The 57,671-nt window shown below is 37.4% G+C and carries 53 protein-coding genes and 6 tRNA genes (1 of these 59 running past the window's edge); 25 read left to right on the top strand and 34 right to left on the bottom strand.

Annotation, left to right across the window (positions count from 1 at the left end):
* Positions 1-63 precede the first annotated feature (63 nt).
* The 3 genes from H4J73_RS18950 to H4J73_RS18960 all read left to right on the top strand — a co-directional run bounded on the left by H4J73_RS18950 (position 64) and on the right by H4J73_RS18960 (position 1,674).
* Positions 64-480 carry a hypothetical protein gene (locus H4J73_RS18950; RefSeq protein ID WP_339379418.1) on the top strand — a complete coding sequence of 139 codons (417 nt, stop codon included), beginning with the start codon at positions 64-66 and terminating at the stop codon, positions 478-480.
* Positions 481-669: 189 nt separating this feature from the next.
* A complete protein-coding gene (locus H4J73_RS18955) occupies positions 670-1,311 on the top strand; it encodes a LiaF domain-containing protein (RefSeq protein ID WP_182182028.1) in 642 nt (213 codons plus the stop codon).
* Between the two features lie 90 nt (positions 1,312-1,401).
* A complete protein-coding gene (locus H4J73_RS18960; protein ID WP_182182029.1) occupies positions 1,402-1,674 on the top strand; it encodes a hypothetical protein in 273 nt (90 codons plus the stop codon).
* 37 nt (positions 1,675-1,711) lie between these two features.
* Here the strand turns inward: H4J73_RS18960 and H4J73_RS18965 are convergent, their stop codons facing one another.
* Entirely contained in the window at positions 1,712-4,144 is a 2,433-nt protein-coding gene (locus H4J73_RS18965) for a DUF748 domain-containing protein (protein ID WP_182223374.1), read from the bottom strand.
* 296 nt (positions 4,145-4,440) lie between these two features.
* Here H4J73_RS18965 and H4J73_RS18970 point away from each other — a divergent pair, with 296 nt between their 5' ends.
* The 4 genes from H4J73_RS18970 to H4J73_RS18985 all read left to right on the top strand — a co-directional run bounded on the left by H4J73_RS18970 (position 4,441) and on the right by H4J73_RS18985 (position 8,194).
* Entirely contained in the window at positions 4,441-5,325 is an 885-nt protein-coding gene (locus H4J73_RS18970) for an alpha/beta fold hydrolase (protein ID WP_182182031.1), read from the top strand.
* Positions 5,326-5,423: 98 nt separating this feature from the next.
* A complete protein-coding gene (locus H4J73_RS18975; RefSeq protein WP_182182032.1) occupies positions 5,424-5,963 on the top strand; it encodes a redoxin family protein in 540 nt (179 codons plus the stop codon).
* 169 nt (positions 5,964-6,132) lie between these two features.
* Entirely contained in the window at positions 6,133-7,620 is a 1,488-nt protein-coding gene (locus H4J73_RS18980; RefSeq protein ID WP_182223375.1) for a VCBS repeat-containing protein, read from the top strand.
* Positions 7,621-7,804: 184 nt separating this feature from the next.
* A complete protein-coding gene (locus H4J73_RS18985) occupies positions 7,805-8,194 on the top strand; it encodes an acyl-CoA thioesterase (protein ID WP_182182034.1) in 390 nt (129 codons plus the stop codon).
* A 196-nt stretch (positions 8,195-8,390) separates the two neighbouring features.
* On the opposite strand, the gene H4J73_RS18990 is transcribed toward H4J73_RS18985, so the two are convergent.
* A complete protein-coding gene (locus H4J73_RS18990; RefSeq protein ID WP_182223376.1) occupies positions 8,391-8,630 on the bottom strand; it encodes a hypothetical protein in 240 nt (79 codons plus the stop codon).
* 194 nt (positions 8,631-8,824) lie between these two features.
* Here H4J73_RS18990 and H4J73_RS18995 point away from each other — a divergent pair, with 194 nt between their 5' ends.
* The 3 genes from H4J73_RS18995 to H4J73_RS19005 are packed head-to-tail and all read left to right on the top strand — an operon-like array spanning position 8,825 to position 11,208.
* Positions 8,825-9,700: an alpha/beta fold hydrolase gene (locus H4J73_RS18995; protein ID WP_182223377.1), complete on the top strand. Its 876-nt coding sequence runs from the start codon at positions 8,825-8,827 to the stop codon at positions 9,698-9,700.
* 2 nt (positions 9,701-9,702) lie between these two features.
* Complete coding sequence (locus H4J73_RS19000) at positions 9,703-10,842, top strand: RNA polymerase sigma factor (protein WP_220460127.1); 1,140 nt, start codon at positions 9,703-9,705, stop codon at positions 10,840-10,842.
* A 27-nt stretch (positions 10,843-10,869) separates the two neighbouring features.
* Entirely contained in the window at positions 10,870-11,208 is a 339-nt protein-coding gene (locus tag H4J73_RS19005; RefSeq protein WP_182182037.1) for a HopJ type III effector protein, read from the top strand.
* Here H4J73_RS19005 and H4J73_RS19010 read toward each other — a convergent pair whose 3' ends face one another.
* From H4J73_RS19010 to tpx, 5 genes are all read right to left on the bottom strand, one after another.
* Positions 11,209-11,400, bottom strand: coding sequence for a hypothetical protein (locus H4J73_RS19010; RefSeq protein ID WP_259366516.1), 192 nt, complete (start codon positions 11,398-11,400; stop codon positions 11,209-11,211). It lies immediately after the preceding gene.
* Positions 11,401-11,415: 15 nt separating this feature from the next.
* Complete coding sequence (locus H4J73_RS19015) at positions 11,416-12,120, bottom strand: ABC transporter substrate-binding protein (protein WP_182182039.1); 705 nt, start codon at positions 12,118-12,120, stop codon at positions 11,416-11,418.
* 220 nt (positions 12,121-12,340) lie between these two features.
* The gene (locus tag H4J73_RS19020; RefSeq protein WP_182182040.1) at positions 12,341-13,321 is read right to left on the bottom strand and encodes a methylenetetrahydrofolate reductase; all 981 of its coding nucleotides are present in this window, start codon (positions 13,319-13,321) and stop codon (positions 12,341-12,343) included.
* A gap of 224 nt (positions 13,322-13,545) precedes the next feature.
* Positions 13,546-14,037 (bottom strand): Hsp20 family protein, encoded by a 492-nt coding sequence (locus H4J73_RS19025; RefSeq protein ID WP_182182041.1) that lies wholly within the window; start codon positions 14,035-14,037, stop codon positions 13,546-13,548.
* A 289-nt stretch (positions 14,038-14,326) separates the two neighbouring features.
* Complete coding sequence (gene tpx, locus H4J73_RS19030) at positions 14,327-14,992, bottom strand: thiol peroxidase (protein WP_182182042.1); 666 nt, start codon at positions 14,990-14,992, stop codon at positions 14,327-14,329.
* A 175-nt stretch (positions 14,993-15,167) separates the two neighbouring features.
* Here tpx and H4J73_RS19035 point away from each other — a divergent pair, with 175 nt between their 5' ends.
* Both H4J73_RS19035 and H4J73_RS19040 read left to right on the top strand, forming a co-directional pair.
* Positions 15,168-16,277 (top strand): response regulator, encoded by a 1,110-nt coding sequence (locus H4J73_RS19035; RefSeq protein WP_182223378.1) that lies wholly within the window; start codon positions 15,168-15,170, stop codon positions 16,275-16,277.
* Positions 16,278-16,279: 2 nt separating this feature from the next.
* Positions 16,280-17,248: a diguanylate cyclase gene (locus H4J73_RS19040; RefSeq protein WP_182182044.1), complete on the top strand. Its 969-nt coding sequence runs from the start codon at positions 16,280-16,282 to the stop codon at positions 17,246-17,248.
* Between the two features lie 65 nt (positions 17,249-17,313).
* Here the strand turns inward: H4J73_RS19040 and H4J73_RS19045 are convergent, their stop codons facing one another.
* From H4J73_RS19045 to miaB, 6 genes are all read right to left on the bottom strand, one after another.
* Positions 17,314-18,975 carry an amidohydrolase gene (locus H4J73_RS19045; RefSeq protein WP_182182045.1) on the bottom strand — a complete coding sequence of 554 codons (1,662 nt, stop codon included), beginning with the start codon at positions 18,973-18,975 and terminating at the stop codon, positions 17,314-17,316.
* 9 nt (positions 18,976-18,984) lie between these two features.
* Positions 18,985-20,583, bottom strand: coding sequence for an apolipoprotein N-acyltransferase (gene lnt / locus H4J73_RS19050; RefSeq protein ID WP_220460128.1), 1,599 nt, complete (start codon positions 20,581-20,583; stop codon positions 18,985-18,987).
* 2 nt (positions 20,584-20,585) lie between these two features.
* Positions 20,586-21,461: an HlyC/CorC family transporter gene (locus tag H4J73_RS19055; protein WP_182182046.1), complete on the bottom strand. Its 876-nt coding sequence runs from the start codon at positions 21,459-21,461 to the stop codon at positions 20,586-20,588.
* Between the two features lie 109 nt (positions 21,462-21,570).
* Entirely contained in the window at positions 21,571-22,029 is a 459-nt protein-coding gene (ybeY, locus tag H4J73_RS19060; RefSeq protein ID WP_182182047.1) for an rRNA maturation RNase YbeY, read from the bottom strand.
* A complete protein-coding gene (locus H4J73_RS19065; protein ID WP_259366517.1) occupies positions 22,029-23,075 on the bottom strand; it encodes a PhoH family protein in 1,047 nt (348 codons plus the stop codon). The genes ybeY and H4J73_RS19065 overlap by 1 nt, the downstream gene beginning before the upstream one ends.
* A gap of 34 nt (positions 23,076-23,109) precedes the next feature.
* Positions 23,110-24,552: a tRNA (N6-isopentenyl adenosine(37)-C2)-methylthiotransferase MiaB gene (gene miaB / locus H4J73_RS19070; protein WP_182182048.1), complete on the bottom strand. Its 1,443-nt coding sequence runs from the start codon at positions 24,550-24,552 to the stop codon at positions 23,110-23,112.
* Between the two features lie 250 nt (positions 24,553-24,802).
* Here miaB and H4J73_RS19075 point away from each other — a divergent pair, with 250 nt between their 5' ends.
* Positions 24,803-26,014 carry an FAD-dependent oxidoreductase gene (locus H4J73_RS19075; protein ID WP_182182049.1) on the top strand — a complete coding sequence of 404 codons (1,212 nt, stop codon included), beginning with the start codon at positions 24,803-24,805 and terminating at the stop codon, positions 26,012-26,014.
* Positions 26,015-26,115: 101 nt separating this feature from the next.
* Here the strand turns inward: H4J73_RS19075 and H4J73_RS19080 are convergent.
* The 10 genes from H4J73_RS19080 to H4J73_RS19125 form a co-directional block, all read right to left on the bottom strand.
* Positions 26,116-26,190: transfer RNA gene (locus H4J73_RS19080), tRNA-Gln, on the bottom strand.
* A 52-nt stretch (positions 26,191-26,242) separates the two neighbouring features.
* Positions 26,243-26,327 (bottom strand) — tRNA-Leu (locus H4J73_RS19085).
* Between the two features lie 131 nt (positions 26,328-26,458).
* A tRNA-Gln gene (locus tag H4J73_RS19090) sits at positions 26,459-26,533 on the bottom strand.
* 102 nt (positions 26,534-26,635) lie between these two features.
* Positions 26,636-26,710: transfer RNA gene (locus H4J73_RS19095), tRNA-Gln, on the bottom strand.
* Positions 26,711-26,762: 52 nt separating this feature from the next.
* Positions 26,763-26,847, bottom strand: a tRNA-Leu gene (locus tag H4J73_RS19100).
* A gap of 28 nt (positions 26,848-26,875) precedes the next feature.
* Positions 26,876-26,952, bottom strand: a tRNA-Met gene (locus H4J73_RS19105).
* Between the two features lie 216 nt (positions 26,953-27,168).
* Positions 27,169-27,516, bottom strand: a complete 348-nt coding sequence (locus H4J73_RS19110) for a DUF3718 domain-containing protein (RefSeq protein ID WP_182182050.1) — start codon at positions 27,514-27,516, stop codon at positions 27,169-27,171.
* Positions 27,517-27,795: 279 nt separating this feature from the next.
* The gene (ychF, locus tag H4J73_RS19115) at positions 27,796-28,887 is read right to left on the bottom strand and encodes a redox-regulated ATPase YchF (RefSeq protein ID WP_182182051.1); all 1,092 of its coding nucleotides are present in this window, start codon (positions 28,885-28,887) and stop codon (positions 27,796-27,798) included.
* A 43-nt stretch (positions 28,888-28,930) separates the two neighbouring features.
* Entirely contained in the window at positions 28,931-29,515 is a 585-nt protein-coding gene (gene pth / locus H4J73_RS19120) for an aminoacyl-tRNA hydrolase (protein WP_182182052.1), read from the bottom strand.
* A gap of 19 nt (positions 29,516-29,534) precedes the next feature.
* On the bottom strand, positions 29,535-30,146 hold the full coding sequence (locus H4J73_RS19125; protein ID WP_182182053.1) for a 50S ribosomal protein L25/general stress protein Ctc: 612 nt from the start codon (positions 30,144-30,146) through the stop codon (positions 29,535-29,537).
* A 350-nt stretch (positions 30,147-30,496) separates the two neighbouring features.
* Between H4J73_RS19125 and H4J73_RS19130 the strand changes: the two genes are divergently transcribed.
* Both H4J73_RS19130 and H4J73_RS19135 read left to right on the top strand, forming a co-directional pair.
* Complete coding sequence (locus H4J73_RS19130; RefSeq protein WP_182223379.1) at positions 30,497-31,618, top strand: alanine--glyoxylate aminotransferase family protein; 1,122 nt, start codon at positions 30,497-30,499, stop codon at positions 31,616-31,618.
* 454 nt (positions 31,619-32,072) lie between these two features.
* Positions 32,073-32,951, top strand: a complete 879-nt coding sequence (locus H4J73_RS19135) for a hypothetical protein (RefSeq protein ID WP_182182056.1) — start codon at positions 32,073-32,075, stop codon at positions 32,949-32,951.
* A 212-nt stretch (positions 32,952-33,163) separates the two neighbouring features.
* On the opposite strand, the gene H4J73_RS19140 is transcribed toward H4J73_RS19135, so the two are convergent.
* The 3 genes from H4J73_RS19140 to lolB form a co-directional block, all read right to left on the bottom strand.
* Entirely contained in the window at positions 33,164-34,111 is a 948-nt protein-coding gene (locus H4J73_RS19140; protein WP_182182135.1) for a ribose-phosphate pyrophosphokinase, read from the bottom strand.
* A gap of 137 nt (positions 34,112-34,248) precedes the next feature.
* On the bottom strand, positions 34,249-35,178 hold the full coding sequence (gene ispE, locus H4J73_RS19145) for a 4-(cytidine 5'-diphospho)-2-C-methyl-D-erythritol kinase (protein ID WP_182182057.1): 930 nt from the start codon (positions 35,176-35,178) through the stop codon (positions 34,249-34,251).
* Positions 35,171-35,806: a lipoprotein insertase outer membrane protein LolB gene (gene lolB, locus H4J73_RS19150; RefSeq protein WP_182182058.1), complete on the bottom strand. Its 636-nt coding sequence runs from the start codon at positions 35,804-35,806 to the stop codon at positions 35,171-35,173. The genes ispE and lolB overlap by 8 nt, the downstream gene beginning before the upstream one ends.
* Before the next feature lie 233 nt (positions 35,807-36,039).
* Between lolB and hemA the strand changes: the two genes are divergently transcribed.
* The 7 genes from hemA (at position 36,040) to kdsA (ending at position 42,906) form a co-directional block, all read left to right on the top strand.
* Positions 36,040-37,299 (top strand): glutamyl-tRNA reductase, encoded by a 1,260-nt coding sequence (hemA, locus tag H4J73_RS19155; protein WP_182182059.1) that lies wholly within the window; start codon positions 36,040-36,042, stop codon positions 37,297-37,299.
* A gap of 162 nt (positions 37,300-37,461) precedes the next feature.
* Positions 37,462-38,550: a peptide chain release factor 1 gene (prfA, locus tag H4J73_RS19160; protein ID WP_182182060.1), complete on the top strand. Its 1,089-nt coding sequence runs from the start codon at positions 37,462-37,464 to the stop codon at positions 38,548-38,550.
* Between the two features lie 8 nt (positions 38,551-38,558).
* Complete coding sequence (gene prmC / locus H4J73_RS19165; RefSeq protein ID WP_220460130.1) at positions 38,559-39,473, top strand: peptide chain release factor N(5)-glutamine methyltransferase; 915 nt, start codon at positions 38,559-38,561, stop codon at positions 39,471-39,473.
* The gene (locus tag H4J73_RS19170) at positions 39,470-39,832 is read left to right on the top strand and encodes a SirB2 family protein (RefSeq protein ID WP_182182061.1); all 363 of its coding nucleotides are present in this window, start codon (positions 39,470-39,472) and stop codon (positions 39,830-39,832) included. Before prmC ends, H4J73_RS19170 begins: the two co-directional genes overlap by 4 nt.
* 64 nt (positions 39,833-39,896) lie before the next feature.
* Positions 39,897-40,697 (top strand): SirB1 family protein, encoded by an 801-nt coding sequence (locus tag H4J73_RS19175; protein ID WP_182182062.1) that lies wholly within the window; start codon positions 39,897-39,899, stop codon positions 40,695-40,697.
* Between the two features lie 62 nt (positions 40,698-40,759).
* Positions 40,760-42,022 (top strand): DUF819 domain-containing protein, encoded by a 1,263-nt coding sequence (locus H4J73_RS19180; protein WP_182182063.1) that lies wholly within the window; start codon positions 40,760-40,762, stop codon positions 42,020-42,022.
* A gap of 35 nt (positions 42,023-42,057) precedes the next feature.
* A complete protein-coding gene (kdsA, locus tag H4J73_RS19185) occupies positions 42,058-42,906 on the top strand; it encodes a 3-deoxy-8-phosphooctulonate synthase (protein ID WP_182182064.1) in 849 nt (282 codons plus the stop codon).
* A 78-nt stretch (positions 42,907-42,984) separates the two neighbouring features.
* On the opposite strand, the gene H4J73_RS19190 is transcribed toward kdsA, so the two are convergent.
* The gene (locus H4J73_RS19190) at positions 42,985-44,337 is read right to left on the bottom strand and encodes a dicarboxylate/amino acid:cation symporter (protein WP_182182065.1); all 1,353 of its coding nucleotides are present in this window, start codon (positions 44,335-44,337) and stop codon (positions 42,985-42,987) included.
* A 171-nt stretch (positions 44,338-44,508) separates the two neighbouring features.
* Between H4J73_RS19190 and H4J73_RS19195 the strand changes: the two genes are divergently transcribed.
* Positions 44,509-47,226 carry a hypothetical protein gene (locus H4J73_RS19195; RefSeq protein WP_182182066.1) on the top strand — a complete coding sequence of 906 codons (2,718 nt, stop codon included), beginning with the start codon at positions 44,509-44,511 and terminating at the stop codon, positions 47,224-47,226.
* 72 nt (positions 47,227-47,298) lie between these two features.
* Here H4J73_RS19195 and H4J73_RS19200 read toward each other — a convergent pair whose 3' ends face one another.
* On the bottom strand, positions 47,299-48,411 hold the full coding sequence (locus tag H4J73_RS19200; RefSeq protein WP_182182067.1) for an arginase family protein: 1,113 nt from the start codon (positions 48,409-48,411) through the stop codon (positions 47,299-47,301).
* 398 nt (positions 48,412-48,809) lie between these two features.
* Between H4J73_RS19200 and topA the strand changes: the two genes are divergently transcribed.
* Together topA and H4J73_RS19210 are read left to right on the top strand one after the other, a co-directional pair.
* Positions 48,810-51,509: a type I DNA topoisomerase gene (gene topA, locus H4J73_RS19205; RefSeq protein WP_182182068.1), complete on the top strand. Its 2,700-nt coding sequence runs from the start codon at positions 48,810-48,812 to the stop codon at positions 51,507-51,509.
* A gap of 250 nt (positions 51,510-51,759) precedes the next feature.
* Positions 51,760-53,835 (top strand): fused MFS/spermidine synthase, encoded by a 2,076-nt coding sequence (locus H4J73_RS19210; RefSeq protein WP_182182069.1) that lies wholly within the window; start codon positions 51,760-51,762, stop codon positions 53,833-53,835.
* A gap of 54 nt (positions 53,836-53,889) precedes the next feature.
* Here H4J73_RS19210 and H4J73_RS19215 read toward each other — a convergent pair whose 3' ends face one another.
* The 6 genes from H4J73_RS19215 to rsxC all read right to left on the bottom strand — a co-directional run.
* Positions 53,890-54,309, bottom strand: coding sequence for a VOC family protein (locus tag H4J73_RS19215; RefSeq protein ID WP_182182070.1), 420 nt, complete (start codon positions 54,307-54,309; stop codon positions 53,890-53,892).
* 194 nt (positions 54,310-54,503) lie between these two features.
* Positions 54,504-55,166 carry an endonuclease III gene (gene nth / locus H4J73_RS19220; RefSeq protein ID WP_182223380.1) on the bottom strand — a complete coding sequence of 221 codons (663 nt, stop codon included), beginning with the start codon at positions 55,164-55,166 and terminating at the stop codon, positions 54,504-54,506.
* A gap of 20 nt (positions 55,167-55,186) precedes the next feature.
* The gene (locus H4J73_RS19225; RefSeq protein ID WP_182182072.1) at positions 55,187-55,894 is read right to left on the bottom strand and encodes an electron transport complex subunit E; all 708 of its coding nucleotides are present in this window, start codon (positions 55,892-55,894) and stop codon (positions 55,187-55,189) included.
* A gap of 2 nt (positions 55,895-55,896) precedes the next feature.
* Positions 55,897-56,559 carry an electron transport complex subunit RsxG gene (rsxG, locus tag H4J73_RS19230; protein WP_182223381.1) on the bottom strand — a complete coding sequence of 221 codons (663 nt, stop codon included), beginning with the start codon at positions 56,557-56,559 and terminating at the stop codon, positions 55,897-55,899.
* Positions 56,559-57,635 (bottom strand): electron transport complex subunit RsxD, encoded by a 1,077-nt coding sequence (gene rsxD / locus H4J73_RS19235; RefSeq protein ID WP_182182074.1) that lies wholly within the window; start codon positions 57,633-57,635, stop codon positions 56,559-56,561. The genes rsxG and rsxD overlap by 1 nt, the downstream gene beginning before the upstream one ends.
* Positions 57,636-57,639: 4 nt before the next feature.
* Positions 57,640-57,671, bottom strand: the final stretch of a protein-coding gene (rsxC, locus tag H4J73_RS19240) for an electron transport complex subunit RsxC (RefSeq protein ID WP_182182075.1). It continues 2,098 nt past the right edge of the window; 32 of the gene's 2,130 nt are visible here — the last part of the coding sequence; its start codon lies off the right edge, out of view; the stop codon is at positions 57,640-57,642.

The raw sequence follows: 57,671 nt of genomic DNA on the forward strand, positions 1-57,671 counted from the left end.
ATATTTTCGTTGTTAAGGACACAAGAAAGAGAGTCTTTATTTCGGTGGGTAGCACCATTATGTTTGATAGAATTTTCATTTTATCGGTCAAAAAGCAGACCTGACATTCAACTGAATTCAGTAGCCGAAGCAAAAAATCACCTTATTGATGCACAAAAAGGGCAAGCATCAGCGGAGTATTTATTAAGGCTAGGTTTTGAACCAGAAAAGAATCTGTCTATTTCTTATAATAACGATAATTTTATTCAAATGTTAGCCTTTGACCGTGTTGAACTGATTGTTCTCTCTTCAACATACTTTACATCACTCATAGCAACAAACTCACCTTATGCTGACAAAATAGAACCTGTTTTTTCTATCAATTATTTAACGCGTAATTTTTATTTAGCGAGTAGATTTAATACCTCAACAGATTTGATTAATCGACTTGATAAAGCCTATGATGAATTAGCGCCACAATTTTATGGTAATTGTAAATAACAAGCCTTATTTTTTGCTTGATGGGTTGGTTAAATTACATGGATAATGGTTAAAAGTACTAAATCATAATGTCTTTTATGTTTTTTTATTACCCTATATATGTAAGTTATTGTAATTTATTATTATTATTGATGGTCTGTTTATTGCTTTATTTTCAATCGTATTTTAACTGTTTAAAGGAATAATAAGATGGCCGTTAACATTGCAGACCGACCTATCGATAAAGTAAGAGAAGAGGTTGTTGACCAATTAGTGATGAATTATAGTCACGGTGAGCTTTCACATGAAGCTTTTGAAAGACGATTAGACCAAGCAATGGCTTTTGAATCAAATGAAGAGCTTGTTTCACTTGTTGCAGATTTAGACTTAACCGTCGATCAAGAATATATAGAGAAGAAAAAGGAAGACTTTCGCTTTAATTATGCTTCTACTCCAACTGATGAAAGTGATTTACTTGTTAATATTTTTAGTGGAAGTGGCCGCAGTGGCGAATGGCGTGTCGCTAAAGAAATTAAGTCAATAAATATTTTTGGTGGTTGTGATATCGATTTTAGTGAAGCCATATTTACGCAAAGAGAAGTTACGGTAAAAGTCTTTTGTTTGTTTGGTGGCATTGATATATATGTGCCTGAAAATGTGAAAGTCGTTTCAAAAGCTTTTTGTGTTTTTGGTGGTGTCGACAATAAAGCGCCATCTACTGATTATATTGATGCCCCCACCATTTACGTTGAAGGAGTCGTGTTATTCGGAGCTTTAGATATCACCCTTAAACGTACACTGAAAGAACGTTTTATCGCTTTTGCTGATGGTTTAAAAGATATATTTAATTAGCTTTTATTATTTATACACTTTATTGACTTCGGCAAACCTTTTATAAATCCCTTATGTTATTTTTAGTCTTAACAAAGTAGAGGGGATAAAGTGACTGATAAGCAAACGATTAAATTACTAAAAGTGATGATGTTTTTTGGCCTTTTTCTTTTCTTACTTGGCTATTATCTTTTATCTTATGCGGATCTGCCTGAAAAAATGGGCGTAAAAGGTATTATTATCTGCGCTGCCTGTATGGCTTTTGGGTTGATTTTTTCATTACCTACAAAAATGTATCTAACCTTTTTATGGGTTAAACGAGAGAATGATCAAACTTGTAAATATAAAGCACAAAAAATAGATAAAAAAAACGCGAGCACGTAATATGCTCGCGTTTTTTGTTAAACGAAACTGATAAAGCCTAATCAGTAAAGGTAATCCTTGGCTTCGCACCGATAGATGAATCTATTTTAGGGTAGCAAAGTAACAGTCTTGCAGAGGCAATGCCTTGTTCTTTAACCATGTAATCTTTAAAAGCATTGAGACGTTGCTCAGACAATTTAGCGAGTTGCTTTATTTCATCTTTGTTGGTAATTGCAGCACCTAAGGGTTTGTTAATATCCGCTGGTGTTGCAATTGCACATAACGTTAACTGTGTCTCAAGTTTGTCTTTCATTAACGAAGAAAACTGAGTGAGAAACTTACTATGTTGATCTGTTAATTGAGTATCTTTTACAGGGAATTCAAGGTCATTAAAGCGCACTTTGAGTAAGTAACCACCTGCTGATATAGCAATATTGACAACATTGGCATAGGGAACAAATGTTGCCATCAAATACTCTTTAGCTGCTGACATTGTTGCTTGCTTAACCATTAAGCTGATAAAACCACTCATGCCAAACGATGGATCATTGGTGCTGCCTGTTAATGGAATATCTAGCTCTACATTCCCATCGCCGTCTTTTAACATGCCTAATGCTATATTAAACGGCACTGATGTCTGGCTTTTTATGGTGCCCGTTTCATGATCGTTGGCTGCGCCAAGTTCAACGCCTCTTAAAAGTAATACGGTATTACCGTCAATATTGGCATTATTAACGGTAATATCAAGTTCTACATCAAGCTGGCCGCTCTTAAGTTCATGTTTAAGTGCGCCTGAGATATAGGTTGATAATGACGGTAGGCTCACTTCTTTGAAGAAACCTTTTAATTTATAAAAGTCTTCATGACTAAAAGGCTTAGCAATGGCTGACAAATCAAAATTAGCATACTTATCACTGCTTCCCTTTAACGAAAATTGGCTCTCTTGCTTTGGTTTTTGATTATCAAAAGGGCCAGCGTTAAGGGTTGTGATACTAAATTCTCTTTCATAATGAGGGCTGGTACTACGGTCAATAAAATGAATTTGTGCGCTGTCACCCAATGAAAAGCTATTAAGTGACAATAAGAAGGGTGATTCAGTACTCTTTGTCGCTACGTCAGCAGTATTTGGCTGATTGACATCTTTTTCTATCGCCGCTTCAGTAGGTTGCTCACCTTTTGGCGAAACGGGCAATCCGGTAATATTTTTTTCTTTATCAAGGTTGGTATCAATTGCTAAGCCTAAAAGGCTAATAGTGTCGATAGATAAACCCTGCTGCGATACCGTAATATTATTAATATTTAAATTTTTGAACTGGGCTAAAGGTGGTAGCTCATCGGTGGTGTTTTCAGCAAATAGGCTTTGCTCAATAACAAGGTTGGCGATATTAGCTGTTATTAGCGACTCCAATGTTGTTATGGCAATGTCATCAAGCTTTATCGCTGATATTTTGGCCAAAACTTGTGACTCTATCTCATCGTACGCCATTAAATTATTGACGTTTAATTTAGCGGTTCCTGATATCTTCGGGGCTTGGTCACTGACGAGTTCGATAGATAAGTTTTGCAAAGATAAAGGGTCGATATTAAGTGCAACTGTTTTATTTCTTTGTGCTGCCTTAAAGCCTGCTGATGTCAGCTCAAATTTTTCAAGGTTAATATGCGTAGCAGTCTCGGTGATTGAAACTAACTGTTTACTCTTAATACTGACAGAGCCCTGCATTATTAAAGGGCGTTGCCCTGTGCTATTACCAGCTATAAAAGGTTGAAATGGCGACAGCGCCAATTCAGATATAGTTAATTCTGAATTTATTTCACCTTTTTTTTCAGCTAGTTGTGCTTTTAATGTTAAAAGTAAGGGAGCTTTATTGATGAAAGCGTTAAGGGATATTTCAGCTCGTTGTGCTTGAGCTGAAGCGAGAACATTTTTTATGAGTAATGAATTAATTGCAAATTCTTGCTGACTTTGTTTCACACTTATATTAAAAACAGCATTAGAGAGGCTAAAATTAGGTAACGAGAATTGATAATTATTCGGTTTGTTTTTTGGCTGAATTTCATCCGGTTGTGTAACAGAAGACGAAGGAAATTCTGTATTACCAGCCAGCACAAAACCACCAATTATCGGTGTTTTATTATTTAAATTAATATCAAGATATAAACCATCAATAGCAAATTCTGAAAAATGTAAAGTATCGGTTAATAGCCTATATAAACTCGCCGTAACCGCTAATGATCTAACCTCTACAACAGGCTTTTTAATAGTGTTTTTTGTCGTTATGGCAAGTTCACTTATCGTTAAGCGTGACAAAAAAGGGTTGTAACGAATGGTGGTTGTATCAGCCAATATCAACTGCTGTTCACTAAGGTACTTACCGAGATAATGTTGACTCATAAAAGGTGATGATATCCAAATAACTAGAAAAAGAGCAATAAAGAATAAACCGACAAATTTGACTGTTTTAGTGGCGGTTTTTACAAAAGAAGAAGACATACATTTCCTAATTTAAGGGGGCGTGTTATTAAAATTGATTATCCGGTTGAGCAAGGGAATTTACTTTTCAACATGATGGCGTTGTTACTCAAAGGATACTTAACTGCAATATTCTGGTTAAGCGTGCGTAGGTTATTGACTTTTTTATCTACTGTCTAGTGTTATGGTCGTAATGGCGTAAGTAATATCAGGTCGATTCAGTAATTTTTATTGCTCTATAGGATTCAACATCGTATGCTCATTTTAAGTGGTCTGACCTTTAACTATTGCCAATTTAATTAACGTTTAATAAACCTATGATAAATCAAGAATCTTTATTTTTACCTCAAGGTGAACATCAACTTCATTTAAGACATATCTGGAAAAAAAAAGGGGGAATACCCGTTTTTATGTTACATGGTGTGATTGAAAACGGTTTGATTTTTTATACTAAGAAAGGTAAAGGTTTAGCTTGCTACTTAGCGGAGCAGGGGTTTGATGTTTATGTAGCTGATTTACGTGGCCGAGGTGAAAGTACTCCTCGTATTGATGCAAGTGCTGAACATGGTCAATTTGAAGCGATCACCCAAGATATACCACTTTTTATCGATTACATTTCTCAAACAACAAAGCAGAAAATTCATCTTGTTGCCCATTCATGGGGAGGTGTTTTATTAGCGAGTACGCTTGCTAGGTTTCCAGCAGTTATGGAAAATATTCGCAGTAAAACTTGTTTTGGAACAAAACGAATGGTGACCGTGAAAAGTGTAGAGAAACTTTTTAAAGTCAATATAGGTTGGAATAATTTAGCCCCTAAACTGGCAAAGCAAAAAGGCTTCTTAGATGCTAAAAAACATGGTATTGGCTCTGATAACGAAACAAGACAATCATTAGCAGATAGTGTTGCTTGGGTCAAAAAAAGCGAATGGCATGATACTACGGATGGCTTTGATTACTTTCAAGCAGCAAAACGGGTAGATTGGCCACCGACATGGCATTTTACTGGGAGTAACGATAAAGTCTTAGGCCATGCTAGCGATGTAAATATTTTCATTAATGAATCGAACCCTCAGGCGAAGTTTACTTTACTGTCAAAATCTTTGGGCAATATGCAAAATTACGATCATATTAATATTCTTACTCATCCCAATGCTCGAATTGATCATTATCCGCAGTTGGTTAAATGGTTGAAGTCTCACTAAGCTATCCCCTTAATTACTTTTTATAAGCCTTTACGCGACTAAATATTGAGTAATACTGTTATAAGTCATCTCATCACTTTTTTAAATGGATTTAGAATATGAATAAAACTATCGTTTTTATGACAAGTGCCTTTTTTCTTGCGGGGTGTCAGTCAATTTATACCGCCCAAACTACTCTTCCCATAAAAGAAAAAAACCCTGGAGAACAATCAATACCTAAATATCAAGAATTTATTAATAGCGGCGACCTCTTACCTATTCAGTATGTTGTTGATATTAAGGGTAATACTATTGATTTAACGAATAATAAAAAACGCAAGTTGGTGATTTTATTTGCAACCTGTTGCCCAGATTCTAACCGAGCAGTTAAAGCACTCAATAAATCGCCATTATTGAATGACCCCGCGGTTGATGTTATTGCAATTGCCCGCGAAGAAACAAACGAAGATGTCATTAAGTGGCGCGACAAAAATAATATTCGTGTGCCATTAGCCACAGATATTAATCGTAGTATTTACCAACAGTTTGCCGTAGGTGGCATTCCTCGTTTAATTACGGTAGGTAAAGATAATAGAGTAATAAAGATGAACTTAGCTGAAGAGCAAGAGCAAGAGCAACTCAAGCTTATTCAATGGTAGGACTGGCTAGCAGAATTAGGGCAGGAATTGTTACAATTCTCTATTTGGTTTTTACGATCCATTTTATTAGAATTGAACTTTGTTAATTATTTGTAATCAACAGTAGTGCTACTTCCTTGTGGCTAATTTCATGCTCAGGGACAAATAAATAAAACTTTAAAGGATTATCATGTCAAAAACAAAAACAAAAACAACAATAACGACAGCTTTATTATTAACAACGTTAGCTTCCCCCTTATCACTCGCCAAAGCGAATAAATTAAACTTCCATAAATCTCAACAAAATTCTGAACATAAAATAACGGGAAAACTGTTGTATTTGAATGACAGAAATGGCGATGTTGATTTACTCATTCATGACGATAAACGTTTTAGCTATTACCCACGCATTGCTAAAGACGGCTTAACAAAAAAAGCTCAACTTATTGAAACACCTGATAATGCGCAGTTTTATAATCAAGCAAAATTAGCTAATAAGAAAAATGAAGTTGTCGTATATTTAACCGGCGATGCGGTGATGTCTTACAATATAGAAGATAAAACACTCAGCAAATTGTTAGATGTTGATACTTTATATAAATATCAAAGCATTTTTGAAATGAACTTTGGTGAATTTGTCCAAGACTTTAACGAAGATGGGCTAAGCGACTTTATTACTTACAGTTTAGATAAAACTCATCTGTATCTGCAAAAACCTGATGGGTCATTCACTCATCAATCGTTAGCTATTTCTCCTCGGATTGAAAAGTCGGGTAGTGGTATATCCTTTAAACCACAAAATTTTTATCACGCTGATTTTACACATGATGATAAAAAAGATATTGCCTTCCAAGTTGATGACCAATTGTTAGTCTTTGCTCAATCAGAAGATAAATCATTTAATAATAAAATAATGACTGTTTCCTTAAATGCTCATTTAGAAAATAAAAACTCTGCGATAAAAAAACAGCAAGGTGAAAAAAGTGCAGATGTGAATCTTGAAACTATTGAAGATATTAATGGTGATGGCCTCGTTGATATAGTCACTAAAGAATCGGTACGAGAAGGCATGATGTCTAGAACTAATGTACTTATGGTGCGTTATGGCTTTATCGACAATGGTGTCATGAGTTATAAGAAAGAAGCTGATGGTCAAGCTACTTTTGATGGTCAAGGTATGATTAAGTTTAAAGATGTTGACGGCGATGGCTTGAAAGACTACTACACACTGAGTGTTGAAATGGGGATTGGCACAATGATGTCTGCAATGTCTGGTGCTATTGATATGGATTTACGATTCTATAAATTAGGCCAAAATGGCAAATATGTTAAAAAACCTTCTTATGAAAATGAAGTTGAAGTGTCAATTGGTTCAAGCAGTGACGGTGAAGCGCTTACTGAGGTAAGCGATTTTAATGGTGACGGTATTAACGACTTGATCCTCAAGACTGATGATGAAGAATTCACTATTTATTCAGGCGCTAAAGGTATGCGCTTATTTGCTAAACGTGGTGCTGATTACGAAATTGCGTTACCTAAGAGTGTTCGCACCGAAGTTAAAGATTTTAACAACGATGGTAAAGCAGACATCCTCTTTTTATATGGTAAACACTATGATGAAGACGAAGAAAAAGAAGTCGGTGAGCATAAACTCACCTTATGGTTATCTGCGAGTTAATTAACACTAAAAATTCGCTATACTATAAATGTTGAAGGGTATCGTGTCATGGTTCACAAGGCGTTTCGATATCTTCGATGCATTCTTATGATTTATGCTATATAAATCATCGATACCACAATCTTTTTTTAGTAATGTCATTGCGCTATAGATAGCAATAAATGACGATTTTTAAGGTTATATTATGCGTTTTTTGTCCCGTAGATTGGTTCTTCCTAATGATTTAAACTATGCAAACTCACTTTTTGGCGGTAGAGCGTTAGCGTGGATTGATGAAGAAGCAGCGATTTTTGCCATTTGTCAATTAGAGACTAACTGCTTAGTGACTAAACATATTGGCGCTATTAATTTTGAATCTCCAGCTGTGCAGGGAGATGTTGTTGAGTTTGGTCTATCGACCAAAAGCGTTGGCAGAACCTCAATTACCATTACTTGTTTAATGCGTAATAAAATTACTAAAAAAACCATCTGCTTAGCTGACGATATTGTCTTTGTGCAAGTTGACCCTGAAACCAAAGAACCTATTCCTCACGGAAAAACATTAGCGGCTTTACAAGCGCAAGAAACGTTATAAATTTACCAACACAGTGATCCCTTGTTTGGCGTTTTCTTTTAAAATAAGCATTGTAAATTAAAATTACCTATTGATTTATAATGCTATTTTTTATGTGGCTGTAATGTATGATAAAAAAATCTATTTTTCATGACCTGTCTTTATTCGCCCATTTTAGTGAACGCTATAGTGAATACTTCCACATGAACGATAAAAGCTAAGCACTCATTTTTTTTGCAAATAAACCTTCAATTTGTAATCGCAGTCTATTTTTAACCTGTTTATTCAGGCCCATTGTGAAAAGTATGCTTGAAATAGTAGCGACAACGATTATTGTTTTATATAACTTTATGCCAGTAAACATAACTAAAAGCATTAACAAGAGTGCATAAGTTAATCCCATTACAGCGAGACATAAACACAGTCCTTGCACCTCTTTATTTTGAAATATTTTCATGCTCCATTCCTTTTTGTATTCAATACAAATGAGCTTAGCAAAGAAATCTTATTCGCTCTATAGCGAAATTAATCATAAATGTTACATGAGATTTCGAAGGTTAATTTAAATAGATGTCACAAAGTAAAATGTCATGGGGTCTTGTTAATGAAATAAGAAGTTTTCTCTTTTTATACATTATTTTAAGGACCAGTATGAATATAGTACATATAATATTAGCAGTGCTTGTGTTTTCGATGAGTCTTAATACTAAAGCCGACAGTTGTATTCGTGTTGAAGTACAAGGAACAGGGCAACCCTTAGTTTTAATTCCAGGGTTAATGAGTGATGGACGTGTTTGGCAGCAAAGTGAAAAATATTTAGCAAAAAATTATCAAGTACATACGGTCAGTATTGCAGGGTTTGCTAATACAGCAGCATGTGCAGCGGCAGATAATATTATGCCTCAAGTTAAGTCTGAATTATTAAGTTACATAGAGCACCATAAATTACAAAAACCAGTATTAATGGGTCATAGCTTAGGGGCATTTTTATCTTATAGTCTAGTAATAGAAAATGAAACGCTATTTTCTGCGGTTATTGCCGTCGATGGCTTACCCTATATTGCGCCAATATTTACCAAAACATTAGCGACTACGCCAACAGACATGCGGCAACAAGCTGACTACATAAAAAATATCTATCAACAGGCAACAGCTCAGCAAATGGCTGATATGACTAAACAAACCATTGCTATTCAAGCAACGTCAATAGAAAATCAACAAGCGGTTATTGCTATGGCAAAAGTATCTGATCAAAATACAGTGGCTTCAGCTTTACATTTTTTATTACTTAATGATTTAAGGGAGCCACTAAAAAAGGTTAAAACACCCGTGTTACTTATTGCTGCCCAAGGTGCATTTACCAATGAAGCGTCTCGTCGATTCGCTACCGCTTTATACCAACAACAAATAGAAACTGTACCCAATGCTCATTTAATTACCAATACTGATGCTAGACATTTTATTATGTGGGACGATAATGAATGGCTAATGGCAGCAACTGATTTATTTTTACAGGGCGTCTTATAAACATGCTACTTACTGATGAACAACAACTGCTGCCTGATATTGCTTTAGCAAAGTTGGGTGATTCACTTGCCTTTACCCGCTTAATTGAACAGTTAGCTAATACAGTTGGTTCTATTGCTTTAGCTATTACCCAAGATCTTGATAGCAGTGAAGATGTTAGCCAAAAAGTTTTTATTAAAGTCTGGCAGGAAATAAATCAACTAAAAGAAAATATAAGCTTTTTACCTTGGGTTCGACAAATAACACGCTACACCGCGTTAAACCATATAAGAGATGAAAAAGTTAACCGAAACATAAAAGGAGATGAAACTGAACTTTTGCTTGCTACACTTATTGACCCTAGTCATTCAGCTGACGTAGGATTACTGAGGGAAGAACAGAATACTTTAATCCAAACTCTTTTAGCTCAATTACCTGATGAGAGTCGGGAAATTGTGCTGCTATATTATAGAGAACAGCAGAATACCGAATCAGTAGCCACCTTATTAGGCTTAAATACAGCGACAGTCAGAAAACGTTTAAGTCGCGTGCGGGCCTTAATAAAAGACCAAGTATTAGCACGTTATGGTCATGTTATATTATCAACAAGTCCGTTAAGTTTAGCGACGTTAGTTTTATCGGGGCTTTCAGTGAGCTCGCCTGTTGCGGCTGCAGTAGTCACAAAAAGTATAGTCAGCAGTCAAGGTCATTGGTTAGTAAAAATACTGCTAGCTTTAGGAGGAGCGATGCTCGGCGCTTTACTTGGTATGGTGGCAAGTTATATTGGCATGTCTAAAGTCATTGAAAAATTGGTAGATGAAAAACAAAAAGCTCAGCTTAAGGTTTTACGTAATAAAACCGCTTTTCAATTGTTCCTTAGTGGTATTTTATTTACCTTAAGTTATGAATTTACAGAAGGTTGGGGGATGCCTTTTTTATGTTTTATAACATTATTTTATTTTATCTATCGCTCAACTCAACAAGTGAACGCACTTGTTGGACTTCCGAAGGATATAACAAAATTAACTGACACTGATTTGATGCAGCAATCAAGAAAAGATCAGTTTTGGTGCCAATTTGGTCTCATAGTAGGTTTTGTAGGAGGTTGCACTGGTCTGATGGTTGGCTTATATAATAGTGGTCGATTTACGACCTTTTTTTAACAAAAAAATAATTTAAATAGGAATTGTATGCAATTAAATGATTTACTTGAAAAGTTAAGTGCCACACCCGCGCAGGTTGAATTTAACGAAGTGATGGCTGTTATTTTGGCTACCTACCATTATAAGCCTTGTACGTTTAGTAATGGAGAACTCCTTAATGAGGCTGGTACCAATGAAGGGTCATGTAAGATTTTTTATTTTGCAAAGTTGCATCATTTGTCTGACCAGGCAACATTAGCGTGTTTTGGTCAATATTACCGTCAAGATGTTTTACTTCATCCTGAGGGGACAGATCACGGAAATATTAGAAAATTTATCAAGCAGGGGGGGCAAGGTATTCACTTTGAAGGTATTGCGCTCTCTTAATTAAACCTTATCTTCTAAGAGATATTGCTGGTAACCCTTTACGCCAAAATAGCGAATAGATTTTTTAAGTTTGATCATTTTGGCGATAAGTAAGTCGCCAAAATATATTTTGACCACTTCTCTATCACCATTGGAATCTGATTGGTATTGGTGTATTGAATTCTTTCTTAAATTATCAAATTCTGTTTTCATGATCAGTTTCAAATGCTAATTCGCTTTTGTTAAAGGATGAGTATACTTATTTATTATTGCGCGTATTTTTCCTTCCTGTTTTAATCTATTAATCGCTTGATTAATAACAGGCACGATATAGGCTTTAGATTTTTGTATACGTAATGGGCGTATTGAAGACTCATGCACTTGCCCCGTTTCTATGTTTAATTGATGAATATTACTCAGGTAGTTAACAATGGTTTGGTTAGCAATACCAACATGTAACCTATTACCTTCAATAAGCTTTAAAAGTTTTAGCTCACTTTCTACATCATAGCGTTTAAATAAGGTATCAAAAGCATAACCAAAGCCCTTAATCGTAGCGATGGTTTCGTTTGCTAATACGTCAATTTTTCTGAATTGGCCTTGTGGAAAAACAAAAACATCCTCGGTTTTAAATAACGGTTGGCTGTATAAAGAAATCGTACTTTCGCTTGAACGCCACTTGGCGATAGGGCAACATTCAATGTCGACTTTACCTTCTATAAAGCTAGAACGTATTCGCGCAGATGAAAGATAAACAAATTCTAATTGGTAAGGGGTGAGTTTAAAAATTTCTTGAAATACTTCAACATAAATACCGCGATGTTCTTTTTCTCCAAATGAATAAGGAGGGTGTCCTTCAAAAGAGAGAGCCACCTTAATGGTTTCAGCTTGGGCACTTAAAGATATGCACAAAAAAATTGAAATCCACTTCATGTTTTTCAAACTCACAGTTACTGTTGTCGTTATATCACTTAACTATAACAACAACAGTGAAATCTGCTTAATAAATGTTTGTCTAAACATTATCTTACTGAACTATTCTTCAAATTTACTGGCGATATACTCCTAAGAACATGTAAATATATCTTGAGTTGAGTTAAATAACCAAACGAAATTTACCTTACAAACCATTAAATAGCGTTCAAGTAAATTATTATTGCTGATGAATTAATCGTTCAAGTTCTTGCTTTGATAAATAGTTTTCCATTGTCGAACGAAGTAATTTATATAATAAAATTGAACCGTCAATTTCCTCTTTACGGTTAGTTAAGCTTTCTATATTCAAACCTAATGGTAAATCATAGGGTAATACGGCGTCGAGTATTTGCTGAAGTGTGTTTAAGCAGATACGAATAGATTCATAAAGCGGTTTTTGTGCGTTAAGGATACGTAAGCTGGTCGCTTCAGGTACGCTGACGCCTAACCATTCAATAAACTCTAATGTCTTTTTACTGCCACACGGTGAAAACGTTAAAATGATACGTTGTGGTTTTAATCCTTGTTGCTGACATTCGATCGCATAGCGCGTTAACATATCTATGGTGGCTTGTGGGTTATAAATAGCTTGAGAGATAAAGAAGTTACATCCTTGCTGATGCTTTTCTATTAACCGAGTATGTTCATTACCTTTATTTGCATGACGCTCTGCGATGGTAATACCGCCGATAAAGAAATCATTTTTGTTATCAACTAAAGTTTTATATGCACTGGCAAGCGGTAGTGAAATATTATTCTTTTGAGAAGGGCTTCCTACAAGAACAACATCACGAATGTCATATTTCTGCCAAGCTTCATTAGCCCATTGATTAAAGTCATTACTATTTGATTGAACAACACTCTTGTAAGTGATCACCGGACGTTGAGATTTATCTTGTAGTAACGATGAATAGTAACGGGGATCTAATGTTGATTTAAAAGGGAAAGGGCGAGGTATATTCGTACGAGAATTTTCATCTTGTATATCGTAAACAATCAAACCATCGAAATCAATATCACTAACGCGTTCAAGCAGCTTTTCTGCAATTAATTCAACTTGTTCTACAGCAGTATCGCTTTTGGGAGGGGTTGTACCAATAAAATAGACGCCACGGGTGTTATCGTTATAACGAGCTCTTAATTCAGATCCTTTGTTCACTTTATTTCTATACCATAATTTTGATAAAACTGATGACTTTATAATACCTGCTTGGTCGTTATAAATCTGCGCTATATTTATATTTTATTATCGATAAAAAAATAAAAAGGGAATGAAGCACTTTATGTGAATATTATTGCTGGCGCACTAGATTACTTACCCATAAAAAAGCCCAGTCAATGACTGGGCAAAAAATATAAGGGAGAAACCTAATCAATAAAAGTTTAGCTTTCGTTTGCTCTTATCGAATGATTAGTTCTTGAAGCAGCGCGTGGTTGCAGTAAACTTTTACCATTTATTGCTATTTTTCTTGGTTTCAATGCTTCTGGTATTTCTCTTTCTAAATCAATATGAAGTAAACCATGATTCATAAAAGCACCAATAACTTTAACATGTTCACCGAGCTGAAATTTTCGCTCAAAATTTCGCTCTGCAATACCTTGATGTAAAAAGTTTCTGGGTGAAATATTATCGCTTACTGGTTTAGTACCCGTAACGATTAAGGTGTTTTCTTTTGATTCAATATCAAGATCTTCATCGGCAAAGCCAGCAATAGCCATCGTAATACGGTATTGGTCTTCAGCAAGTAATTCGATATTATAGGGAGGGTAAGATGATTGTTTGTCTGAACGAGATGCTTTTTCAATTAACCCTGCTAAGTGGTCAAAACCAATAAATGAGCGGTAAAGTGGGCTGAAATCTGTTTGTGTACGCATAATTCATATCCTATTAGTTATACCCTAATGTATCGTTGAGGGTATTAGCAATATGTGATTTCCTTTGGAATATTTCTGTGCTTACTATGGCCAACAATTAGTCGCGAAATAGACAGGCTGAAATTATTATTCAAAAGAATTTTAAGTGCCTTTCAATATTGAACAGGCGGTTAATGTAGCCCCTTTAAACTTATGGCGACTACATTAATAAAGATGGGAACGATGCTGTGCTTTTCAAGTTTATCTATAAATAAAAACAAATAATTATTTTAAAGTGTTGATATTTAATTTATTTTTTTTCAATGTTTGTAGGGCTACTTTCTTGGGGGGAGCTCTCTATTGGGCTAAGGGCTATGATTGTTGAAAGCGCTAGCTCATAGTTTGGATGTTTTGAAATATCGGCAACAATTTCTTTATAAGCAATTATTCCAGATGAATCGATAATAAATATCGCTCGAGTTAATAATCCCATATCTTTAATAAGCAAGCCATAATTTGTACCAAAATCTCGCCATACAGAGTCAGATAACACTCTTATTTTATCAATATTTTCTGTTTCACAAAAACGTTTTTGTGCAAAGGGTAAGTCATTGCTAATCGTTAGCATGACAATATCTGTTGGCAAGTTTGCTACTTCTTCATTAAAACGCTTTGTTTGTAAAGAGCATATACCGGTATCTAAACTTGGGACTATTGAGATAAGTAAGTTTTTCCCCGAGAATTCATGTAGTGTTACCGGGACAAAGCTTTCATTAACCACTTTAAAATTAGGAGCCTTTTGACCAACATCGACTTGTGTGCCTAATAAGGTTATAAATTTGTTGTTTGCCTTAACTAAATTTGTTGTTTGTTGTAAGTTATCTTCGTGAAGTGAATTAGCTGACGCCTTAAAAAGAGTAAAATTATTTAAAGTTAATAGCAGTGGAAGGCTAACGAATATCGTTGAAAATTTCATAGTGTTTAAGCGCGTTATAAAGTTATTGATGAATAGATGTTAACTTTGACGATAAAAAATAGCCATTATTTAGTGCATTATTTCAAATATTATCTATTGTTATTTATAGATAAACAGTAAAATGTTGAAAAATCATCACCTCAACTATTATCTCAAAAATAGGAAAAATGAAAATATGTCAATACCCTTGTTAATTTGTGATGACTCAAATATGGCGCGTAAGCAGGTAGCACGCTCTTTACCTGATGACTGGGATGTCGATATAAGCTTTGCCACCGACGGCAAAGAAGGCATTGAAGCAATAAAAGCAGGTAAAGGCGATGTGCTTTTACTTGATTTGAATATGCCGGTAATGGATGGTTATCAAGTACTTGAAACTATTATCAAAGAAGATCTAAATACCATGGTGATTGTTATTTCCGGTGATATACAGCCAGAAGCACATCAGCGTGTTACAAGTTTGGGGGCATTAGATTTTATTCAAAAGCCCGTCAATAAGACTAAATTAACAGAAATACTTTCTGCCTACGGTATTTTTACTCAGCAGAGCAATAAAGAAGAGCTATTGCCTGTTCTTTTAGAAAAATCTCCAGTAATAGAAATGTCACCTGCACATATTGAACTGACACCGATTACACAGGCTGCTGAAGCTGTTAGCATTGAAAAAGAACTACCAGAGGAAGCCTTTTTCCTCGACCCTGAATTACGAGATTGTTATCAAGAAATAGCGAATGTGGCTATGGGACAAGCTGGGGATCTATTAGCACGCTTACTTGATGTGTTTGTCGTACTCCCTATCCCTAATGTCAATTTAATTGAGGTTAGTGAACTGAGTATGGCGTTATCTGATGTTGAAGAACAAGAAAGTACTTCGGGTATTTGCCAAGGTTTTATTGGTGCGGGTATTTCTGGAGAAGCGCTACTTATTTTAAATGATTCAAGTTTTAAAGATGTTGCTTCGTTAATGAATTACACGTATGAAGTTGATGAAAGTACAGAGCTTGAATTACTTATGGATTTAGCTAATGTGCTCATTGGCGCTTGTTTAAACGGCGTTTCAGCGCAATTAGATATGCCTTTTAGCCAAGGACATCCTGTTGTTTTAGGGCAGCATAAAAAAATATCAGAGCTCATCGCAACAAACTCTAAAAAGTGGAAACGTACATTAGCTATTGAAATTAGCTATAGCATTGAAGACTATTCAATAAAGTGTGATTTACTCTTACTTTTCACTGAAGAGTCTATGCGAACACTTAATAATAAAATCTCTTACTTACTGGATTAACTATGTCATTAGAAACATCACAGATAAATGAATTACATTGGTTAATGGAAATGTTGCATACCATCGATGTGGGGTTGGTTGTACTAGATAGAGATTATAAGGTGCAAATATGGAATGGCTTCATGGAAAACCACAGCGGTTTACTGCCACGTGAAGTCAAAGATAAAGTGCTCTTCCCTTTATTTGATGAAATTCCAGAAGCATGGTTTAAGCGTAAAGCTGAATCAGTATTTTTATTAAAAAACAAAGCTTTTACCATTTGGGAGCAGCGTCCCTATTTATTTAAGTTTCAAAATTATCGTCCCATCACCGGTGCAGCTGATTACATGTATCAAAACACCACCTTTATTCCGTTAATGTCAGCAACAGGGGTTGTTACCCATTTATGCTTAATTATTTATGATGTTACTGACAACGCTTCTCATAAAAAAGATTTGGTGCAAGCAAATAAAGAATTAGCGATTTTAAGTCAAACTGACGGTTTAACTAAATTATTTAATCGCACGCACTGGGAGCACTGCTTACAAGCGGAATATAAACGCTGGATACGTAGTCAGAACCCAAGTTGTCTCGTGATGATTGATATCGATAATTTTAAAGTCGTTAATGACACCTATGGACACGTTGTGGGTGACGAAGTTATTCGTCATATTTCAGGGCTCATCCGTCATCATGTCCGAGAAACTGATGTTTCGGGGCGCTATGGTGGAGAGGAGTTTGTTATATTATTAGCGGATACGACATTAGATAACGGCAAAGTATTTGCTGAACGACTCAGGGAAGAGATTGAAAAGTCAATAGTCAAATACAATGATATCGACGTGAAATATACGGTAAGTATGGGAATTGCTGAAATTGATACTAGCATTGAAAGTTATGAAGCTTGGATAGAGTGTTCTGATTTAGCCATGTACCGTGCCAAAGACGCTGGGCGAAACCAAATAGCTTTGCATACTAACCCAATAGCTTAACCCATTAAAACAGACGCATAAAAAAAACCCATAAGGGCTTTTTTTATGCGTTTAAGTTCACATCTTTATTGTTGGTATACTTGCTTACCGTTAACCCAAGTGGCGAGTACTTTATTATTCCAAATGTTTTGCTGGTTTTCGGTAAAGTAATTATTTTCTAATAAGATAAAATCTGCTTTTTTACCTGCTGCTAGACTACCGATTACTTTCTCTTGGTGTGCAGAATAAGCCGCATCAATAGTGAAACTTCTAAAAGCTTCTAAGCGCGTCATACTTTCCTCATTGTACCAGCCATTCTCAGGTAGATTTTGTTGATCTTGGCGAGTTACTGAAGAGTGTAAACCAAAGAATGGGTTAGGAGACTCCACAGGAAAGTCTGAGCCAGCGGCAATAACTGCGTTAGCATTCATTAGTTTTCGCCAAGCATACGCACCTAAAATACGCTGCTTACCAATTCGGTCAACAGCCATGTTTTTATCGCTAGTGGCATGAGTCGCTTGCATTGAAGCGATGATATTAAGCTCAGCAAAACGAGGAATATCACTCAAACGCAATATTTGTGCATGTTCAACCCTATGACGTAATGCCTGAGTCTGGGTCGCTTTTATTTGCGCTTGATATAAGTCTAAAACCACTTTATTCGCATTATCACCAATAGCATGAGTATTTACCTGAAAACCTGCATTCATTGCCGTATTCATATAAAGGGTTAATGCTTCTTTTTCATGTAGCATAAGCCCCTTATGCCCCGCATGATCTGAATAATCTGCAATTAACGAAGCACCACGACTACCTAAAGCGCCATCAGCTTGAATTTTTACACTATTAAAATTCAGCATGTCATCACGGCTATTGAACGGACCTTGTTTGAGTGTTGCTTGCCAATTTTTTGAAGGTAAATACAACATAGCATTGATACGAATCGGGAGAGAGCCTTCACTACTGAGTTCTTTAAATAACTCAAGGTTGTCTGTAAAAATACCAGCATCATGAACACTGGTTAAGCCAAAAGAGACCAATTTATTTAGGGCCTTTTTTAACACTAATTTTTGTTCTAGCCTCGTTAAGGGAGCGATGCTTTTGGTCATTAGGTCCATAGCATTATCTATGAAAATACCAGTTGGCTTACCTGATTCATCACGAATTATATCGCCGCCCGCTGGGCTTTTTGTTGCAGATGTTATGCCAGCAAGTTCCATCGCTTTAGTGTTCGCCCAGCCCGCATGCCCATCAACACGACTTAACCAAACAGGCGTGTTAGGAAAGTGTTTATCTAAAGATTTTGCGGTTGGAAACTTTGTGTTTTCCCACTGAGTTTGATTCCAGCCACGACCTTGTATCCAAGCAATACCTGGATTGGCTTTAGCATAATTAATGGCCGATTCTACGGCAGCGTCTTCTGAAAGTGTGCCAACTAAATTAGCTTGCATCAAACTTAATCCGTAACTCAATATATGGCCATGGGCGTCAATCAAACCTGGAAGTAAGGTTTTGCCCTGACCATCTATTACCGTCACATTCTCAGACTGAGGTACGGTTTCACCTTTTGTAAAGAGCTTATCAATTTTATCATGGGTGAATTGAATCGCCGTAAATTCTTTTAACTGTTTATCTGAGAGTGTGTAACCTTGAACATTGGTAATAATAGTTGTTTGTGCAATGGCATAGCTGCTTGATAGCAGGAGAAAAGAGATTGTTGTGAGCAAGTGCTTATTCAGTATTTTCATAAATAAATCCTAGGTTTTATAATTTTTATTTTTTAATGTATTATTTTTATTCAATAGAGGATAAAGGGAGAAAAATAAAATTAACAGTATTAATGGCAGTAACCCCTGAATAAATTGCCAATATTGACTATAAAATGTTTTCCCATGTACTAACTTGATTTCTGCTTTGAGCACAGTTTCAGTGAATTGTGGCAGTTTAGCTTCAATATTACCTCGATAATCAACAATGGCGGTAACACCGTTGTTCGTTGCGCGAAGTAAAGGTCGACCAAACTCCAGCGCGCGCATTCGTGCAATTTCTAAATGCTGATGAGGACCATGTGAATCTCCAAACCATGAATCATTGCTTACGGTGAGTAAAATATTGGTTTCATCAGTAAAGTTAGCGGCGAGTTGCTCAGGAAAGGCTATTTCGAAACAAATAAGTGGTAAGAGGTGATACCCCTTAGCCATCAGGTTTGGTTGAATATAATCTCCACGGGTAAATGATGAATATTGTAAATTAAATATTGGTGCAACTTTTCTGAGTAATTCTCCAAAAGGAACAAACTCACCGATAGGCAGAAGATGGCTTTTATTATAACGATTAGGGTGTCCGTAGCGATAGTGCCCAGTCTCGTCATCACTTTCTTTCTTACCGAGTACGATCAGTGAATTAAAGTAAGCTTTTGAGTCATATTTATAATTCAAAATACCAGTAATAATGGCACTATTATTCAATGCCGCCGACTTATCAGCCATAGTCAGAAAGTCTTGTGCTGTTGGCTCTAGTGCTGTTACAGCTGACTCTGGCCAAACAATAATATCGGCATCATAGTTTTCTCGGGCATGGTCAAGATATTTTAATAACGTCGGCCACTCTCTTTCTGGCTGCCATTTCATTGATTGTTCAATATTACCTTGAACGAGTGCTGTTGTTACTGTCTTGCCCGTGAGAGTTAACCATTGTACATTTGACAATGAAAAGGCGCTGGTAAAAATGCACACTAACAGTAATAAGTGTGACTTTCGGTAATGGTTATTAACAATATTTATTAAGGTGATGCTACTTGCCAGTAAAATAGCGCCAATACCTACTTCACCCACTAAGGGAGCGAAGCTTGATAAAGGACCGTCTATTTGGCTGTAGCCAATGGATAACCAGGGGAACCCCGTTAAAAGATTAGCGCGTAAGTATTCAGCAATGAGCCAAAAAGGTGGCAGTAGCCACAATGAAAATTGCCGCTTTGGTGCAAATCTACTTGATAAATAACATGCAAGTGCAGGATAAAGCGCTAGATAACAGCAAAGTAATAACATCAATAAAAGTGAAAAAAACAGTGGTAAACCACCATATTGATCAATACTGACATGCACCCAACTAATACCGCTAGCAAACCAGCCTAACCCAAAAATAAAGCCTTGTTTTGCTGCTGTCTTTACCTCTGCACCATTAATTGAATTAAAAAATAATGGCAGAACAACAAACATGACCCACCATTGAGAAAATGGCGCGTATGCAAGCACTAAACTTAGCCCAGCAATAAAGCTGAGCCAGTTACGCTTATTAAATAAGTTAGCGCGTAGCGGGTGTATTAGGCGATTAACAAGCGTATTGATATTTATCAAGGTTAGTCGACAATTTTGCCAGTTATTTTATGATCTTTTGGAACGGTAATATGCAAACTTTGGATACGTCGATTATCACCCGCAGTAATTTTGAATTCAAAATCACCTATCGTTATTAATTCACCTTTTTTGGGCATATGGCCAAATTGATGTAAAACTACACCGCCGATAGTATCTGCGTCATTGCCATTAAATTGAGTATTGAAGTATTCATTAAAGTCATCAAGCTCTGTGAGCGCTTTCACTTGATAAACATTACCAGCAAGGTACTTTATGTCTTGTTCAATTTCATCATCAGTTTCATCTTCAATTTCGCCAACAATCAATTCAAGAATATCTTCAATGGTAACCACACCTGAAACACCACCGTATTCGTCTACAACAATGGCCATATGATAGCGCTGCGAGCGAAATTCTTGTAACAATGGTTCTACTCGTTTGCTTTCTGGAACGATAATAGACGGACGAATAACCTTTGCTATTGTACACTCTTCTTGCTGACCAAAACCGTAAGCAAGCAAGTCTTTAGCCAATAAAATACCTTCAATGTGATCTATATCGTCGTTAATAACAGGAAATCTAGAGTGTCCCGACTCTAGAATGATAGGTAAGGAAAGTTCGATAGGGTCGTTAATATCAAGCGTGACCATTTGTGATCTTGGGATCATAATATCGCGGACACGCATATCAGAAACTTCTAATACACCTTGGATCATTAATTTAGTTTCAGGTTTAATTAAGTCGCGATCTTCTGCGTCATTTAATACGTCAACCAGTTCATCTTTATTTTTGGGCTCTCCAGTGAAAACTTGTACTAATTTATCAAGTATCGATTTATTTGCAGAGCCGTTGCTAGAGTGGGGGTGGTCATCGCTCATAGAGCTTATTTATTTCCTGTAAGTTAACTTGTTGCTTAGTTTCTAATCAATTGACAATAAATTCAAGTAGTAAATTGATATTTTTGTAATGGATTATAAATGAATGAATTTATTCACTTATAATATAGGGATCTGATATTTCGAGTATTTTCAGTAACTTCGTTTCAAGTGCTTCCATTTCAGTGGCCTCTACATCATCAATATGATCGTAACCTAATAGATGTAAGCAGCCATGAATAACCATATGAGCCCAATGATTATCAAGAGTTTTGTGCTGAATATTCGCTTCTTGGGCAACAACCTCAGCACAAATCACCAAATCTCCAAGCAAGTCTAGTTCAATTCCTTCAGGTACTTCAAAAGGAAATGATAAAACATTGGTCGGTTTATCTTTTCCACGATACTGTAAGTTCAGAGACTGGCTTTCTTTAACGTCAACGAGACGAATGGTAAGTTCAAAATCCGTTTTATCATTATTTAAAGCGATATTTACCCAAGATTGAAACTGTTCATTGCTGGGTAAATTTTTGGCATCACAAGCATGTTGAAGATCGAGTAGTGTTGCCACTATTGATTATCCATAGCATCAAGTGCCGCTTTATTTCTTTTTTCATCTTTTAAACGTTTTTCTTTTTGTTCAAAAGCATCATATGCATCAACAATTCTAGCCACAACCGGGTGGCGAACAATGTCTTTTGATTGAAAATAGTTAAAACTAATGCCAGGAATATCATCAAGTACTTCAATAGCATGTCGTAAGCCTGATTTTGCACCACGGGGTAAATCGACTTGAGTAATATCACCGGTGATAACCGCACGCGCATTAAAACCAATACGGGTTAAGAACATTTTCATTTGTTCAACCGTGGTGTTTTGACTTTCATCAAGAATAATAAAAGCATCGTTCAATGTTCTACCACGCATATAGGCAAGAGGGGCTATTTCAATAACATTTCGCTCAATCAGTTTCTGAACTTTTTCAAAGCCAAGCATTTCAAAGAGTGCGTCATATAATGGGCGCAGGTAGGGATCGACTTTTTGTGATAAATCACCAGGGAGAAAGCCAAGCTTTTCACCCGCCTCAACCGCAGGGCGAGTTAACAAAATCCGTCGTACTTCTTGTTTCTCTAAGGCTTGAATTGCACAAGCAACCGCTAAATAAGTTTTGCCCGTTCCGGCAACACCCACACCAAAACTAATATCATTATTCATAATATTATGCACATAGCTTTGTTGATTAGGGTTGCGAGGTTTTACTACGCCACGTTGGGTCTTTATCGTCACCAACTTATCAAAATCAACATCAACCTTAGGCGGTTCTTGCTCAAGTACTTTTACGTCTAAAATGGCTAAATGTACAATTTTTTCACTGATTTCTTTTCGTTCATTTTTGACAGTTGCTGTTTCAATATATAAATTTTTAAGCAATATAATCACGGCATCACAGTTTGCAGGTTCGCCCGTCACTTTAAATTGATTACTGCTGTAACTTATTTTAACGCCTAACCGGCGTTCAATTGTTTTTAAGTTATCGTCCATAGCACCACATAAATTCGCTAGGCGATTGTTATCAAGTGGTGCTAAGTCAAATTGTTTGCTAATACTTATAGTCAAATTTATATCCGTTTTTATAGGCTATGGTTAATCGTTAAGGTGTAAAAGTACCGACACCTAAATCGTCAATGTTATTGACACTAGTTGTGTGGTGACTGTTAGCTAGAATGTCTTGTGGAGAGTGTGCAATACGTAACCCCATTTCACTTTCTTGACGAACCAATTCACCACGTAATGAGTTAGCGTAAACATCAGTGATATTTACATCGACAAATTGTCCTATTACGGTATGTGGAGCAAGAAAGTTCACTGTGCGGTTATTTTCTGTTTTACCCCTTAACTCCATTGGATTTTTCTTTGAAGGGCCTTCAACTAAAATACGTTGTTCTGTATTAAGCATTTGGCGAGCAATACGAAGCGCTTGATGGGTAATTTGGTCTTGAAGAATTTGTAAACGCTCTTTTTTAGTGATATCAGAAATATCATCAATCATATCTGCTGCTGGAGTACCTGGGCGCGCGCTATAAATAAAGCTAAAGCTTAAATCGAAATCAACCGCTTTAATAAGATCCATTGTTGCTTGGAAATCTGCATCAGTTTCGCCAGGGAAGCCAATAATGAAATCTGAGCTCATACAAATATCCGGGCGTACTTTCTTAAGTTTTCGAATTTGAGATTTATACTCTAAGGCGGTATGGCCACGCTTCATTTGCGTTAAAATGCGATCGGAACCACTTTGAACTGGCAAATGTAAGTGGCTGACTAACTCAGGGACGTCTTTGTAGACCTCAATAATATCATCAGTAAATTCAATAGGGTGTGAAGTTGTATAACGCACTCTGTCAATGCCGTCAACAGTAGCAACCAAACGCAATAACTCAGAAAAACGACAAATTTCATCATCATGAGTAATACCACGATAGCCGTTGACATTTTGCCCTAATAAATTAACTTCACGGACACCTTGTGCAGCAAGTTGGGCTATTTCATATAACACATCGTCAAGTGGACGACTCACTTCTTCACCACGGGTGTAAGGCACAACACAGAACGTACAGTATTTACTACAGCCTTCCATTATGGATACAAAAGCGCTTGCGCCATCAGCTTTAGGCTCAGGTAGGCGATCAAACTTTTCAATTTCAGGAAAGCTTACATCAACAACGGGATTATGATCTCCGGTAACTTGTTGGATCATTTCTGGCAAGCGATGCAAGGTTTGTGGTCCAAAAACCATATCAACGTAAGGTGCTCGTTGACGAATTGCTTCACCTTCTTGTGAAGCCACGCAGCCACCAACGCCAATCAATAGACCCGGTTTATTGTCTTTTAGGTGTTTCCATCGGCCTAGCTGATGAAATACTTTTTCTTGCGCTTTTTCGCGTATAGAACAAGTGTTTAACAAGATGACATCAGCATCTTCAGCTTCGTCGGCTAATACAAAACCATGTGTTGAGTCTAATAATTCAGCCATTTTCTGCGAGTCATACTCGTTCATTTGGCAACCCCAAGTTTTGATGTATAGCTTTTTACTCATTAACTTTCCACTCATTAAATATTTAAAGTCTAAAGAAGCTAACATGAAACGTATAGCTTCTGTGTTAGTTCAATTTAAGGATGCGTATTTTACTCCTTCTTGACGCTTGACGCCAGTACCCGATTAAACTTTAAGTAAAGCAATGTAAGCCTTATCAATTATTTGCTGTCACTAATAATAATATTCGTATAAGTGTTATAGGTTAGTTAGAATAACGACGAAAATCATTAAATAATTAAGTGTAAATTTTATGAATCATTTTGATTGTGTAGTTGTTGGTGGTGGTATGGTTGGAGCGGCTAGCGCGTTGTCATTAGCAAATTTGGGGCTAACTGTTGCTCTTGTCGAGCAGCATCAACCTTATTGTTTTGACAAAACCCAAGCATTAGATTTACGGGTTTCAGCCATCTCACTTGCCTCTGAACATTTGTTAACACAGTTGGGAGCATGGCCGCAATTACAGCAGTGGAGGTTGTGTCCTTATAAACGATTAGGGGTTTGGGAGCATCAAGCCAGTTATACTGAATTTAATGCCGATGATATTGAACAATCCCACTTAGGTCATATTATTGAAAATCGTTTAGTTCAACTTGCGTTGTGGCAACAAATTAAAAACCATTCTCAGGTTACTTTATTTTCGCCAGCCAATTTGGAGAGCTTTACTCAGTCTACAAATGAGATAGCGATAACTTTAGCCGATAACTCAGCTGTAACTGAGCAAGGAAAAACTCAAAAAATCACGGCAAAACTATTGATTGCTGCTGATGGCGCTAATTCGCACGTTAGAAAATTAGCTAATATTGGTATAACAGGCTGGGACTATCAGCAATCAGCGATGTTAATCAATATTGAGACACAAACCCCGCAGCAAGATATTACTTGGCAGCAGTTTTTTGAGACAGGTCCTTTAGCCTTGCTCCCTTTACCCGGGAAAAGTGAGTTAGGCGGTTATGCTTCTTTAGTTTGGTATCAAGGTAAAGATGAGATGAAACGTTTATCTTCATTATCGTGTGAACAACTGCAAGTCGAGATTTTAGAAACTTTTCCTCAACGACTAGGAAAAATAAAGGTCATTGATAAAGGGGCATTTCCTTTAACGCGTAGACATGCAAATACTTATCAAAAAAACAGAGTTCTATTATTAGGTGATGCAGCACACACCATTAATCCAATGGCAGGACAAGGCGTGAATTTAGGCTTTAAAGACGTAAAGGCATTACAAACAGTAATTGCTAGTGCTATTGGTAATAATGAATGTTGGCATGAGCCTAGTGTTTTGTCACGCTATGAAACAAAGCGGCGCAAAGACAATTTATTGATGATGTCTACCATGGATTCATTATATGTAGCTTTTAGTCACCCGTCGCCTGCTGTGAAAATCTTTCGTAATATAGGGCTTGCTATGGCTAATAAGATACCTTTTTTAAAAAAGAAGGCATTAGCCTATGCTTGTGGTGTATAAGTTGAAGTGACAATCAATCTTAAAAGGAATTTTTCAATGCAGTAAGACATTAAATCTTAAGATAATATGTCTTGGGTGTTTAAGGTAATATTTAAAAAGAATGGCAGGGGTAAGAGGATTTGAACCTCTGAATGACTGGATCAAAACCAGCTGCCTTACCGCTTGGCTATACCCCTGTAATGTCAATTATTTTCTAACAACTACCATGATGATATGTGTTAGTTAGAATGGTACGGGTCAAGAGACTTGAACTCTCACATCTTTCGATACTGGAACCTAAATCCAGCGCGTCTACCAATTCCGCCAAACCCGCATTGCTTGTAATACTACTAAGCGTTAATAGCCTTGTAGACACTTCAAATAATTATTATGTCACTCAGTAATGTTTACTATTTTTTTAATAAAGACTAATTACGTTTTAAAAAGAAATAATAAACAAAAAAGTGGCAGGGGTAAGAGGATTTGAACCTCTGAATGACTGGATCAAAACCAGCTGCCTTACCGCTTGGCTATACCCCTGTAGGTATTCTAAATAACGTGTAAATACGACACTTATTATGTTTAATATTAATTTTAATAAAGACTGATTGAGTTTTAAAAAAGGAATGTTAAACAAGAAAGTGGCAGGGGTAAGAGGATTTGAACCTCTGAATGACTGGATCAAAACCAGCTGCCTTACCGCTTGGCTATACCCCTGCAATGTTACTTACTTCCTAACAAATATCATGGTGATAAATGTTAGTTAGAATGGTACGGGTCAAGAGACTTGAACTCTCACATCTTTCGATACTGGAACCTAAATCCAGCGCGTCTACCAATTCCGCCAAACCCGCATTTCTTCTATCACTACTAAGAGTTAAATGGTGGCTACACCGGGATTTGAACCTGGGACCCCATCATTATGAGTGATGTGCTCTAACCAGCTGAGCTATGTAGCCTTTCCGTATTGCCTCTCAGCAAGTGGCGCGTATTATGCAAATCTGCTTAGGCTACGTCAACCGTTTTTTTATAAAAAAGGGTAATTTTTTTCTGTTTGCTTGTTTAGTCTACAAATTGGGTGTTTAATATTCTAGGAAAGCACAGTCTCTTTAAAATAAAAGCAAGAACGGTATGTTCTTGCTTTATGGTAAAGAACCGTAGATATCAAATTATGATTAATTTACGCGATCTTTCGCTTCTTCTTCTAAATGTTTTGAGTATTTTCCAATTTCGGCAATATGTTCAGCAACCTTTTTCGCAGGGACTTTACCTATTAAGAACTCTCCGGTTTCCAAAGCGTTGTTTGATGCTGCAAAAACTAATAAATTTTGTCCATTACATTCAATGTTTTTAAAAAGAGTGCGAATTTTCAATTTATTTTGTTTCATGAATGAGCGTAAGCGGTTTTTATCATTTGCTGCAATGTATTCGCAAATACGAAGAGACATGTTGTCTGCCTTAGTAACAGGTGCAAAAGTTACTGAAGCTGCAATCAAACTAGCGACTAGAAGTGTTTTTTTCATGGTTTGCCTTTATATTTATTTTTATTGTCGAGGTTTGTGATCTGATAGGCGTACGTTTTTCTTATATCAGACAGTTTAAAACGTAATTGTGGTATATTTTAGAGATAAAACAAGATTTTTTTTTGCGTTTTTTGAATTGATTAGCCTTTTGTTTTTATTATGTTTTATTTATGTTTTTTATTTGTTAATGGATTCTCTGGATTTAATGCTTGCTATTACTTGCTTTTAAAAAACAAAAAAGGAGCCGAAGCTCCTTTATAGTTATGTTAACTTATACGATTAAACATTGAATCTGAAGTGAACTACGTCACCATCTTTAACGCGGTACTCTTTTCCTTCTAGACGCCATTTACCGGACTCTTTAGCACCTGATTCGCCATTGAACTCGATAAAGTGATCGTAGGCAATAACTTCTGCGCGAATAAAGCCTTTTTCAAAGTCGGTATGAATAACGCCAGCAGCTTGTGGAGCCGTAGCATTTTGCTTTACTGTCCATGCACGTACTTCTTTTACACCTGCTGTAAAATAGGTTTGTAAGTGAAGCAAAGAATAACCAGCATTAATAACACGATTAAGCCCAGGTTCTTCTAGTCCAAGGTCAGCCATAAATTCAACACGGTCTTCATCATCCATTTCAGACAATTCGCTTTCAATTTCAGCGCAAACAGCAACAACGATTGCACCTTCGGCATCGGCTATTGCTTGCACTTTATCTAGGTAAGGGTTATTTTCAAAACCATCATCATTAACATTAGCAATATACATAGTCGGCTTAAGTGTTAAAAAGTTTAAGTAGTCGACAGCTGCTTTTTCTTCTTTAGATAAGGTTAAAGAACGTATCATATGACCTTCTTCAACATGCTTTAATATCTTCTCTAATACTGGCATTTCAAATTTAGCATCTGCATCACCTCCTTTAGCTTTTTTTGCTAAACGAAAAATTGCACGTTCTGCTGTGTCCATATCAGACAAAGCCAGCTCGGTATTGATCACCTCTATATCATCACTAGGGCTGACCTTATTGGCAACATGAATGATATTGTCATTATCAAAACAACGCACTACGTGACCAATTGCATCGGTTTCACGAATGTTAGCAAGGAACTTATTACCTAAACCTTCACCTTTAGAAGCGCCAGCGACTAAACCCGCAATATCAACAAATTCCATGGTGGTTGCTAGAACGCGCTCTGGGTTTACAATTTTGGCTAAAGCATCTAAACGAGGATCTGGTACTGGAACGACACCTGTATTAGGTTCAATAGTACAAAATGGAAAGTTAGCCGCCTCAATACCTGCTTTTGTTAATGCATTGAAAAGTGTTGATTTACCAACGTTGGGCAAGCCAACAATACCGCATTTGAATCCCATGATAATACCTTAATTGTTTTGCAAAATTTTTTTGAAGTTTAAGTTATAGCGGTTTGAATGAATGCAAACGGTTTTGAGCTTTCTTCAAATCGTCTGTTTGCCAAATATCGATACATCGGCTTGCCTCATCAATCGCTTGATCTATTTTGTCTTGGTCAATAGCTGGTGCTTTGCCAAGTACATGTCCGGTAACGCGATCTCTATGACCTGGGTGGCCAATACCAATGCGTAACCGATAAAATTCTTTGTTATTCGCCATGCTAGATATAATATCACGCAAGCCGTTATGTCCACCGTGCCCACCACCTTTTTTAATTTTACAGACTCCTGGTTCCATGTCTAACTCATCATGAGCAACAAGGATGTTTTCTAAGGGAATACGGAAAAAATTAGCAAGGGGAGCTACAGACTGACCACTTCTATTCATAAACGTTGTTGGAACAAGTAAATGAACAACTTCGTTACCTATTAGGCCTTTGCCATAAAGTCCGAAATATTTTTTTTCTGGTCTAAGGGAAATGTTGTAGCGAGAAGCGAGTTCTTCGACGAACCAAACTCCGGCATTGTGGCGGGTTTTTGTATATTCGGGGCCTGGATTACCCAGGCCCACAACTAGTTGAATAGTCATTTAAGTATAAACTTAATGATTATTCAGTAGCTTCTTCTGCTTCTGTTTCTTCACTTACGCCTTTCGGGGCATTTAATGAAACAACAGCTTGATCATGATCTTCGCCTTTTGCTAATTCGTCAGATGTTACGCCTTTAGGCAATGTAACGTCTGATAAATGCAATGTTTGCCCAAGTTCTAAACCAGCAACATCAATTTCGATGAACTCTGGAATGTTAGCAGGTAAACAGCTAATTGCAATTTCATTAATCTGGTGAGCAATTTTGCCACCTTTTTTCTCTGCTTCTTCTTCGTTAAGGAAGTGAATAGGAGCGTTAACGTGAACTGCATGAGTTGCATCAATGCGTAGGAAATCTAAATGCATTACAAGTTGCTTGAACGGGTGACGTTGCATATCTTTTAAAAGACACTCAACTGGCTTGCCGTCAATGTTTACCGTTAAAACGTGAGAGTAAAATGCTTCTTCTTGTTGTGCACGGTAAACATTTTTGTGCTCTAACGTTAAAGAAACAGGCTCTTGGCCTTCACCGTATAAAATTGCAGGAACTTTGTTTGCATGACGTAGGCGGCGGCTCGCACCTTTCCCTAGGTCAGTACGAACTTCAGCTTCTAAAGTAAATAAATCAGTCATTTTTTAATACCTAATATTAAATAGTTAGTTGAGTTGTTTTTTGCGACCAAAAACAACCGTGAACCTTTATAAAATAGCCATCGAATTTAATCTAATCGCTATAAAAGGCGCGGCATAATAACACCTCAACTTAAACAGATCCAACGTTAATATTATTATAAGTGATTAATTATTCCTGTCTGTTGTCGATATCATTGCGCTAAATGACGGTTATAAATATTTTTATATTGAAAGTTGGGTATTATACCCGTTACCATTAAAAGTCCACTCTGAAAACTGAATCTTGATTAATAACGGCTATATATGTGCCTAATACTCAGTAATGTATAATGCTTATAAGAGAATTAACTATGACAATTACATCTTTTTATCCGACTCCTCGTACTTTAATGGGTCCTGGACCTAGTGATGTTTCACCGCGCGTTTTATCTGCCTTAGGTCGCCCAACAATTGGTCATTTGGATCCTGAGTTTGTTCAGATGATGGACGAAATTAAAGTTTTACTTCAGTATGCTTTCCAAACAAAAAATGAATTAACGATGGCTGTTTCAGCGCCAGGCTCTGCTGGTATGGAAACTTGTTTTGTAAACTTAGTTGAGCCAGGCGAAAAAGTCATTGTGTGTGTGAATGGCGTTTTTGGTTCTCGCATGGTTGAAAATGTCGAACGATTAGGCGCTATAGCCATTGTTATTAATGATGAATGGGGGACTCCTGTTTGTGTTGAAAAAGTAAAACAAGCTTTTAAAGATAATGCTGAGGTTAAATTTCTAGCGTTTGTTCATGCTGAAACATCTACCGGTGTGTTATCTGACGCAAAAACATTATGTGAAATAGCGCGGGAAAACTCAGCATTATCGATAGTGGATGCGGTGACTTCGTTAGGTGGTGTTGAGCTTAGAGTTGATGACTGGGGTATTGATGCTGTTTACTCAGGTAGCCAGAAGTGTTTATCGTGTGTACCTGGCATATCGCCCATTAGCTTTAGTGCAAAAGCGGTCGAAAAATTAACAAGTAGAAAATCTAAAGTCCCTAGTTGGTTTTTAGATTTATCTTTGGTTATGGGGTATTGGGGCGGTTCGGGTAAGCGTAGTTATCATCATACTGCCCCCGTTAATTCTTTATATGCTTTACATGAATCTTTGGTGATGTTGCAAAACGAAGGATTAGAGAATGCTTGGGAACGCCATGATAAACAGCATCAGAAATTAAAGCAGGGATTAACGAAATTAGGTATTAAGTTTGTGGTTGAAGAACCGTACCGCTTGCCACAATTAAATACGGTATTGATCCCCCAAGGTGTTGATGATGCCCTTGTTCGTCAAACGTTACTAAACGACTATAATTTAGAAATTGGCGCTGGTCTTGGCGGCTTTGCGGGTAAAGCATGGCGAATTGGTTTGATGGGGTATGCGGCTCGAACTGAAAACGTAACGCTTTGCTTAGCGGCGTTAGCTGATATTTTAGATAAATAATAAGGAAACATCCATTACACAATGTAAAAGAGCGGCATTAGTTCCAAAGCATGATGAATACGCTTTTATTGACAAAATCTCCGTAGCTAATGGTTTTCTCTGCTTAGCTTTAAGGCTTAAACCTTTAGTTTATGCTTGTGAAGCTGCTACAGTTCTAACTCGTGATATAGATAGAAGGTCCGCTGACGAAGATTTTTTTGATGCAAATGCAAAGTGTAAGTAGTAAAGATAATAATTAAAGTTAATTATAAAACAATAGGTATATTATGTTTAAAAAACTTAATCAAATAAAATGGATGGAGGTAGGAGCAGCTTTTGTTTTTTTATGCCTTGTTAATATATTGTCCTCGTATTATATACGTGGAGTAATAGATATATCTATTGTAGATATTATTATGTTTACCGTAATCGCCATATTGATTTCATTAATAAAAAAAAAAGGTAAAGGTTGATAATGAAGTTACTTATAATGTTTTCTTTAGTTTGTGTGTTTGTTTACTTTATAATCTTTCAAGGCACAAGTAGTGATAATGAAAATACAATTTCGTCAAGTAGTGAATTAGATATGGCTATTTCAGAAAAGATAATCATAAAAAATAAGGAAACAAAAAGTAATATATCCAATACTAAAATGTTAGTAAACACTGCTAGTTTAAGTAAAAAACTACAAAATGATGCTATATATAAAGCTAAACTTCTTAATTCAACAGAGACAGAAGCAAGTAAAAAAGAAATACTTGAGAATATTGATATTGATCTTGTTAATGCTATGGAAGGATTATTTAAGTCATCACGTGACAATGACTGGGAATCATTTTTATCTTTGACTGATTTGCTGAATGTTGCTGATGTTACAACATTAAATTTAGCTTTGTTTAAAGCCATTTCAAATAACGCCCCGATAGAAGTCATTAAAAAGTTATTAGGTCTAGGGGCACAGTTTCAACCAGAAGTATTAACCATACTTGCATTAAAGAATAATGTAGTTCTCACAAAAGCGTTAATTCCTCTCGGCCTTGATATTCACGGCGTTGATAAACAAGGGCGAAATGGTATTAGTCAGACACTTGTTATTTTTGATTCGCGTGATATGTTTGATTTTTTTCTTAATAACGGTGTTAGTGTTAACCCCCGCACACTAGGAGTTGACCCTTTAGATATGGCACTTTTAAAGCTACTAAAAGAAAATGATTCAACACTTTATTATATTGAGACGTTAATTGATTATGGCGCTTCTATAGGAAGTAGTCATAAAAAATTGTTACTATTGTTAGAACAGGACAACCCTTCGCTATATGAACGGTTAACAGTGCTAGCACCTCGGCTTATCTAGAGTAAAATAACCCATCTGTATTGATTTCTTATGCACTGCAGTCAATTCATTAACCAAGCAATGGTCGATTTTGGTCAGTACCGCTCAAAAAAACACGAACAACGTTTATACATTCGACTATAAATAAATTGTGAGTCGCTTTAAATGAAAAAGCCCCGAGTAAGAGTTACTCGGGGCTTTATTATTTATTACGTTGTATTGTCAGTAAATGCTTAGCTGTCAAACATTGCTGAAATTGACTCTTCGTTACATACACGGCGAATCGCTTCAGACAACATACCACTTAAGGTTAATTGGCGAACAATGCCTAATGCTTTAATTTCATCAGTAAGCGGAATAGAATCGGTTACCACTAACTCGTCAATTACAGAGTCTCTTAAGTTTTGCGCGGCATTACCTGAAAGTACTGGATGAGTCGCGTAAGCGATAACGCGTTTTGCGCCATGTGCTTTTAATGCTTCAGCCGCTTTGGCTAGCGTGCCACCGGTATCTATCATATCGTCAACAATGATACAGTCACGGTCAGCAACATCACCAATAATGTGCATAACTTGTGCTACATTAGCTTTTGGACGACGCTTATCGATAATGGCAAGGTCAGCTTCATTAAGTAGCTTAGCTACAGCGCGAGCGCGAACTACACCACCAATATCAGGAGAAACCACAATTGGGTTATCTAAATCACGAGAAATCATATCTTCAAGTAAAATAGGGGTGCCAAATACGTTATCTACAGGTACATCGAAGAAACCTTGAATTTGCTCTGCGTGTAAGTCAACCGTTAATACGCGGTCAACACCGACACTTGATAAAAAGTCAGCAACAACTTTTGCCGTAATTGGCACACGTGCACTGCGCACACGTCTATCTTGTCGAGCATAACCAAAATATGGAATAACGGCAGTAATACGACCAGCAGATGCTCGGCGTAATGCGTCAATCATTACAATTAATTCCATTAGGTTATTGTTTGTTGGCGCACAAGTTGATTGAAGAATAAAAACATCCGCACCGCGCACGTTTTCGTTAATTTCAACACTAATTTCACCATCACTAAAACTACCAACTTTGGCATCGCCTAAAGTCATGTATAGACGATCAGCTACTTTCTTGGCCAGTTCAGGGGTGGCATTACCCGCAAATATTTTCATGTCAGGCACGGTCAGTTCCTCGGAAACTTTTGACATATTAAGTTACGCTATTAGTTAAACGTGAGTTTACTATTAGCAAATTATTAAATTTTTTCCAGTGGTTCTTAGCATTTTATGAAAATAAATTCTCATGGGTATTATTATGCTCAATTACTTTTTTGTAATGTTACTAAACGATCAATAACGTTACGTAAAGGAGAAATATTCATACCTTTTGCCACAAAAGAAATTATTCCCTTAGGAAGTAATGACTGAATGCGACAGGCCTCTTGCTCAGTATCAAAGCGGGAAAAAATACACGCTCCGGTACCAGTCATACGAGAAGGCGCGTATTCTACCAACCAAGCCAGTAACTTGGCAACCTCAGGATAGTCTTTTATTACTAAGGTTTGGCAGTCATTGTGGCATAAGTCTATGTCTAACTTACTAATATCATCATTTAAATTAACTTTCGCAGTGTTACGGATTAAATGAGGAGAGGTAAAAACACTGGCAGTAGAAATGCTTACGTTGGGTTTACTGACTAAAAACCAACTTTCTTTAGGTGTAACAGGGGTCAGTTCTTCACCAATACCTTCAGCAAAAGCGGCAAAGCCATGTATAAAAATAGGCACGTCAGCGCCAAGTGATAAACCAAGTTGTGCTAATTCAGCTATTGTTAAGTTAGCTTTCCACAAGGTGTTTAAGGCTAATAAAATTGTTGCAGCGTTTGAAGAACCTCCGCCTAAGCCGCCTCCCATGGGGAGAATTTTTGTGATTTTTATTTGTGCGCCTAACTTTTGCTTATCACCACTTAACGAGTTCTCTAGTACTTTATTGTCTATTAAATGTTTTTGTAATAACTGAGCGGCTTTAACAATTAAGTTATCTTCATTTAAGACGCCGTCAATAGGGGTAAGTAATTCAATTCGATTACCCTTGGTAACTTTTATATCTATAGTATCGCTGTGATCTAAGAACTGAAAAATGGTTTGTAACTGATGATAACCATCGCTACGTTGACCAATAATATGGAGGAATAAATTAAGCTTGGCAGGGGCCGGAAAACGGTGGAATTGTTCGTGAGTATTAATCATTGCTTGTGACGTCCCATTGATGAACATTAATTTTAATGGTGATGTTATCTTGTTTTATGGAGAACTTCGTTGCCAATTGATATTGCTCTACCTGCTGATACCCCCCATATTTTAGCTGCCATATTTTTTTGTCATGATAGCTGGTCAATGTTGTCGGTAATTGCGTTTTATCGTTGTAAGTAATTTTATCATGGGCTAAATAAGGTAAGCCTTTTAACCAAAAGGTCATTGCCTGTGTTGGCAGAGTAAAACTTGTCAGAGATGAAAGCAGGGCATTTAAATCTGAACTTTGGTAACGTTCACCATCAACGTTAATTACATGCACACCATTTAACGATTCTAGCTTAAACACTTGAATACCCAGTACCGTACTTAAATTCAATGTTTGACGATTATTATTCTCTTGGTAGAGCCAATTAAGTGTTAGACTATGGCGCTCTTTGGGGCTAATAATGGCTATTTTCCCCTGAATTTTCCAAGTGGACAATGTTTTAAGTTTTTTAGTGCGCTCGGTGATGTTCTGATGTTCTGTAATTTGCTGATGGTTATTTGTTAAGGAACGACAACCAGACAAAAGTATCAGGAATAAACTGAGAAAAATGAAAAATGATACTCTTAATTTGTTCATATAAGCCATTAATATTAAGTTAAACGTTAAAATATCGCGTTGTCGCGTATTTGGTGCTTTTAATTTTCTGTGATTTTTCGTAAAATTAACATCATTATTTATTATAGATCATAGGTTTTTTGTAAAACCTGACTAATAATGTGGTTAATGAAAAGATTAATCGAAAATAAATTGGTCAACGATAATTTTTATTTTTTGTATTAATCGTATATTAAGGCTGAATAGTTCCCGTTATGTCGATAGTTGCTGTTGGAATCAATCACAAAACTGCCCCCGTTGCTGTTAGAGAGAAAATCTCTTTTAACCCCGACAACTTAAGTGTGGCATTAACTGAATTACTTGGGAACGTAAAATGTCGCGAAGCAGCGATTTTATCAACCTGTAATCGAACCGAACTCTATTTAGTTCAAGAAGGTGATGTCAGTATTACCCAAGAGAAAGTCGTGCGGTGGTTAGAACAACATCATAATGTACCTGCTTCAATTATCACGCCTAGTTTATATTGGCATACCGATCAACAAGCGGTTAACCACATGATGCGTGTAGCTTGTGGCCTTGATTCTTTAGTTTTAGGCGAACCGCAAATCCTGGGTCAAATGAAGCAAGCTTATAGCCAAGCAAAAGCTGCAGGCTCTATGTCATTAATCATGGACCGTTTATTTCAACGCACTTTTGGTGTTGCTAAACAAGTTCGTACAGAAACAGAAATCGGCGCTAGCGCTGTTTCAGTGGCTTTCGCTTCGGTAAATTTAGCAAAGCATATTTTTGCTAATCTTGAAAATGTAAAAGTGCTTTTAGTTGGGGCCGGTGACACCATCGAGCTGGTTGCTAAACATTTATACGAAAATAAAGTGGGTAAAATAACCGTCGCTAATCGTACTCTTGCACGAGCCGAAGCAATGGCAGGCGCCATTGGCGCAGATGTTATTACGTTAGCGCAAATCCCTGACAGGATGGCTGATGCCGATATCGTTATTAGTTCAACGGGTAGTACTTTGCCTATTATCGGTAAAGGAATGGTTGAACACGCATTACGAAAACGTAAGCATCGACCTATTTTTATGGTCGATTTAGCGGTTCCTCGCGATATCGAAGAGCAAGTAGGCGATTTAGAAGATGTTTTTTTATACACTGTTGACGACTTACAAGGCATTATTGCCAAAAATTTAGCGAACCGTCGCAAAGAAGCGGTTCAAGCTGAGGCGATTGTTTCTTCGCAGTCAGATGTTTTTATGTCATGGCTTCGCGGCTTAAATACGCAAGATACCGTTATAGACTATCGCAAGCAGTGTTTAGAGCACCGCGATTTATTACTTGAAAAAGCCCTTGTACAGCTACAAAGCAATAAATCACCAGAGGCTATCATGGCTGAATTAGCTACTAAATTGACTAATAAATTTATGCACGCACCAACCAGCGCTATTCAATCAGCTGCACAAGGTGGAGAATTAGACAAACTGGTTTACTTACGTGACATTTATAATATTAAATAGCCGTACTTAACTACCGTATATCCCAAACATATGAAGATGGTAATTTCGGCTAACTTGGCTATTTACAGCTTTTTTACACCTTTGATTGAAAGTGTACAACTAACCCTTTAAACTGCAGACCACCAATTTTCGTCCGCTGTTCCCTAATTATAAGATTTCTTAATGAATAAATCTGTTTATCAAAAACTTGAAATATTAGTCGAGCGCTTTGAAGAAGTTCAAGCCTTGCTTTCTGATCCTGGAACACTTTCGGATCAAGAAAAATTTATTGCCTTATCAAAAGAGTTTTCTCAATTAGAAGCAGTCACTAGTGTGTTTAATGACTACCAAAGTGCAGAAGAAGACTTTTCTTTAGCCGAAGAAATGCTAAAAGATGAAGACCCTGATATGCGTGAAATGGCGCAAGAAGAATTTAAATCCGCTAAGAAAATGATTGAAGAATTAACTGATCAATTGCAAATTTTATTATTACCTAAAGATCCAAATGACAACAATAACTGTTTTGTTGAATTACGGGCGGGTGCGGGTGGTGATGAAGCCGCAATTTTTGCGGGCGATTTATATCGTATGTATAGCCGTTACTGTGAAAAGAAAGGCTGGCGTATAGAAGTCATGAACACGAATGAAAGTGAACAAGGCGGCTACAAAGAAGTTATTTTCAAAGTCATTGGTGAAGGTGTCTACGGACAAATGAAGTTTGAGTCTGGCGGTCATCGCGTGCAACGTGTGCCTGAAACAGAATCTCAAGGTCGTGTACATACTTCTGCCTGTACAGTGGTTGTTATGCCTGAAATTCCAGAAGCGGATGCGATAGAAATTAACAAAGCTGATTTAAAAGTTGATACATTCCGCGCATCAGGTGCCGGTGGACAACACGTTAACAAAACTGATTCGGCGATCCGTATTACACATATTCCAACGGGTGTCGTTGTCGAGTGTCAAGAGCAACGCTCTCAGCATAAAAACCGTGCGCAAGCGATGTCAGTATTACAAGCACGTTTACAACAAGCTGAAGACGAAAAACGCCGCAGTGAAGAAGAGTCTTCACGTCGAAATCTTGTGGCAAGTGGCGATCGTTCAGAGCGTATCCGTACTTATAACTATCCACAAGGGCGTATGACAGATCACCGTATTAATCTTACCTTATATCGCTTAAACGAGGTCCTTGAAGGAAATCTGCACTTAGTTTTAGAGCCTATAATGTTAGAAAACCAAGCCGATTTACTTGCGGCTCTCGCTGAACAAAACTAGTTACTGGTTTGAGCGAATCTTTAAAATCGTCAATAACATATTGCCAGCAGAGCTTTGCTGAAATAATTAATCAAGGGCAGCAGTTGCTCGCTGCCTTTTCAGACAGCGCAAAACTTGATTGTAAAATTTTACTCGCTTTTGTTTTGAACAAAGAAACAAGTTACCTGTTAACTTGGCCTGAAAAAAAACTAACCGAGCAAGATTTTCAAGCTTTTATGGCCTTGTTTGAACGCCGTTTACAGGGTGAACCTATTGCTTATATCACCCAAGAACGTGAATTTTGGTCATTACCTTTTTACGTGTCACCCGCAACGTTAATTCCTCGTCCTGATACAGAATTACTCGTTGAACACATTTTAGCGCGCCATGTAGAAAATGATTTGTCCTGTTTAGATTTGGGCACAGGTACTGGGGCTATTGCATTAGCGTTAGCATCAGAAAAAAATCAATGGCAAATTCATGGGGTTGATTTTAGTGATGATGCGGTAACTTTAGCTAAAAAGAACGCTCAACGCTTGCAGCTATCACATGTTGAAATTTATCAAAGTGATTGGTTCTCCAATATAACAGCAAATAAAAAGTTTACTATTATTGTGAGTAACCCTCCCTATATCGATGGCGCCGATAAACACTTAGCGATAGGTGATGTTAGGTTTGAACCGTTATCGGCACTTGTTGCTAGTGATAACGGCTTTGCAGATATCAAACGCATTGCTAAAGACGCACAAGTTTACTTAAAAGACAATGGTGCGCTTTATTTAGAACATGGTTTTGAACAAGGGGAAGGTGTTAGAGATATATTACATCGATTAGGCTATCAATCGATTGAAACACTAAAAGATTATGCCGGAAACGATCGAGTCACTTGTTGTATTATGTTGAGTGACAACAAAAATAAAAATAATAATGAGGTATGTCGATGAAACATTTACATATGACGCTAGTCGCAATAACCATTCTATTGTTCACTTACCGTTTTGCATTAACGCTGGTGGGTTCATCACAATTAAATAAAAAATGGCTGAAAATAAGTCCTCATATCGTTGATACCTTTTTATTGTTATTAGGTGTTGGCCTAGCGGTTAAATTAGCGATTAACCCATTAGAACAATTATGGTTAGCCGAAAAAATTATAGCGATAATTTTTTATATATTTACCGGTTATTACACCTTAAAATTAGCACGTAATCGAACGATGCAGATCATTGGTTATTTAGGTGCTATAAGTTGGATCATGTTAGCGGTAAAAATAGCAACAACAAAACAAACGGTATTTTTATAATTAATATCCTCCCTCCGAAATAAGCCATAACTTTACAATAGGGTAAGCAATTAAAAACTACAGTATGAATGAATTATTATTTTCCGAGCTCAATGATGACGATAAATCCCTCATTGACGCTTTTGTCCTTATTGAAGAAGTTGTTTTTGGTCATAGTGACTTTGATCCCGCAGATCTTGATCATATTGTTGAACAATGTTCAGAATTGATTGTTGATACAGAAGAGTATCTGGAAAAGGCTGAACAATTGATCAATGAACTTTTCATTGAACAACTGCTTATTGATAACCAACGTGATTTTTGGCCAGTTACTGCTCATATGTTAAAGAGTGGTCTTGATTTTAAGTTAATGTCGCCCGCATTAAAAAGTATTGTATTGTGTCATATATTTCGTCTTTGTGGTTTTGAAACTGATGTGGTCTTTGTACCAAAGAAAAATATGATCCGTGTAGTATGTGATGAACTTTATGCGATTGTTTTTGATCCCATTACGGGAGAATCATTAAACTGGCATGAGCTTGATTTATGTATGGACGACCTTGATGGTGATCCACAAAGTGATCAAATAGAAGATATTTCGAGATTAAGCCTAATTGTTAAACATGTTAGCTCGTTGAAAAATGCGTTGATCCGTGAAGGGCAGTTTCCTCAAGCACTAAAATGTGTCGATATTTTAATTGCTTTGCGGCCAGATGATCCCTTTGAGCGTCGAGATAGAGGGTTTTTATTACATCAACTCGATTGTTTTAAAGTCGCTTACGATGATTATCAATATTTTGTCGAAAAATGTCCAAAGGACCCTGCAGCGCAATTATTAAAAATGCAATTGGACAAAATTACGATAGCTGATACGGTATTACATTAAATAAATCCTGAAAGTAAGGTAAGCCTTACACATAAACCCAATAAAAATAACAAGGTTAATCAATGGAAGATCAAATAATCAATAATAGCCCTTTTATCACGAATGATGCCACCGTTATGGGATTGCTCGCGATAATACTTGGGTTCGTTTTCTATACATCTAATAGTGAACATCCAGCCTTTAAGAAGTTCTATAAATACATACCCGCATTACTGATGTGTTATTTACTGCCGTCTTTGTTAAACACTTTTGGCATTGTTAGTGCAGAATTGAGTCAAGTAGACGAAGTCGCTAAGTATTACTTGTTACCGGCTTGTTTAGTTTTATTAACTTTGAGCATTGACATAAAAGCTATCGTTGGTTTGGGTAATAAAGCCATTATCATGTTTTTAACGGGGACGATTGGTGTCGTTATTGGCGGCCCAATTGCCTTATTAGCGATTTCAGCTATTTGGCCTGAACTGCTTGGTGTTACAGGGCCTGAAGCTGTTTGGCGTGGTATGGCTGCACTGGCAGGTAGTTGGATAGGCGGTGGTGCGAATATGTTGGCAATGAAAGAGATTTATGGCGCTGACGGAAAAATATTCACTATTATGGTTACCGTTGATATTGTTGTCGCCAACTTGTGGATGGCGGTATTACTGTATTTAGCCGCTAATCATAAACGCATTGATGCGAAGAGTGGCGCTGATACTTCTGCAATCGATAGATTAATTGACCGTGTTGAAGCTTCGCAACGGGAAAACACCAAATCACCTGTTTTAAAAGACTTTATGCTGATTATCGCCGTAGGGTTTGGCGCTGCTGGTTTAGCACATTTTGCCGCAGACTATTTAGTGCCGTACTTTCAAATGAACTTCCCTGACTTGAAAAGGTTTAGCTTACATTCAAAGCTATTCTGGATCATCGTATTAGTGACAACCATTGGTTTAGGATTGTCGTTTACTAAAGCGAGAAAGCTTGAAGCTGTAGGTGCATCGAAAGTAGGTAGCAGTTTATTATACGTGTTAGTGGCGACTATAGGTTTGCATATGGACGTTACTCAAATTGTAGAGTCACCGAAATATATCGCTATTGGCGTTGTTTGGATGTTAGTGCATGTTATTTTACTACTCATTGTAGGAAAAATAATTAAAGCGCCTATTTTCTACTTAGCTGTTGGTAGTAAAGCGAATATTGGTGGTGCTGCTTCTGCGCCTGTTATCGCTTCAGCATTTCATCCTTCTTTAGCGCCTGTAGGCGTTTTACTTGCGGTGTTAGGTTACGCTTTAGGCACCTATATGGCTTGGCTATGTGGCCAGTTGTTAAGAATTATTGGTAGCTAATCGTTTGTTAGCACCAGACTTACTTGGGAAAAATTATGACAATAGCTTCAATAAAACTCAATAAATACAATATTGAAATAGCGAACGATAAGCCGTTTGTATTATTTGGTGGTATGAATGTATTAGAGTCGCGTGATTTAGCGATGAGTACTGCCGAGCACTATGTAGAAGTGACACAAAAACTCAATATTCCTTATGTGTTCAAGGCATCTTTTGATAAAGCTAATCGTTCTTCTGTTCATTCATACCGAGGACCAGGCTTAGAAGAAGGTTTGAGAATATTTGAAGAAATTAAGTCGACGTTCAATGTACCAATTATTACTGACGTCCATGAAGTACATCAAGCACAGCCAGTTGCAGAGGTAGTTGATATTATTCAGCTACCCGCATTTTTAGCGCGCCAAACTGATCTTGTGGTAGCAATGGCGAAAACCAATGCAATTATTAACGTTAAAAAACCACAGTTCCTTGCCGCCCATGAAATGCGCCATATCATTAAGAAATTTTCAGAAGCTGGTAATGAGCACGTTATTCTTTGTGAGCGTGGCAGCTGTTATGGTTATAACAATCTTGTTGTTGACATGCTGGCGATGGACGAAATGAAAGATTATGCGCCAGTCATATTTGATGCAACTCATGCTTTACAACAACCAGGTGGTCGAGAAGATTCTGCTGGCGGACGTCGTGCTAAAGCCGCCCAATTGGCACGTAGTGGCATGGCATTAGGTTTGGCGGGTTTATTTATAGAATCACACCCTGACCCCGATAAGGCTAAGTGTGATGGCCCTTGCGCGTTACCTCTCGATAAACTTGAACCTTACTTACAGCAAATGAAATCAATTGATGATTTAGTTAAATCATTTACGCCATTAATTACTGGCTAGCTTGTTGTACCAATTCAACTTAATAAAAAAGGTGCTTAAAAGCACCTTTTTTATTAAGCGATTATGAGGTTAAATGTGTTAACTGTCACTTTGATTTTTATCTAAATGATGAAAATCAATATTCTCAATTTTACTACCGGCATTGTCATTATAAAAAACCTCTTCATCAAACTGGTTTTCAGATTTAGCGACTACAATCGATACCATGCTATCACCGGTAACATTCACTGCCGTTCTGGTCATATCAAGTAAGCGGTCCACACCGATAATTAAGCCAATACCTTCAACAGGTAAGCCTACTTGGTCTAATACCATGGCAAGCATTATTAAACCGACTCCTGGAACCCCAGCGGTACCTATCGATGCAAGTGTAGCGGTAAGTATTACCATTAAATATTGGCTAAACGTTAAATCGACATTAAATACTTGCGCAATAAATACGGTGGCAACACCTTGCATGATAGCGGTACCATCCATATTAATGGTTGCACCTAATGGTACCGTAAACGAAGCGATTGAATTTTTAACACCCATTTTTTTTGTCACGGTTTCTAGTGTCACGGGTATAGTTGCATTACTGCTGGCGGTAGAAAATGCAAAGATAACGGTATCACGCATTTTTCTTAAAAAGGTAATAGGGCTCAAGCCTGTCATTACTTTTAAGATAGTCGAATAAGTAACTGTTGCATGCAATATTAACGCAAAGAAAACCACTAAAAAATAGATCATTAGGTTCTTGAAAATATCAATCGACATATCAGTGAACAAACTCGCTAATAAACAGAAGACACCGTATGGGGCAAGATTCATTAAGATAGTGACCAAGCGCATAATAACTGTACTCATGTCTTCAAATAAGCTAGCTACACGTTCGCCAGCTTTACCTGAGAGCGCAATGGCAATACCAAACAGTAAGGCAAAGACAATGACTTGTAGCATATTGCCTTTTGCAAAAGCTTCAAACGGGTTACTCGGGAACATTTGAATAAAAACTTGCGCTAACGATGGCGCTTCTTTACTGGCGAAAGTTGTGTCTGAGGCCATGTTGACCCCTTCACCTGGGCTTATTAATAACGCTAAAAACATCGCGAAGCTAATGGCTATTGCTGTAGTGATTAAATAAAGGGCAATAGCTTTACCGCCAATGCGGCCAAGTTTTGTCGTGTCTTTTAATGAACAAGTGCCACAGATAAGGGATACAAAAACAAGTGGAACAACCAGCATTTTCAAACTTGAAATGAAAATTTGCCCAATGACTTCAAAAATCCCGTCAACCAAAAATGATCGTAATGAAATTTCAAAGAAATAGAGAGGGATAACAAAGTCTGATTTGTTTGGCATCAGAAATTGTAAGAACACGCCTACTGCGATGCCAGCAAGCATACCAGTAACGATTCTAGCGGTTAAACTAGCTTTTTTTTTATCAGTCATAAAGAAATGCAACGTTATTTTTTATTATAAATTATGAAGAGTAGATTAACAGGTAATTCATTGATTAAAAAGCTATTGATTAAAAAGCAACTATAGCGCTATTTTTAATGAAATTTTTATAATATAAGTTACTATTAATGAAGATGTAATTAAAAATTAAGGGATACTTGCATGGCACAACTTAAACGTTTGGGTTTTTGGATTTTATTTATCACGCTAAGTGGCTGTGGTGGAAGTGGAGATGGCGGCTTGTCTCGAGTTGAAACACCTGTTGAAGGTGGTTCGGTCGTGAGTACACTTTTATTAAATATTTCTGATACGACCGTTACGGGTGCTGCACCGGTTATCGTTACCGCGACTGTCATGCAAGGCGCTTTGCCCGTAACCAATAGAGCGGTTACTTTTACGACAACTTTAGGCGTTTTTTCGCCATCGTCTGGCTCGGCATTAACCAATGACAACGGTGAAGCGACTATCACGTTAACCGCGGGGAGTGTTCGTGGTGCGGGTGAAATATCCGCTTCTCTTTCCTCTGGTGAAACCTCTAGCGTTCCATTAGGCTTTAAAACACAAGGTGATGATATTGGTATTGTTGGTGATATCAATATCAGTGTCACTTTAATAGACGGAGAAGGGGCCTCTACTGATACGGTAACGTCATCAAAACCTGCGAGAGTAATCGCGACTATTGATGGTATTAGCGCACCTTTAATCGTTACTTTTAGTTCAACAGTTGGCGACATACCGATCCCATCGGCGATAACTAATGCCGACAATCAAGCCATTGTTGATATTTATGCTGGAGACTCATTAGGTGCGGGCACTGTGACAGCTTCTATTACTAGTGGTGAAACCGGGCAAGTATTATTAGTTGTTGGCTCTTCTACTGTTGAAATTGGTAGCGGTGACCCGTTTGTGGAAGGTGTTGCTGATATAAGTCTAGATACCATTTCTGCAGGGGGAACAACCGTTGTTTCTGTGATTATTATTGACGACCAAGGTAATAACTTTGCTGAGCCTGTCGATATAGAATTTTCCTCTAGCTGTACCAGTCAAACAATACCAACAGCCACATTAAGTTCGCCGGTAACAACATCTAATGGCGTTGCTACCAGTACTTATTTAGCGAAAGGTTGTATTGGGGAAGATCAAATTAATGTCACCGCCAATGCAGGGGGGATAAATTTATCAGCTAACGGAATGGTCACCGTTTTACCTGCGGATGCTGGTAGCATAGAGTTTGTTTCAGCAACACCTGAATATATTTCTATTCTAGGAACAGGTAGTACGGAACGACCTGAAAGCTCTACCATTATTTTTAGAGTATTAGATACCAATGGTAATCCTATAAACAATAGTGATGTTGATTTTTCTCTAAATACAGATGTAGGTGGTATGAATGTTATTCCTACCAGTGCTACTACAGATAATAATGGTTTAGTGCAAACTGTTGTGAATTCTGGTTCGGTTTCTCATGCGGTTGTTGTTACCGCTAGTATTCGAGACACCAATCCCCTTATTTCCACACAATCAAGTAATTTAATTGTATCGACGGGGATTCCAGACCAGGACAGTTTTACCCTAGGAGCTGATATATTAAACCCAGAAGCATGGAATCTAACTGGCACCGAAGTTATTGTTACTGCTCGTTTAGCTGATGCTTTTAATAATCCACCTCCTCCTACAGTGGTTTACTTTACTACAGAGGGTGGCTCAATAGGTAATTCATCAGCTGAAAAGCAATGCACAACAGATGATAGTGGAGCGTGCTTCGTAATTTGGCGAAGCCAAAACCCTCGTCCTGAAGGGCATATATTGGTTGATTTAAACAACCCATTACATGCACCTGAAAATATAAATACAATGGGACAAAGATATGGAGGTAGGGCAACTGTTTTAGCTACAACTATTGGAGAAGAGTCTTTTCCTGATCTAAATGGTAATGGTCGCTTTGATGTTTGTGAAGTCAAGGCCTTTAATGGAGGCACAGGTAAACCTTGTAATGCTGATGGCAGCATAAATGAAGCTGGAGCAGATATAATTTACTCAGGTAATGATGTTTCTGGCCAACCTTATGATTTACCCGAAGCCTTTTCTGACTATAACGAAGATCAAGTCTTTAATCCAAGTGATGGCAGTGGGGATATTGGAGGAGAACTAGAGGAACCTTCAGATTTTAACGCTAATGGACTCTACGATGGCAAAGATGGGTTATATAACGGTGTATTATGTGCCATACCTAATCATGCAGGCTGTTCCGCGCAAAAATCACTTGATGTTAGAGGGCAATTGGTATTAGTAATGTCCGGCAGTAACCCGAGAGTGTGCATTGCGACTACGTCAGATAATTCATCGACGGTTGTTAATTTTTTGAGAGTTGATGAAGGTACTAGTGGTGATATCCGTGTTAAGACGGAATTTAATTCAGATCTTGTTCAGACACCCAAAGTGGCTGATGAGGATGCAATAATCATTGCGCGCAAAAACGGCCTATGTAGTGCTAATGTTGTCTCTATCGAAATATCGAATGATTGGGATAATGATTCGGGTACCACGGATACTCTTGAAACGCATAATTATATTGATAGCCGTTATGACAACACAGTCTACATCAAGGGTGAAAATACTGGCTCTGTATCTGTTACTATTTCTGATTTACATAACCAACCAATGCCAGTTGGAACCACCATAAAGTTTACTGCAACGGCTGGCACTATCGTTGGTCCTAGCGATTTTACTTGGCCAAACGATAATAATAATGGCGGCGCTACTTATGCTGTGAGTATTAAAGGTGAGAAAGAAGCTAAAGCAGGGGTGTTAATTATGGAAGTAACAACACCTAATGGACTCACTACTTTTTTTTCAGAAACTAAAATAGATATTCAGTAGTAAAATTTAGACAATAAAAAAGCTCCTAAGGGAGCTTTTTTATTGTCTAAAAATGATAGTTACAACGAATAGCTATTTGGCCTTAGCCATCTCGGCTAATAAGAATGCTGATATTTCAGCGCCAGCCGCTAATGTTTTGTCTCGACTTTCTTTTCCTAAACCTGTGCTGTCAGTAAAAGGAGCAATTTCCATCATGTCGGCACCGGTAATACGGTATTTCGCCGCTAAAGCGCGAAGAATATCCATTGTTTCATTTTGAAATAAACCGTCGGGCTCTGGTGTGCCTGTCGCAGCAGCGACAGTTTCATCGAGCGCATCAATATCAAAGCTGACATAAAGCTCATCGATATTTTCATCTTGTAATTGCGCTAAAATATTTTCAATGATTTTTTCAACACCCAGCTCTTTCACTTCATGAGCCCAATGCTGTCTGACACCAAAAGTGCTTTCCCAGTGAGATTTTGGACGACCGCTCGATCGAATACCAACTTGAATCAAATGATGTTTTTCATGTAAATCATCTAAAATATGGGTACACCAAGAGCCAAAGCATAAATCGATACCTAAGCGTTCAACCAACAAATCAGTGTGGGCATCAAAATGAATAATAGCTGCACGGATGCCACGTTTTTTCTTCGCTTGTAAATAAGCTTTTGTTAACGGATAGCTTACTGAGTGATCACCGCCAATACCGAAAATACCTTTCTCAGGAAACTCAGCATAAAAATCGTGTAATACATCTTCAGTAATGGTTAATGGGCTAACCGCATAAGGGCTGTTTTCATCTTTATAAAGTGCTTTTCTACAGTTAGATAGTGTGGCTTCATTTAAATATTTGTCATGAAGTAAATGAGGAATAACACGCACATCTCCTATGTCAAATGCTTCAAGGTCAGGATACTGTTCAAGTAAGGCTGAACGTACAAATAATGGTCCCCAGTTTGCACCACGTAAAATTCCACCACCACAATCAGAGGCTACACCTAAGATAACAGCATTTGATGCATCAGGAAGCTTGTTTAAAGAGTCTTTCCATAAATTATCAATATCGGTTGATTGGCCAAATAATGCTTGATGCAGTTGCTCTTTACGCTCTTTAGCGGTATTGACGGTAAAAACCCCATTACCTGCAGGGCATAGACAGTTGGCAAGTTTTTCCTGTAAATTGGTCCATGAAGTTGTCATATATTTATACTCTTGTTATTTATCCCTTTCATGCTATTTATTAATAGTAAAGGAATAGTGTTTTACATAGGTGTTTTTAGGTTTTATTTTCTGAATAATTGAATTAGATAAAGAATTCAATTATCGTCAGCACCTAAAATTTTATTAGATTTATATTGTGATGAGACTGAAATATTGATGGCATTATAACGAAAATAGCTTAATTAGGCGATGTTATTAAAAATAATAACTTGTCAGCTTGGTTATTTACCGATATATCTAATAGGAATTCTAATTTCAATGATTTATGGTTTAATTGCGCTAAAAATGAGTTGCTCGGCTAATTTTTAGACAGTTATAACCGAAATGTAATTATACTGGCAAAAAAAATAGCCAGTGACGTAGGAAAGTATATATATATGGCAAAATCTCTGGTTATTGTCGAATCACCAGCCAAAGCGAAGACAATTAACAAATATCTTGGTAAAGACTTTATTGTGAAATCTAGTGTTGGTCATGTTCGTGATCTTCCTCATAGCAGTACAGGTAAAAAAGTTGCTGCAAAATCTCCTGCTGAAGTCAGAAAAATGGCACCAGCAGCAAAAGCGAAATATAAAGCTAAACGTGATAAGCAAGCACTTGTTAACCGTATGGGTATTGATCCTGAAAACGATTGGGAAGCAAATTATCAAATACTTGAAGGTAAAGAAAAAGTTGTTGCTGAATTAATCAAACTTGCCGGCTCAGCCGACACTATCTATCTCGCAACCGATTTGGATCGCGAGGGTGAAGCGATTGCCTGGCACTTAAAAGAAATTATTGGTGGTGATGACAGCAAGTTTAAACGTGTTGTTTTTAATGAAATAACCGAAAATGCTATCCAGCAAGCTTTTTCTACCCCAGGTGAATTAAGCATGCCTGGCGTTAACGCACAACAAGCGCGACGCTTTCTTGACCGCGTCGTTGGCTTTATGGTGAGTCCATTATTGTGGAAGAAAGTTGCTCGCGGTTTGTCTGCAGGTCGTGTGCAGTCGGTAGCCGTAAAGTTAGTTGTTGAAAAAGAACGTGAAATTAAGGCGTTTGATCCAAAAGAATTTTGGGAAATTACCGCAGATACAAAAACAGCCTCAGGGTTAGACTTTCCATTAGATGTTACCCATGAAAATGGTAAAGCGTTTAAACCTACCAATGAAACCGATACAAATAAAGCATTAGCAACCTTAAAAAGTGCGGCATATACCGTTGATAAACGAGACGATAAACCATCAAAAAGTACGCCATCTGCTCCTTTTATTACGTCGACGCTGCAACAAGCGGCGAGTACTAAATTAGGTTTTGGCGTCAAACGTACTATGGGCTTGGCACAGCGCTTATATGAAGCCGGTCATATTACTTATATGCGAACGGATTCAACCAATTTAAGTAAAGATGCTGTTGAAATGTGTCGTGGCTATATTGCGAAGAATTTTGGTGAGAATTACTTACCTGAAAAAGCAAAAGTTTATAACAGTAAATCTGGTGCGCAAGAGGCTCATGAAGCGATTCGTCCGTCAAATGTTAAAATAGAATCTGCTTTTATGGACGGTATCGAAGCGGATGCTAAAAAACTGTACGATCTTATTTGGCGTCAATTTGTCGCTTGTCAAATGACGGCAGCACGTTATACCGTCAGTACGATTACGGTTGGTGCTTCAGGCTTTGATTTAAAAGCCAAAGGTCGCGTAATGCAATTTGACGGTTGGACAAGAGTTCATCCGCAATTATCAAAAGGTGATGATAAGCACTTACCTGATTTGTCGGTGGGTGAAGTATTAACCCTTGAACAATTAAACCCTGCTCAGCATTTTACTAAACCGCCTGCACGTTTTGGCGAAGCATCATTAGTTAAAGAATTAGAAAAACGTTCAATTGGTCGTCCTTCAACGTATGCATCAATAATCTCGACTATTCAAGACCGTGGTTATGCGCGCTTGGATAAAAAGCGTTTTTACGCTGAAAAAATGGGTGAAATTGTCACTGACAGTTTATCTGAAAGCTTCAAAGACTTAATGAACTATGATTTTACCGCCAACATGGAACAAGAGCTTGATGAAGTGGCTGAGGGGAAAACCAATTGGAAAGAAGTACTTAACGGTTTTTATAAAAACTTTACTAAACAATTAAGTCAAGCTGACATGCCAACTGAAGAAGGTGGTATGCGCAACAATGAGCCGGTATTAACCGATATTGATTGCCCAACGTGTGGTCGTAAAATGGGGATCCGCACGGCTTCTACAGGAGTGTTTTTAGGTTGTTCTGGTTATGCTTTACCACCGAAAGAACGCTGTACGCAAACCATGAACCTTACTTCAGGTGAAGAAGCCGTTAGTGTATTAGTTGAAGACCAAGAAACAGATGCCTTACGTGCCATGCGACGCTGTGATAAATGTAGTACGGCGATGGACAGTTACTTGATTGATGAAACACGTAAATTACATGTGTGTGGTAACAATCCTGTTTGTGATGGTATTGAAGTTGAAAAGGGCGAGTTTAAAATTAAGGGTTATGACGGTCCTATTTTAGAATGTGATCGTTGTGAAGCTGAAATGGAACTCAAGTCAGGTCGTTTTGGTAAGTATTTTGATTGTACCAATGCTGAATGTAAAAACACCCGTAAGTTATTAGCGAGTGGTGAAGCGGCTCCTCCGAAAGAAGACCCTGTTCAGTTACCTGAATTACCTTGTGAAAAGTCGGAAGCACATTTTGTTTTACGTGACGGCGCCGCAGGTATTTTCTTAGCAGCGAATACTTTCCCACGTTCAAGAGAAACACGCGCACCTAAAGTTGAAGAGTTACAACGTTTTAGAGATAGAATTTCGAGTAAATTTTATTATTTAGCCGATGCTCCAGCTAAAGATCCAGACGGTAACTTAGCTGTTGTACGTTATAGTCGTAAAACAAAAGAACAATATGTAATGACCGAACTTGCACCTGAAGCGGAAGGCGCAAAACCTAAAGCAACGGGGTGGAATGCAAAGTATGTTGAAGGTAAATGGGTTGAAGAAGCAAAGAAAAAAGTAAAACTCAAAGCCAAAGCCAAAGCAAAGCCCAAAGCGAAACCAAAGGCAAAAGCTGAATAATCAATTTAGCTGATAATAAAAAAAGCGCTATGTAGCGCTTTTTTTATGTACAGGAAGTGCGGTCCGCTTTTTGTTCCGGACAAAAGCTTAGTACCTACATCTGTATAGGCAATGTCATGATCACATGGATGTGAAAGAATGACGATGTACAGGAAGTACGCTCACTAAGTCTCATTGAGTACTGATTTCTTAAGCCTAGCTATATTATTCAATACTCGGTCTATATTGACGATTAAGAGAAACATATTAAATGCTATATTTAGCGATTATTTTTTTAAGTGCTTTTTTATTATTTCAAGTACAGCCACTCATTGCTAAATTAATTCTGCCTTATTTTGGTGGTGGAGCAGCTGTTTGGACCGCATGCTTGTTATTCTTTCAAGCCTTTTTATTTTTGGGGTATTTCTACGCACATTGCTTAACGCACCTTAAGTCAGTAAAAAAACAGTTAAGTATTCATTTAATATTGATTGTCTGTAGTGTGTTATTTCTTCCTATTGGCATTCAAAGTTTGGGCACTTTTTCACCGTCCACTTCGCCTCTCCACAATATATTGTTGTTATTAACCATTTCAATAGGTTTACCTTATTTTATTTTGTCGTCAACGGGTCCGTTAATACAGCGATGGTTAACGTATATCGAAGTAGGCAAACTTCCTTATCAATTATATTCATTATCTAATTTAGGCTCATTGCTGGCGCTAATAAGCTTTCCTTTTCTGTTTGAGCCACTTTTTTCTACAACTCAGCAATCGAACTATTGGACTTTGGGTTATGTAATATATTCATTGATGATGGTAACTCTACTGTGGAAAATGTCGAAATTATCATTGAGTTCTCAACAGGTACATACGCGTGACAAAAAGGTTAAAAACCATGATAGCGCCTCGTTACTTGATAAAACTTTATGGATAGCCCTTGCTATGGTTGGGGTGATTTTATTAGTGGCAACCACGAATGCAATGACGCAAAATGTTCCACCGGTCCCCTTTTTATGGATACTTCCCCTTTGTTTATACCTTCTTACTTTTATTATTAGTTTTCATAGCCCTAAATGGTATGTGCGTGAATATTGGTTTGCGTTATTTGTACTTACTGCTTGCTTGGCATTGTTGATGTATTTTATTGGATCTGGGTTCGATATTATTTCACAAGTTGTTATTTATGCGAGCATTCTATTTATTGCATGTATGATTTGCCATGGTGAGTTAGCGCGTTTAAAACCACAAGTTGAACAGTTAACTTTATTTTATTTATTTATGTCACTGGGCGGATTTTTGGGCAGTGCTTTTGTCGCTTTTATTGCGCAAAATATCTTTGATCAATTCTTAGAGTTCCCTTTGGCTATTATTGGTGTCTTTGTCCTTTTAGCATTGAGTATTTATTCACAACAGCGAACTCGTCTTAAAAAGCAAACGTGGTTAGTAACAAGTAATCTCATTTTAGCTATAAGTTTTATGGGGGGATTATTCTATTTGAATACCCTTTTTATTAAAACAAATGTAGCGAGTGAGCGTAACTTTTACGGTATTTTAAGTGTTAAAGATGTTGAAATTAACAATAAAATTCAACGTCGTTTGATTGATGGAACGACATCGCACGGCACACAATCTTTAGAAAGTGGAGAAGAGACTATTCCGCTAAGTTATTATAGAAAAAATACCGGTGTTGCTCTTGTGCTCGAACAACTCACAAAACAGAGGTTAGACGAGGGCAGGCATCAAAAGATCAATGCCGGTTTTGTTGGCTTGGGTGCTGGAACTTTAGCTGCCTATGGTAATGAAGGTGACCACTATGTTTTTTATGAATTAAATCCTGCGGTTATCTTTGCAGCACAAAACTACTTTAGCTACCTAAAAGATTCTGCTGCTAACATTGAGCTGGTGCTAGGGGACGGTCGGGTGAGCTTACAGAAACAGTTAGATGATTTAGGCAGTCAGCAGTTTGATACTTTAGTGATTGACGCTTTTTCTGGTGACTCTATTCCACAGCATCTATTAACACAAGAAGCCTTATTACTGTATTTTAAGCACTTAAAGCATGATGGTGTGCTGGCGATACATATTTCGAATTCACACTTAAATTTAACGCCTTTAGTGCGTGGGTTAGCGAGCGTTTTAAATAAAGAAATTATTTATGTTGAAACGAATGCAAATAAAGAGAACGAACATAATGTTCAGTGGGTTTTGTTGACGAATAATCGATTGTTTTTAGATAATGCTCGAATAAAAGTCTATCGGCGTGATTGGCCAGCAGAAAGCGTAGATCAAAATAAAAAGGTAGTTTGGACCGACGAACACAGTGATTTATTGTCTGTGCTTAAATGATAATTCACCCGCTTGTTAAACCATCGGTTATCGACAAGAGGGTGATAGATAAACCTACCAGCTACCTATATTTTCCATACTTAACCAAGGCTCTTGTGGGGCTAATGACTCGTCTTTTTGTAATAACTCAATGGATATGCCATCTGGTGATTTTACGAAAGCCATATGGCCGTCTCGTGGTGGACGATTAATAATAACCCCAGCTGCCATAAGCTTCTCGCAGGTTTTATAGATATCAGCAACCTCGAAAGCTAAATGACCAAAGTTTCTACCCGCTGTATAGTCTTCCTGAGAATCCCAGTTATGCGTCAGTTCAATTTCAGGAGCGCCAATTTCTGTGGCAAGAAATATTAATGAAAATTTTCCTTTAGGTATATCAACACGCTTTGTTTCAATGAGGCCTAGCTGATTGATATAGAAATTGAGAGACTTTTCTAAGTCATGAACGCGCACCATAGTATGTAAAAATTTCATCTTGATCCTGTTTGCTTAGTTAGTAAAGCTAAATTCTTTACAGCATCAAAATATTTGTTTGATACGCTATAAGAAATTATGGTTAATAATAGTAAGTGAATGCTATAAATAGAGGGTATTTTATTTATTATCATAATTAAAGCCTAATCCTCTTAATTATTTATAAACTTAAAAATCAATTGACTTTATTAGCCCTACTCACTAGTTTTTTCTTTAAAGCCACATAAATCTTCAATAATACAAGAGCCACAACGAGGGGTTCTTGCTATGCAAGTATAACGACCATGGAGAATAAACCAGTGGTGTAAATTATAAAAAAATTCACTTTTTCTTGGCGTATTCTTAATAATGTTTTTTTCTGTTTCTTCAACAGTTTTACCTTTTGCGTAACCCGTACGATTTGCGAGTCGTTGAATATGGGTATCCACAGCAATAAAGTATTTTCCTTCATTATCTTTTAACTGACCAAAAGCCGTATTTAACACAACATTAGCCGTTTTTCTGCCAACGCCGGGTAAGGCTTCTAGTGCTGCTCTATTTTCAGGTACTTCACCGCTATGCAAGTTGACCAGCATTTGGCAAGTTTTTAAAGTATTGGCAGCTTTAGTATTAAACAAACCAATGGTCTTTATATAAAACTTCAAACCATCAAGCCCTAAATCAATAATAGCTTGAGGCGTATTAGCAACAGGGTAAAGCTTCGCTGTCGCTTTATTAACACCGACATCAGTTGACTGTGCTGAAAGTAGTACAGCGATTAACAGTTCAAAAGGTGAAGAAAAGTTAAGTTCAGTGGTCGGATGAGGGTTATTATCTCGTAAACGAGTTAATATTTCTAAACGCTGCACTTTATTCATAATTGTTTTCTTTATGATTGTTATTTTTCATCAAAATTGACACGAACACGGGAAATTTCGTGATTTTCTGTTTTAGGTTTAGCAGCCGCTACTCGATCGTCAATCGCATTTTTTAAAGCAATAAATAACCCCATCACAATAAAAGCACCAGGGGGCAGTATTGCCAGTAAGAATTGGCTATCGAGCGTATAGACTTCGATACGCAATATACTTGCCCATTCTCCAAGTAATAAAGTCGCACCATCAAACAATGTTCCTTGACCAAGTACTTCTCTTACGGCCCCTAACAACATCAGTATTAATAAAAAACCTAGGCCCATCATTAATCCGTCAAAACTTGCTTGTTTGATGGGGTTTTTAGAGGCGTATGCCTCAGCTCGACCAATAATCGCACAATTGGTGACGATCAAGGGGAGAAATATACCTAATGATTGATACAAACCAAAGGTATAGGCATTCATGAGTAGTTGTACACAGGTAACAAAAGACGCAATGATTAACACAAAAATAGGGATCCTAATTTCTTTAGGTACCCACTTACGAATGGCCGATACGGTCGTATTTGAACAAATAAGTACAAATAAAGTTGCTAGCCCTAAACCAATCGCGTTTGTTAACGTTGAAGTGACTGCCAGTAATGGACACAAGCCTAAAAGTTGTACGATACCAGGGTTGTTTTTCCATAAACCTTGCCAAGCTAATTCTTTATATTCGTCGTTAATTTTCATGACTATTTGGTTCCTTTAGCCGTTTTCTGGCTTGGGCAATTACTGGTAGCTTCAAATAGTTCACTTTGGTGTGCGTTAAAATAGCTAACGGTGTTGCGAACGGCTTTAACGACAGCACGTGGTGTGATAGTGGCCCCGGTGAATTGGTCAAACATGCCACCATCTTTTTTCACTAACCAACGGCCATCATTATCATGGGCTAATTTCATGCCGGTAAAGCTGTTTATCCAATCGCTTTTCTTTTCTTCTACTTTATCGCCAAGCCCGGGCGTTTCTTGGTGTTTTAACGTTCTGACACCACTAATACTGCCATCTATATTAATGGCAATAATAAGCTCTATATTTCCGCTGTATCCGTCTGGGGCAACTGTCGTAATAGCTGCAGCGACTGCGCTATCATTTTTTCTTGCACGGTAAACTTTTTGTGGTGAAACCGTACCTAATGCAGCATTTGGCAAAATATAACAGTCTTTATAGATCACATTGTTGTAGCTGTCTTTGGCGATAATACTGTTTAAGTTGCGTAATAATTCTTGTTGTTGTTGCAAGATAATCTGATCTTTAGTGAGTAAGTGGACGACTGCAACAATAGCGGTACAAGCAATAGCAAATAAAGCGAGAATTTTGGCGTTTTTACTGACGGCACTAGTAAGTGAAAGGGCCATTATTCATTTCCTGATTTACTTGGTGAAATATTATGCCCATAGGTACGAGGGCGTGTATATTGATCGATCAATGGTGCTGCCATATTACAAATTAGTACAGCGAATGCTACTCCATCAGGGTAGCCACCGTACTTTCTAATAATGAACACGAGAAAGCCTGCTAATGCGGCAAAAACGATACGCCCTTTAACACTCGTCGCACCGGAAACAGGGTCTGTTAAGATAAAGAACGCTCCAAACATGCATGCGCCGTTAAACCAATGAAACAAAGTTGAAGCATTACTGTCTTGGCTATATAAAAATGCGATTAATGAACATACAAATATGCTTGCTAAAAAACTAAATGGTGTTGCCCAATGAATTGTCTTTTTACCTATTAAGAAGAGACCACCAAGTAAAAACCCAGCACTAACCCATTCCCAACCTACACCAAAATTTTCGCCAATAACCGGGCTTTCCATGCTTTCAGCAATCGTCATTCCCAGTGTTAGGTTTGTTTTTACTGTATCGAGCGGTGTTGCCATAGTATAACCGTCAATATGTGTTCTTAGTTGTTCAACAGAATATCCGTCAATGGTAAAGCCACTAACAATTACAGATAAGGTATCAGCAAAGTTTAAGGGCAATGCCATGAGTTCTAACGGTGGTAGCCATGAAGTCATTTGTAAGGGAAATGAGATTAATAACACCACATAAGCGGCCATTGCAGGATTGAAAGGGTTATGTCCGAGACCACCATAAAGTTGTTTAACAACAATAATAGCAAAGGATGCACCAATCACAGTGATCCACCATGGCGCTATTGCGGGTAAGCTAATGCCGATTAATACCGCGGTTAGAATTGAGCTTCCATCAAATAGTTGCGCCTTTATATTCTTTTCTCGTAAAGACAACACAGTAAACTCTGCCACTAGGGCGGTAATAATGGCGAGTGAAATATGTATTAAATTCCCCCAGCCAAAAAAGTACCATTGGGCAAATACCCCTGGGATCGTGGCATAAATGACTAGACGCATTATTGCTGAGGTTTCACTTTGCACGTGATTATGTGGTGAGCTTGCTATCCAAAAGGCCATAATATTATGTCGACTCTAATTTTGTTTGTTGTTCAG

Source organism: Colwellia sp. MB3u-41 (assembly GCF_014076845.1).
GTDB lineage: Bacteria > Pseudomonadota > Gammaproteobacteria > Enterobacterales > Alteromonadaceae > Colwellia_A.

What these genes read in the sequence shown, in the direction of transcription:
- hemA (WP_182182059.1), top strand. Translation starts at nt 36,040, where the DNA reads ATGTCGATAGTTGCTGTTGGAATCAATCACAAAACTGCCCCCGTTGCT.
- topA (WP_182182068.1), top strand. Translation starts at nt 48,810, where the DNA reads ATGGCAAAATCTCTGGTTATTGTCGAATCACCAGCCAAAGCGAAGACA.
- kdsA (WP_182182064.1), top strand. Translation starts at nt 42,058, where the DNA reads ATGACAATAGCTTCAATAAAACTCAATAAATACAATATTGAAATAGCG.
- H4J73_RS19135 (WP_182182056.1), top strand. Translation starts at nt 32,073, where the DNA reads ATGAAGTTACTTATAATGTTTTCTTTAGTTTGTGTGTTTGTTTACTTT.
- H4J73_RS19110 (WP_182182050.1), bottom strand. Translation starts at nt 27,516, where the DNA reads ATGAAAAAAACACTTCTAGTCGCTAGTTTGATTGCAGCTTCAGTAACT.
- H4J73_RS19005 (WP_182182037.1), top strand. Translation starts at nt 10,870, where the DNA reads ATGCAATTAAATGATTTACTTGAAAAGTTAAGTGCCACACCCGCGCAG.
- rsxD (WP_182182074.1), bottom strand. Translation starts at nt 57,635, where the DNA reads ATGGCCTTTTGGATAGCAAGCTCACCACATAATCACGTGCAAAGTGAA.
- H4J73_RS19195 (WP_182182066.1), top strand. Translation starts at nt 44,509, where the DNA reads ATGGCACAACTTAAACGTTTGGGTTTTTGGATTTTATTTATCACGCTA.
- nth (WP_182223380.1), bottom strand. Translation starts at nt 55,166, where the DNA reads ATGAATAAAGTGCAGCGTTTAGAAATATTAACTCGTTTACGAGATAAT.
- H4J73_RS18990 (WP_182223376.1), bottom strand. Translation starts at nt 8,630, where the DNA reads ATGAAAATATTTCAAAATAAAGAGGTGCAAGGACTGTGTTTATGTCTC.
- pth (WP_182182052.1), bottom strand. Translation starts at nt 29,515, where the DNA reads ATGACTATTCAACTAGTTGTGGGCCTGGGTAATCCAGGCCCCGAATAT.
- H4J73_RS18955 (WP_182182028.1), top strand. Translation starts at nt 670, where the DNA reads ATGGCCGTTAACATTGCAGACCGACCTATCGATAAAGTAAGAGAAGAG.
- H4J73_RS19055 (WP_182182046.1), bottom strand. Translation starts at nt 21,461, where the DNA reads ATGAGCGATGACCACCCCCACTCTAGCAACGGCTCTGCAAATAAATCG.
- H4J73_RS19210 (WP_182182069.1), top strand. Translation starts at nt 51,760, where the DNA reads ATGCTATATTTAGCGATTATTTTTTTAAGTGCTTTTTTATTATTTCAA.
- prfA (WP_182182060.1), top strand. Translation starts at nt 37,462, where the DNA reads ATGAATAAATCTGTTTATCAAAAACTTGAAATATTAGTCGAGCGCTTT.
- H4J73_RS19035 (WP_182223378.1), top strand. Translation starts at nt 15,168, where the DNA reads ATGTCAATACCCTTGTTAATTTGTGATGACTCAAATATGGCGCGTAAG.
- H4J73_RS19015 (WP_182182039.1), bottom strand. Translation starts at nt 12,120, where the DNA reads ATGAAGTGGATTTCAATTTTTTTGTGCATATCTTTAAGTGCCCAAGCT.
- H4J73_RS19200 (WP_182182067.1), bottom strand. Translation starts at nt 48,411, where the DNA reads ATGACAACTTCATGGACCAATTTACAGGAAAAACTTGCCAACTGTCTA.
- H4J73_RS18985 (WP_182182034.1), top strand. Translation starts at nt 7,805, where the DNA reads ATGCGTTTTTTGTCCCGTAGATTGGTTCTTCCTAATGATTTAAACTAT.
- H4J73_RS18965 (WP_182223374.1), bottom strand. Translation starts at nt 4,144, where the DNA reads ATGTCTTCTTCTTTTGTAAAAACCGCCACTAAAACAGTCAAATTTGTC.
- H4J73_RS18975 (WP_182182032.1), top strand. Translation starts at nt 5,424, where the DNA reads ATGAATAAAACTATCGTTTTTATGACAAGTGCCTTTTTTCTTGCGGGG.
- H4J73_RS19000 (WP_220460127.1), top strand. Translation starts at nt 9,703, where the DNA reads ATGCTACTTACTGATGAACAACAACTGCTGCCTGATATTGCTTTAGCA.
- H4J73_RS18995 (WP_182223377.1), top strand. Translation starts at nt 8,825, where the DNA reads ATGAATATAGTACATATAATATTAGCAGTGCTTGTGTTTTCGATGAGT.
- miaB (WP_182182048.1), bottom strand. Translation starts at nt 24,552, where the DNA reads ATGAGTAAAAAGCTATACATCAAAACTTGGGGTTGCCAAATGAACGAG.
- H4J73_RS19040 (WP_182182044.1), top strand. Translation starts at nt 16,280, where the DNA reads ATGTCATTAGAAACATCACAGATAAATGAATTACATTGGTTAATGGAA.
- H4J73_RS19225 (WP_182182072.1), bottom strand. Translation starts at nt 55,894, where the DNA reads ATGAAAATTAACGACGAATATAAAGAATTAGCTTGGCAAGGTTTATGG.
- H4J73_RS19025 (WP_182182041.1), bottom strand. Translation starts at nt 14,037, where the DNA reads ATGCGTACACAAACAGATTTCAGCCCACTTTACCGCTCATTTATTGGT.
- H4J73_RS19075 (WP_182182049.1), top strand. Translation starts at nt 24,803, where the DNA reads ATGAATCATTTTGATTGTGTAGTTGTTGGTGGTGGTATGGTTGGAGCG.
- H4J73_RS19190 (WP_182182065.1), bottom strand. Translation starts at nt 44,337, where the DNA reads ATGACTGATAAAAAAAAAGCTAGTTTAACCGCTAGAATCGTTACTGGT.
- H4J73_RS19180 (WP_182182063.1), top strand. Translation starts at nt 40,760, where the DNA reads ATGGAAGATCAAATAATCAATAATAGCCCTTTTATCACGAATGATGCC.
- H4J73_RS19125 (WP_182182053.1), bottom strand. Translation starts at nt 30,146, where the DNA reads ATGACTGATTTATTTACTTTAGAAGCTGAAGTTCGTACTGACCTAGGG.
- H4J73_RS19130 (WP_182223379.1), top strand. Translation starts at nt 30,497, where the DNA reads ATGACAATTACATCTTTTTATCCGACTCCTCGTACTTTAATGGGTCCT.
- H4J73_RS19215 (WP_182182070.1), bottom strand. Translation starts at nt 54,309, where the DNA reads ATGAAATTTTTACATACTATGGTGCGCGTTCATGACTTAGAAAAGTCT.
- H4J73_RS19175 (WP_182182062.1), top strand. Translation starts at nt 39,897, where the DNA reads ATGAATGAATTATTATTTTCCGAGCTCAATGATGACGATAAATCCCTC.
- H4J73_RS19045 (WP_182182045.1), bottom strand. Translation starts at nt 18,975, where the DNA reads ATGAAAATACTGAATAAGCACTTGCTCACAACAATCTCTTTTCTCCTG.
- tpx (WP_182182042.1), bottom strand. Translation starts at nt 14,992, where the DNA reads ATGAAATTTTCAACGATATTCGTTAGCCTTCCACTGCTATTAACTTTA.
- H4J73_RS19010 (WP_259366516.1), bottom strand. Translation starts at nt 11,400, where the DNA reads ATGAAAACAGAATTTGATAATTTAAGAAAGAATTCAATACACCAATAC.
- H4J73_RS18980 (WP_182223375.1), top strand. Translation starts at nt 6,133, where the DNA reads ATGTCAAAAACAAAAACAAAAACAACAATAACGACAGCTTTATTATTA.
- rsxG (WP_182223381.1), bottom strand. Translation starts at nt 56,559, where the DNA reads ATGGCCCTTTCACTTACTAGTGCCGTCAGTAAAAACGCCAAAATTCTC.
- H4J73_RS19170 (WP_182182061.1), top strand. Translation starts at nt 39,470, where the DNA reads ATGAAACATTTACATATGACGCTAGTCGCAATAACCATTCTATTGTTC.
- ispE (WP_182182057.1), bottom strand. Translation starts at nt 35,178, where the DNA reads ATGATTAATACTCACGAACAATTCCACCGTTTTCCGGCCCCTGCCAAG.
- lolB (WP_182182058.1), bottom strand. Translation starts at nt 35,806, where the DNA reads ATGAACAAATTAAGAGTATCATTTTTCATTTTTCTCAGTTTATTCCTG.
- ychF (WP_182182051.1), bottom strand. Translation starts at nt 28,887, where the DNA reads ATGGGATTCAAATGCGGTATTGTTGGCTTGCCCAACGTTGGTAAATCA.
- H4J73_RS18970 (WP_182182031.1), top strand. Translation starts at nt 4,441, where the DNA reads ATGATAAATCAAGAATCTTTATTTTTACCTCAAGGTGAACATCAACTT.